The sequence below is a fragment of the Streptomyces sp. NPDC054765 genome (assembly GCF_053612065.1).
On the sequence record NZ_JBSHBP010000059.1, the window covers coordinates 1 to 48,268 of the forward strand.

Below are 48,268 nucleotides of genomic sequence, written 5' to 3' on the forward strand. Positions count from 1 at the left end.
CAGCGCCGATGGTACTGCAGGGGGGACCCTGTGGGAGAGTAGGACGCCGCCGAACAATTTTTCAGCTCCGGTCTCTGAACCTTTATGGTTCAGGGGCCGGAGCTTTTTTGCGTTTGTTCTCTTTTCCGGGTGGGCGTCGCCGGCTGTGCGTCGGGTTTCCCGGGATGGTGACCGGGGGCTGTGATGCTGGGGGCATGGGATATGCGGTCAGGACGGTGCGGGCGCGGGAGTGGGAGCGGCTGAGGGAGCTGCGGCTGACGGCCCTGGCTGATCCGGTCGCCCGGGTGGCGTTCACCGAGACCTTGGAGAGCGCGGTCGGCCGGCCGGACGAATTCTGGCAGCGGAGGGCGGCCGGCGGTTCGGCGCTGACGTTCGTCGGGGTGGCAGCGGACGGCAGTTGGGGCGGCATGGTGGTCGTGGTGGTCGAGGGGGCGGGGGACGTGGCACAGACGCAGCTGGTGGGGGTGTATGTGCGGCCGGAGCACCGTGGGACGGGGCTCGCGCGGGAGTTGTTCGCGGCAGCCATCAGATGGTCGTGGGATCTCGTCGAGCCGGTGGTGGAGCGCGTTCGGCTGTGGGTGCACGAGGAGAACCAGCGGGCCGAGGCGTTCTATCGGGGGCTGGGCTTTGTCGCGACGGGGCAGCTCATGGCCGATCCGAAGAACCCTGCCGCGGTGGAGCGGGAGATGGCGCTGGCCAGGGGGTAACGGTGTACCCGCCCCGCCTCGCCCCGCCCCGCCCCGCCTCGCCCTGCCCTGGCCGGTTCGGCCCGGTTCGATGCGATGGTCGCTTCTGCCTCGTAGGGCACGGACCCTCTCCGGCGGCGGGTCCTGCCCGGAACTGGCGGGAGACCCCGGGCAGGAGTCAGGGCGACAGGGAGTGGTGCGGCCAGCGGGCGCGGGCCTGTTCCTGGGAGCGCATGGTGGCCAGGGTCAAGAGGCCGCGGCTGCGGCCCGTTTCGAGGAGGCCGGGGAGCGCGGGCAGGGGGGCGAGCGCCGCGATGTCGTCCAGGACGAGGGTGAGTGGTGGGTCGAGCCGACCGTCAGATGACCGTTCGGCCATGCGGCGGCCGTGCTCGACCACGCTCGAGAGGAGTGCGGTGAGCAAGGGCATCGCACCCGGGTCGGTACGCGGATCCTCGATGGGATCGCCTACCACGTAAAGCGTTCCCCCCTCATCGATAAATGATTCAAGGATGACCGAATCTGCTCGATGTGGAGTGCAGGCATCCCGGATATGGATCGAGGAGAGGGCGGTCAGCGTCCGGCCGACCAACTGCTGTGCCGCTTCCCGGCGTTCGGGGTGGGCGGTGAGGACGGACTCCAGCTCGCCGGCCTGGCCGGCGGAGGCCTTGGCGCTGGTGCGCAGGATGCGGACGGGTTCCTGGGCGGCGCCGGTGGTGTGTGCCCAGCGGTGCAGCTGGCGGAACGGGCGGCCGTCCACCGCGGCGGCGTGCAGCCAGCAGCGCAGCAGGGTCTGGGCGGCGTCCGCGACGGCCGAGTCCAGCGCCCCGGCCGGGCGTACGGGGGCCAGCAGGGCGGTGGCGCGGGCGGTGGCCGTGGCGAGGTCCGTACAGCCGGAAGTCGGCGACCAGCGCAGCCGGGCCGGGGTGTCGAGGCGGTGGGTGGGGTCGTAGGTCAGCAGCGGGCCGAGCTTGGCGCGGGCGTCCTTGGTCTCGGACCAGACCGTGGGGTCCGTCGTGGCGACGATCAGGGGGCCCGCGGCGGCGGTCGCCGCGGTGAGGGACGCCGCGAGGGTGACGGCTCGGTCGGTGGCGAACTGGAGGCGTGGGAGGGCGGGTTCGGCGAGGGGGTCGGTCGTGCCGGTGCCGGGGGGCGCCGGGGTGGTGGGGGGCGCGGTGCGTTGCTCGGGAACGGGGCCGGTGGCGGTGGTGGTGGCGGGTTCGAGGGGCGGGGCCGGTGTGGCGGGCGTGGCCGGCCGGGCCGGTGCGTCCTCGGTGTGTGCCGGGGGCTGCGGGGGCTGCGGGGGCGCGGTGGGCTCCGGGGCGGTGCGGGCCGTCTCCCGGACCGCTTTCCGGGCCGCCCGTGCCTTTCCGGCCCGCCGTGCGTCCCGTTCCGCCGTCAGGGCCTCGTATGCCGCCTCGCGGGCCTCCCCGGCCTTCGCCCGGCGGGCCGCCCGTAGGGCGCGGTAGCGGGTGACCGTCCCCAGCGTGAAGATCGTCAGGACCAGCAGCACCATCAGCTCGCCGATGAGGATGCCCCAGAACAGGCCGTATCCGGAGAGCTGGCCCCTGGGGGTGTCGGGCCAGGCGGCTGCCATGTCGTGCGGTGCGGCGACCAGATGACGCAGTGCCATCGGCGTACCGGGGTAGGTGACGCCGTCGGGCCAGGCGCCGTGGGTGAACAGCCCGGCCAGCCCGGTCGCGGTCCACACCAGCAGGGTCAGGCCCAGCAGGAAGGCGAGCAGTCCGACCAGCAGGGAGTCGGGGATGCCGCGCCCCCGCCCGCCGGGTGCGTCGCGGGGGCCACGGCCGCCTCGTTCGTCGTCGTATCCGCGGGTCACGCCACCGTCTCGCTCGACTCGTCTCTCCACTGCCGCTCCATCGCCATCGCCTCGGCGCGGGCCTCGGCCTCGGCGTCCGCCGCCGCCTGGAGGGCGCGCGCCTCGTCCGTGGGCATCGCGGAAGCCTCGGACATCGCGGAGGCCTCGGTCATCGCGCGGTCGGTGTAGACCAGCGGGCGTTCGGCCTCGGTGATGAGGTGCTTGACGACCTGGACATTGCCGTTGACGTCCCAGACCGCGATGCCGGGAGTGAGGGTGGGGATGATCTCGACGGCCCAGCGGGGCAGGCCGAGCACCCGCCCCGTGGCGCGTGCCTCGTCGGCTTTCTGGGCGTAGATGGTGCGGGTCGAGGCCATCTTGAGGATCGCGGCGGCCTCCCGTGCGGCGGCGCCGTCGACCACGTCGCTGAGGTGGTGGACGACGGCCACGAAGGACAGGCCGAGCCGCCGGCCGAACTTCAGCAGCCGCTGGAAGAGCTGGGCGACGAAGGGCGAGTTGATGATGTGCCAGGCCTCTTCGACCAGGAAGATGCGCTTCTTGCGGTCGGGGCGGATCCAGGTGTGTTCCAGCCAGACGCCGACGATCGCCATCAGGATCGGCATCGCGATGGAGTTGCGGTCGATGTGCGAGAGGTCGAAGACGATCAGCGGGGCATCGAGGTCGATGCCCGCCGACGTGGGCCCGTCGAACATGCCGCGCAGGTCACCGTCGACTAGGCGGTCGAGGACCAGCGCCACGTCCAGACCCCAGGCCCGGACGTCGTCTATGTCGACGTTCATCGCCTCCGCCGACTCCGCCTCCGGGTGCCGCAGCTGCTCGACGATGTCGGTCAGGACGGGCTGGCGGTCGGTGATCGTGTCGTTCACATACGCATGGGCGACCTTGAGGGCGAAGCCGGAGCGCTCGTCCAGGCCGTGGCCCATCGCGACCTCGATGATCGTACGCAGCAGGGCCAGCTGGCCCGTGGTGGTGATCGACGGGTCGAGGGGGTTGAGGCGGATGCCGCCGTTGAGGGCGGCGGTCGGGTCCAGGCGGATGGGGGTTATCCCCAGTTGCTGGGCGATGAGGTTCCACTCGCCGACGCCGTCCTCGCCCTGGGCGTCCAGGACGACGACCTGCCGGTCGCGGAACCGCAGCTGCCGCAGGACGTAGGTCTTCTCCAGCGCGGACTTGCCGTTGCCGGACTCGCCGAGGACCAGCCAGTGCGGGGCGGGCAGCTGCTGGCCGTAGAGCTGGAAGGGGTCGTAGATATAGCCCTTGCCGCTGTAGACCTCACGGCCGATGATCACGCCGGAGTCGCCGAGGCCGGGGGCCGCGGTGGGCAGATAGACCGCCTGCGCCTGGCCGGTGGAGGTGCGTACGGGCAGCCGGGTCGTCTCCACCTTCCCGAACAGGAAGCTGGTGAACGCGTCGGTGAGTGCTCCGAGCGGATCGAGCATGGCCATGACGTACGCGCCTCCCAGCGGCTTTAGCGGCGGATCCCGGTCGCGAACGGCAGGGTGTTGACGAACGCCCGGTGGTGCTCGCGGTCGCACCACTCCAGCTTGAGGTAGGACTTGCCGGCCGAGGCGCGGATGGTGCGCTTGTCGCGCGCGAGCGCCTCGGGGGAGCGGGAGGAGACCGTGAGGTAGCCGACGAGGTTGACGCCGGCGGCGCCGGAGGCCAGGTCCTCGCCGCGCTGGTCCACCCGGCCGTGGTGCGCGACGTCCCGTGGGTCGACGACCCGGTTCATCTTCGCCGCGCGGCTGGCCTCCGCGTCGTCGTTCGTCTTCTCCGTCAGCATCCGCTCGATGGCGACCTCGGTGGGCTCCAGGTCCATGCAGACCGCGACCGTGCGGATCACGTCCGGGGTGTGCACCAGGAGGGGCGCGAGGAAGTTGACGCCCACCGGGGTCAGCGGCCATTCCTTGACCCAGGCGGTGGCGTGGCACCACGGCGCGCGAGTCGTCGACTCCCGTGTCTTGGCCTGCAGATACGTCGGCTCCATCGCGTCCAGCTCGGCCGGCCAGGTGTTGCGCTTGCTCATCGCCTGGATGTGGTCGATGGGGTGGTCCGGGTCGTACATGGAGTGCACGAGGGAGGCGAGCCGGGCCTGGCCCAGCGGCTGGCGGACGCGGATGTCGGCCTCGGCGAGCCGGGCGCAGATATCGGTCAGCTCACGGGCCATCACCACCGCGAGACCGGCGTCCCGGTCCAGCTTCTTGCGCAGCAGCCCGCCCTGGTGCATCCGGGCGGCGCGCGCCATGGTGTGCGCCTCGGCGGCCAGCTCGCGGGTGTAGTGCATACAGGCGACGAGGTAGGCCCGGTGCTGCTCGGAGGAGGTGGAGACCATCGACTGGAGCTGGTCGTAGGACTCCTGGAGCCAGGCCGGGGAGGAGCGGTCGCCGCGCTGGGAGACGTCCTTGGCGTGCGCGTCCGGGTCGGCGGGCAGCGTACGGGCCAGCATCTGCAGCCGGGTGACGAAGCCGTCGCCGTTGGCCACATGCTTGAGCAGCGTCCCGAAGCGGTCGACCAGCGCCTCCTGGTCCTCACTGTCCCGCAGGCCGACGCCCGGCCCCTCGATCTCGATGGCGGCCGTCACGGTCTTGCGGTCGGCGTGCAGCAGCACCGCGATCTCGTCCGGGCCGAACGGGGCGGAGAGCCAGTTGATCCGCCCGATACCGGGCGGCGGGCCGATCTCGACCTCCCGGCCGTCCATCCGGATGCCCGCCTCGGCGACGCCGGAACGGTAGGTGGCACCGCGGCGGAGCGTACGGCGGAAGCTGCGCCGGATCTCGAACCACTTGTAGAACGTACGGCCCTTGTACGGCACGTAGACGACGGCGAGCGCCAGCATCGGAAAGCCCGTCAGGGACACGATCCGCAGCGGCAGCATGGGGACCAGCAGCCCGCACATCATGCCGAGGAACGCGCCCGCGATGATCAGTGCGATCTCACCGGTCTCGCGGTTCTTGCCGACGATCGCGTTGGGCCGGGCGCGGCCGATCAGATAGGTGCGACGTGGCGCGATCGGGTGGGACTGCGTGCTCAACGCCCCTCACCTCCTGCTGTTTTGCCGGTGCGGGAGCTGCTGCCCGGACCGGGGTTCGTACGGGGGGCGGGGGTGGCGGGTGCCGGGCCGCGGCCGCCGCCGGTGCGGGAGCTGTGCGCGGCGACACCGCCGGCCACCGCGTCGGCCGGCCGGGACTGGCCGCCCTGCGCGCCCTGTGGCTGCCCGCCGCCGTCCCCGCCGGACCTGCGGGAGCTGTGGGTCTTGATGCCCTGGGACACCAGCGCGGCGGGCGAGGAGATCATTGCGGCGGCCTGGCTGCCGTCGGTGGCCCGGCCCTTGTTCGTACGGGCCGAGACCATCTCGTCGCCGAAGCCGGGGACGAAGCGGTAGATCACCGCGCTGGCGAAGATGGCGAGGACGATGATCGCGAGGCCGGAGACGACCGCGGAGAAGGCGTTGGGGCCCTTGTTGTGGGACAGCGCACCGGCGATGCCGAGCACGATCACAATGACCGGCTTCACCATGATCACAGCGATCATGATGCCCGCCCAGCGCCGCACATGCCCCCACATGTTCTTGTCGACGAGCCCGGCGTAGACGACCGTGCCGAGCAGCGCCCCGACGTACAGCAGCGCGGCCCGGATCACCAGCTCCAGCCACAGCACACCGGCGGCGAGGACCGACACCAGCGACACCACGATCAGCATGATCGGGCCGCCGCCGATGTCCGTGCCCTTGGTGAGCGCCTGGGAGAAGGCGCCGAAGAAGGTGTCGGTCTGCGCCCCGGTCCCCTTGGCGATGATCTCGGTGACCCCGTCGGTCGCCGAGACGATCGTGTAGAGGATCAGCGGGGTGAAGGCGGAGGCGAGGACGGTCAGCCACAGGAACCCGACCGCCTCGCTGATCGCTTCCGTGAGCCGCACGCCGCGCACCGCGCGCTTGGCGACGGCCAGCAGCCACAGGACGAGGGTGAGGATGGTGGAGGCGGCGAAGACGACGGCGTACTGCCGCAGGAAGGCGGTGTTGGTGAAGTCCACCTGGGAGGTGGCCTGCACCGCGTCGGAGAGCTTGGTGACGATCCAGGAGGCGGCCTTGGCACAGCCCCTGGCCAGGGAATCGAGGGGGTCCAGGGGGTTGTTGTCGGTGAGGCCGCCGGGGGGTTTGGGGGCGCCGGAGCCGGCTTTGTCGCCGGATTGGCAGTAGTCCTTGGCGGGGCCGTGGATGAGGTCGCAAGGATCACTGCTGGGCGTTGGGTGGGGCGCGGCAAAGGCACGTGTCGCGACGAGGACGGACGTAACCTGAACGGCTGTAATGGCGACCGAGAGCGAGAAAGCTCGGTTCCGTGGGCTACCGCGCATAGGTGAAACCTCCGTACCCCTGGACTGCACCCGCGATCTCCTTCGCTCCGGAAGCAGGCACGTCCCCGCTGACCGGTGCCGGGCCGTCTTTCTGCGAGTGCGTGAGCGACTTCCAGTCGTTGTTGGTCCACGCGAGCTTCATGGTGATGGTGAACCAGCTGGTGGTGACCGGCTTGGTTGAGCCCTCGCCGGCCATGCCGAGGAGACCGGTGCACCACACTTCGACGGTTGCCTGGTCAGCGGAGAATGCTGTGACCTTGGTGCCGATCGGGACGGTGCGTGAGACGAAGGTCAATCCAGGAGGTGTGGTTCCGTCCGCCTTGAGTCCCACGTTCTTGAAGAAGCCCGACGAGTAGGCTCTATCGAGCTTGTTCTGGAACGCGGCGGCGGCCGACTGTGCCATGACAGTGGCGATGATCTTGTGCCGCTTGTCCGCGTTGAACATGTCGGTGGACCCCAGCGCCACCGCATAATTCGCCGCCGCCGACTGCGCCCCCTGCTCCGTCTTCGCGAACCCCGACGCGATCCCCCCGTTCTTGCCGGTGACCGGCTTGGTGCCGGTGGGGGCCGTGGGCTGGGCCTGGCCGGCGTCCTTGGGGGAGTCGCCGGCGGGGGTCTCGCTGTTGCCGCTTCCGCCGCGGTTGGCGAAGGCGATGGCCGCGAGCAGCAGGACGACCACGCCGACGATGGTGATGAGGTTGCGGCTGGACATGCCTGACCGAGGCCGCCGTCCCGAGCCGTAGAGGTCACCGTCGTTGCCGGGAAGTCTGGTCCGGGTCTGACCCGTCTCGGGACCGTGGTGGCCGTCGCCGCCATAGCCGCCGTCGTCACTGAGACTCATCGCGCCTGTGCCCCCTCTGCCGCCGTCGCCGTGCGTGCCGTAGTTGTGCCGCCCTCATATGACCGTAGCCGCGCGGGCGGCGACTCGGGTGCAGCGGTACGAGTACATCTCACCGTGACGGGTCCTCAGATGGGGTACGGCAGAGGCGAATGGGGGACTGTGGGTCATTTGTGTTCATCGCCCGCTCCGCGGTTGCCGTCGCCTTCTTGCGCCTTCATGTCTCCGGGTCCACCTGTCCCCGCACGGCGGCCCGCCCAACCCGTCCGCTGGTGGCGGGGGTGCCGAGGGCACGGGGTCGGGTCCGTCGGGCCGGGCGTGAGGGGGCGTCAGCATGTGGCCTCGGCAGGGGAGGTGGGGCCGGTGGGGGCGAGTGGGGGCACGGGGCGGCGGAGAGATGGCGGGCGGGGGCGCATGGGGCGGCCCGGAACGGGTGCGTGCCAGGGGCGGTGCACCCTGCGGGCGGCCGGGCGGGGCGGTGGTACGTCCCGAAAAGTGGCCGCGCTAGACGGCCATTCCGTAGACGATGGTGAACAGCGTCCCCAGGGAGCCGATGATGAAGACGCCGGTCAGGCCGGCCACGATCAGGCCCTTGCCCTGTTCGGCGCTGAAGGTGTCGCGCAGCGCGGTGGCGCCGATGCGCTGTTTCGCGGCGCCCCAGATCGCGATGCCGAGGCACAGCAGGATCGCTACCGCCATGACCACTTCGATCATCACGCGGGCTTCGTTGCCCAGGCTCCCGAACGGCCCCCAGTCCGGGGCGATTCCGCCGATGATGGTGGTGATGTCGCCTTTTTCGGCCGCAATGAACATGTGTGAACTCACCGCCCCTTGATGGGTAGTTGTCTTCCCGTGCCGATGTGGCACAGATCAGTCTCTATCTTCGCTGACAAACAGGCCATCAGCTGTCGACTTGGCGGCTTTCTTTGACGGATCCCGTGGGAGTGGCGTGTGCGTGTGGGCGCAGGCCGTCCATTGAACCGACTGGTCTCACTGTGTGTATCACGGGGGTCAACCCTGAGCAATGATCATCGGAATGAGCGGTGGCCGGTCCGGCGCGCCGTGCCGGCCGGGGGCCGTTCGGGTGCCGGCGGTGGGCCGTACGGGGTCACTTCGGGGCGTGTGACATGGCGAATATCATGACGAGCGCCACGAGGTGGAGGGCGAACGGGAAATGCCCGACGCGCCACCACGGGTGCCGGCTCATCTGCTTCTGATTGTCCGGGTCCGCGGTTCTCGTCCTGTCCCGGGGCTCTTGTGCGGTGTCGCTCATCCGGCGGTGTGCCGGGTGCCGTCGTGAGAGGCATCGCACCCCGCTGCGGAGCGTCCCCTGCGCCGTGCCGTGCGCCGTCGTGACGCGCCGGGGGTGGTGCAACGCGCGGGGAGCGACCGGAAAAAGGCAGTGAACCGCGGCTGAATGGGGGAGGGTTGGGGGGTGCGGAAATTCTGGGTGGCCGGTGGGCTCGGGGTGGGGCTGGTGCTCTGCCTGCTCGGGCTGCTTGTGATCGGTACGTACACGGTGGCGGCCGGGCTGGCCGGGGCCGGCGGGCGGGCGCTCGGGCTGGCGAAGGGCGCGGTGCCGGCCGAGTACCAGCAGCAGGTGCAGAAGTGGGGGGCGCTCTGCCCGGCGATAAGCCCCGCGCTGCTGGCGGCGCAGCTCTACCAGGAGAGCGGGTGGAACCCCAGGGCGCAGAGCCCGGCGTCCGCGCAGGGCATGGCGCAGTTCATCCCGGGGACCTGGCAGACCCACGGTGTCGACGGGAACGGCGACGGCAAGAAGGACGTGTGGGACCCGCAGGACGCGATCGCGTCGGCGGCCTCGTACGACTGTGAGCTGGCCAGTTATGTGAAGGGTGCGCCGGGCGACGCCACGCACAACATGCTCGCCGCGTACAACGCGGGGGCGTACCGCGTGATCCAGTACAACGGTGTGCCGCCGTACCGCGAGACGCAGAACTATGTGAAGACCATCACGACCCTGGCGAAGAGCTTCGAGGCGCCGGCCGGCCCGGTGGCGCCGTCGAAGCAGGCCGCCGGGGCCATCTACTTCGCGCAGGAGAAGCTCGGCACGCGCTATCTGTGGGGTGGTACCGGAACGGCGGAGCAGGGCGGGCGGTTCGACTGTTCGGGGCTCACCCAGGCCGCGTACCACTCCGTGGGCATCGATCTGCCCCGGGTGGCGAACGACCAGTGGAACGCCGGGCCGCATCCGAAGCGGGACGAGCTGCTCCCGGGTGACCTGGTGTTCTTCGCCTACGACCTGAAGGACCCGCGGTCGATCCACCATGTGGGGATCTATGTGGGCGGCGGGTACATGATCAACGCGCCGTACACCGGGGCCGTGATCCGGTTCGACAAAATCGATACGCCGGACTACATCGGTGCCACCCGCGTCACGTCCGATGGCGCAAAAGCGCTGCCCGGCACGAACGCTGCGTGAACATAGGGCCCTGAACTGCGGTGATGAATCAAGCTTCGATAACGTCCTGGTGATCATCCGGTGGAGAGTGGAACGCCGGGGGTGGGCATGGCGTTTTCTGGGAGTGCGGACGTAGCAGAGCTCGGCGCAGCACAGGCTCGACGACCACGGGGGCAGGCAGCACACGACGGCGCTCGCGCGCGCGAAAGATAAGGGGCCGCGGCAGATGGCTGGACTCGCACTCGAGGGGCCGAACCCCGACGTCGACGTGCTCGACGGCATCAACGGCCTCGCGAAGGACGCCCCCCACTGGGTCAACAAGGCCATGGAGTACATCGGCGAGTACGGCATCATCGCCGGCCTCGCGGTGCTCTGTCTGATCGCCTGGTGGTCCGCGCGCCGCCGGCCGGGCGCGCCGTCCGTCGTCGCGGGCCTGGTCTGGGCGCCGCTGGCCGCGGGCATCGCGCTGCTGGCCAATATCCCGATCCGGGATTTCGTCGAGCGGCCGCGGCCGTTCAAGGACCATGCCGGGCTGGAAGTGCTGATCCCCGGCAAGAGTGACTTCTCCTTTGTGAGCGATCACGCGACGCTCACCATGGCGGTCGGTGTCGGACTGTTCCTCGCCCACCGGAAGTACGGCCTGATCGGGATCGCGCTGGCGCTCGCGGAGGGCTTCTGCCGTGTCTACATGGGCGTGCACTATCCGACCGACGTGGTCGGCGGGTTCGCCCTGGGCACCGCCGTCGCCCTGCTGCTCGCGCCGCTTGCGCAGGCGCTGCTGGTGCCGCTGACGACGGCCGTCGGCCGGTCGAAGGCGGCCTGGCTGGTGCGGGCGCGGGGCGTCGAGGCGGCGGGCACGGGCGGCTTCACCCAGGATGCCGAGGGTGGCCGGGTGGTGGCCACGGGATCGGCGATGCCCCGGGGAAGCAAGGACCGGGACAAGGATCTGGCGGCCTGAGGGCCGCGGCGGCCGGCCGGACGGACCGGCCCGACGGCTTCGGCACGTGACGACCTGGCGGATGCGGACGGCCCGGACCCCATGCGGGGGCCGGGCCGTCCGTGTGTCCGCCGGTGTCAGAGCGCCTGCGGGAAGGTGCTGAACAGCCGCTGCGGGTCGTAGGTCCGCTTGACCTGGGCGAGACGGGTCGCGGCGGCGCCGTAGTAGGCGGACTTCCAGTCGGACAGGCCGGGGTCGGTGTAGTTCTGGTAGGCGGCGCCGGAGGAGTGGCGGCGCATCGCGTCATGGAAGGAATTCAGCCACGCTGTGCGCGTGGCGGACGAGCCGTTCGCCGGCCACGACGTCAGGTACTGGGCGAGGAACTGCGAGCCGCGGTGGACGAAGGCGGTGTCGGTGCGCCCGACGCGGTTGACCGCGCCGCCCAGCGCCGTCAGCGCCACGTTCCCGTTGACGCCCTGTCGGCCGCCGCGCTCGATCTGGTCCATCAGGGTGCGGATACCGGTCGCGGACAGCGCGTGGTCGAAGAAGTGCGAGCGGGCTGCGTAGGTCTCGCGGCCCAGCTGTCCGGAGCCGGTGTGGCCGGGCAGCGAACCCGGCATATGGCACTGCGCGGTGGACTTGGAGGAGCAGCCCGCGTAGGACTCCATCGCGTCCAGGTAGCCGATGGGCGTCAGATGGACGGAGGTGGCCGGGCCGGGGCCGCCGGGCTGGTCGGCGAGCTTGTCGACGGCGTTCTGCAGCTCGTGGTAGCTGCCCAGGGAGAAGGCGGCGACGGAGACGGACGGGGTGTTGCCGGGGCGGGCGTCGAGATGGCAGGTGGACCAGATCTCGTCGGCCTGTACCGGTCCCCACTTCTGCCAGGACGCCACGACCTTCGCCGCCTTGGCCCACGGCCAGGTCATGTACCCCATGACCGCGCGGGGCGCCGGGTGCGTACGGAAGCGGAGTTCGGTGACGACGCCGAAGTTGCCGTTGCCGGCGCCGCGCAACGCCCAGAACAGGTCCGAGTGCTGGTTCTTGTCGCAGTCGACGGTCTTGCCGTCGGCCGTGACGAGGGTGGCGCCGACGAGGCTGTCGCAGGTCAGCCCGTAGGCGCGGGAGACGACGCCATGGCCGCCGCCGAGGGTGAGACCGGATATGCCGACGGTGGGGCAGGAGCCCCCGGGTATCGTCACGCCGTGCGCGCCCAGGCCCTCGTAGATGTCGATGAGCTTGGCGCCGGCGCCGATGCGGGTGGTGCCGCCGGACGGTGCGCCGACCTTGGAGAGGGCGGAGACGTCGATGATGAGCTTGCCGTTGCCGCTGGACCAGCCCGCGTAGGAGTGGCCGCCGCTGCGGATGGCGACGGGGGTGTCGTGACGCCGGGCGAAGGTGAGGCATTCGGCGATGTCGGCGGGGTGCTCGACGTACGCGATGGCCGACGGCTTCAGCGTGTCGTAGCGGGTGTTGTAGAGGCGGCGGGCGGTCGCGTAGGCGGCGTCCGAGGCCCGTATCAGCTTGCCGTCCAGGCTTTTGCCCAGCGCGGTCCAGGAGGACTCGGAGGCCTGTCCCCGGACGGCGCCCGCGGCCGCGGCGGCCGCGTTGGTCTGTGCCGTGCCGGCGCCGGACGTGGCCCCCGTGGCGGACGCCGAGCCCGCCTTGCCGGTCTTGTTGTCGCAGCCGGTGGTCAAGGCGACCGAGGCCGCCGCCAGTCCGCCGCCCGCCTGCAGGAGTGTGCGCCGCTTCACTGGGATGAATCCCCCTCGATGTTTTTGTACGGTCCTGCCCCGTCTGCCGATGGCCGGCCGCCGGCCACGGGGCATGTGCCGGGAGTGCCGCACCGGGCGGCCGTGGCGGCGCGCTGCCCTCGCGTTCCGCTGTGCCCGGTATTGCCGCGCGCTGTCCGGTGTCGTCCTCGAAGTCCGTTACCGGCGCGGCGCGTTTGCTTCCCCCACTAGGCAGATGCCGTACGGGCGTGGGGGGTTCCCGGAACGGACTCGCTCATTCCAGGGGGCGCCCGGGTTCGGGTTCCGGGTCCGTTCCGGTCTCGGCCAGATGGCGCTCCGCGTCCGTACGCGCCTGTGAGCGGGCGCGGCGGGCCGGTCCCCGCCAGCCGCAGGTGCAGCGGGCCGTGCAGAAGGAACCGCGCTCGGTGGTGGAGGTCGCATGGGGGGCTCGGTCGGGCACCCCGTCACGCTACGCGTCCCAGGTGCCCTTGCGTGACGAGCCCCCTGGACGGTCGTTGAACCGGTCGGTCGACGGAACGTCAGATGCGGCGGTGGCGGAACGTTTGACCCTCCCGAGCGGACCGGCCGGCCCAGGCCGGTCCCGAAGACAGCGGCCGAGGGGGCTCGTACGCGATGGTGGTGCAGGACAGGCGAAGCGGCGGCGCGGTCGTCGTGGCTGTGGCGTGCGGGACGGGTCTGGCGGTCGGGCTGCTGACGACGGGCTGTTCCCCGGACGGTGCCGCGGCCGACGACCAGGATCCGTCCGGCCGGGCCGCCACCACTGCCGCCGCGGAGGTCCGCAGCAGCGCCGCCGCCCTGCTGCGGGCCGGCTCCGCCAGGGTCCGTACGTCCATGGAGACGGTGAGCGGCGGCACCCGGGTCGCCATCCGCGGTACCGGCGGCTATGACTTCGCCACGAGCACCGGACGGCTGCGGGTCGTCCTGCCCGACCCGGCGGGCCGGCGGGGCGGCGGCCGTCAGCCGGTCACGGAAATCCTCGCGCCCGGTGCGCTGTTCATGAAGAACCGCGGGGCGGGGGTGCCCGCCGACAAGTGGGTGCGGGTGTACACCGCCGCGCTGGCCGACGGGAATCTGGTCACCGGCGGTGCGACCGATCCGCTGGCCGCCGCCGAACTGCTGTGCGGTGCACGGGAGGTGAGCTATCTGGGCGAGGAACGGCTCGACGGCGTCCCGGTGCGGCACTACCGCGGGATCACGGACATCGCGACGGCGGCGCGTGCGGCGTCGCCGCGTTCGAGGCCCGCGCTGGTCGCCGCGGAGCAGGGCTTCACCACCGACGCGGTGCCGTTCGAGGTGTATCTGGACGAGGAGGGCCGGCTGCGCAAGGTGCGTCAGTGGTTCCACTTCGCCAACGGTGCGCCGAAGGGGGCATCGGTGACATCCACCATGGAACTGTCGGGTTTCGGGACGAAGGTTGCGGTGCAGCTGCCGGACGAACGGGACATCTACGCGGGGAAGATCGCTTCGCCCGCGTCGTAGGGCCGGGCGCCGCGGGGCGGCCGGGCAGGTGACGGGGGCGCTTGCCGGATGGCGGAAATGGTCCATCCGTGCCATGCGCGGAGCGAGCGCCCGTCCTTACGCTGGCGGTAACCACCGGAGGCGTGGGAAGGCGCTCGAAGGAGGAGGTGTTGTACGTGGCCGGACACCGCCCTACGACGGTTCAGGACCACGTCGCCCTCGTCGAGATCGACCTGACCGGTGAGTTGATGATCGCGGCCGCGGCCGCAAGCGAGGATCGGCTCAGCCCGGACCGCATCGACGAGGTGCTGGAGGTCGACGGGGAGGGTGGCGACGGCGTGGACCGGGTGCCGCGGGGGGCCGGGCCCGCGAGGCGCTGCCCCGGCTAGCGCGGGGTGCGGGGGCCGGACGGTTCAGGTGCGCAGCATCCGCTCGATGGCCTTGGTGGCCTCCTGGACCTTGGCGTCGATGGCTTCGGGGCCCTTGACGGCAGCGTCGGCGACGCAGTGCCGCAGATGCTCCTCCAGGAGCTGGAGGCCGAAGGACTGCAGGCCCTTCGTGCTCGCCGAGACCTGGGTGAGTATGTCGATGCAGTAGACGTCCTCTTCGAGCATCCGCTGCAGTCCGCGGATCTGGCCCTCGATCCGGCGCAGTCGCTTGAGGTGTGCGTCCTTCTGCTGTGCGTAGCCGTGCGGGCCCGGTGCCGGCGAGGCCGCTGCGTGATCGGTCACGGTTTGAGCGTCGTCCCGGGCGTCGGATTCCGGCCGCCGGGGGTGGCGGGACGCGGCGGCTGCGGCGCTGCCGTTGGTGTCGGCGTCCGTGGTCGTCATGGCCGTCTCCCGTGGTATCTAGGCGATCTATATACCCCTGGTGGGTATATGGTACCGAACTTTGCGGGCACCCGCGGTACCCCGTGCAGAGCATGCTGCCCGATGGGCGACACTGAAGGAATGCCGGTTAGCTGTGGCTGGATGATGCGCCTAGCATCAACTCGACCGAATCCGATGCACCCCGAGGATTTCACGTGCGCTTTCGTCTGACCCCCAGGGAGACGAGCTTCTACGACATGTTCGCCGCCTCCGCGGACAACATCGTCACGGGCTCCAAGCTCCTGATGGAACTGCTCGGGGCGGACACCTCCGCTCGCGCAGAGATCGCCGAGCGGATGCGGGCGGCGGAGCACGCGGGTGATGACGCGACCCACGCGATCTTCCACCAGCTGAACTCCTCCTTCATCACGCCGTTCGACCGCGAGGACATCTACAACCTCGCCTCGTCGCTCGACGACATCATGGACTTCATGGAAGAGGCGGTCGACCTGGTCGTCCTCTACAAGGTCGAGGAGCTGCCCAAGGGCATCGACCAGCAGATCGAGGTACTGGCACGGGCGGCCGAGCTGACCGCCGAGGCCATGCCGAATCTGCGGACCATGTCGAACCTCACCGAGTACTGGATCGAGGTCAACCGCCTGGAGAACCAGGCCGACCAGATCCACCGCAAGCTGCTGGCACAGCTCTTCAACGGCAAGTACGACGCCATCGAGGTTCTCAAGCTCAAGCAGATCGTGGACATCCTGGAAGAGGCGGCGGACGCGTTCGAGCATGTCGCCAACACGGTCGAGACCATCGCGGTCAAGGAGTCCTGAGCGCCGCCCATGGAGACCTTCGCGCTCGTCGTGACCATTGCGGTCGCGCTCGGATTCACCTATACCAACGGCTTTCACGACTCCGCGAACGCCATCGCGACCTCGGTCTCGACGCGGGCACTGACCCCCCGGGCGGCGCTGGCGATGGCCGCCGTGATGAACCTCGCCGGTGCGTTTCTCGGCAGCGGGGTCGCCAAGACGGTCAGCGAAGGGCTGATCGCCACTCCCCAGGGCAACCAGGGGATGGGCATTCTCTTCGCCGCGCTGCTCGGCGCGGTGGTCTGGAACCTCGTCACCTGGTACTTCGGCCTGCCCTCCTCGTCCTCGCACGCGCTGTTCGGCGGCATGGTCGGGGCGGCGCTCGCCGGTGGCACCAAGGTCATCTGGGGCGGGGTGATCGAGAAGGTCGTCCTGCCGATGTTCATCTCGCCGGTCATCGGCCTGGTGCTCGGCTACCTGGTGATGGTCGTCATCCTCTGGATGTTCCGTAAGTCCAACCCGCACAAGGCCAAGCGCGGCTTCCGCATAGCGCAGACCGTCTCGGCCGCCGGTATGGCGCTCGGCCACGGTCTGCAGGACGCCCAGAAGACCATGGGTGTCGTGGTGATGGCCCTGGTCATCGCCGATGTCGAGGACGCGAACGACGCCATCCCGATCTGGGTCAAGCTGGCCTGTGCGCTCACCCTCTCGCTCGGTACGTACGCGGGCGGCTGGCGCATCATGCGCACGCTGGGCCGCCGCATCATCGAGTTGGACCCGCCGCAGGGTTTCGCCGCGGAGACCACGGCCGCCTCGGTCATGTACACCGCATCGTTCATGTTCCAGGCGCCGATCTCCACGACGCATGTCATCACCGCCGCGATCATGGGCGTGGGCTCGACCAAGGGCCCGCGCGCGGTGCGCTGGGGCGTCGCCAAGAACATCGTGATGGGCTGGTTCATCACGATGCCGGCGGCGGCGCTGGTCGCGGCGCTCGCGTACTGGCTCATCCAGCTGGTGTTCGGCTGACGGACCCCGGCCCGCGCGGCCGAGGACTCCGCAGGCCGGGCCGCAGGCCCCGGAGCGGCGGACACCGGCCACCGGACAGAAAATGGGCCCGCCCCCGGGAAGAGGGGCGGGCCCTTCGTCGTGCGGTGGCACCGCCATGCAGCACCGCAGGACGTGGAGGGGGCGGCCCCGGCCGGGTTTGGGCCGGGGCGCGCTCGCGGCTCAGCCGAAGCGTCCGGAGATGTAGTCCTCCGTGGCCTGGACCGACGGATTGGAGAAGATCCGCTCGGTCTCGTCGATCTCGACCAGCTTGCCGGGCCGGCCGACGGCGGCGAGGTTGAAGAAGGCCGTACGGTCCGAAACGCGCGCGGCCTGCTGCATGTTGTGCGTCACGATGACGATCGTGAAGCGCTCCTTCAGCTCCCCGATCAGGTCCTCGATGGCGAGGGTGGAGATCGGGTCGAGCGCCGAGCACGGCTCGTCCATCAGCAGCACCTGCGGCTCGACCGCGATCGCGCGGGCGATGCACAGCCGCTGCTGCTGGCCGCCGGAGAGACCGGAACCGGGCTTGTTCAGGCGGTCCTTGACCTCGTTCCAGAGGTTGGCGCCCTTGAGGGACTTCTCGACGATGCCCTTGAGCTCGCTCTTCTTGTACGAGCCGTTCAGCCGCAGACCGGCCGCGACATTGTCGAAGATCGACATGGTGGGGAACGGGTTGGGGCGCTGGAAGACCATGCCGACGGTGCGGCGGACGGCGACCGGGTCGACCCCGGAGCCGTAGAGGTTCTCGTCGTCCAGCATCACCTTGCCCTCGACGCGGCCGCCGGGGGTGACCTCGTGCATCCGGTTCAGGGTGCGCAGAAAGGTCGACTTGCCGCAGCCGGACGGGCCGATGAAGGCCGTCACGGAGCGCGGCTCGACGGTCATCGAGATGTCGTCGATGGCCTTGTGACTGCCGTAGTAGGCGGAGAGGCCGCTGACGTCGATTCGCTTGGCCATGGAAATCACTGCTTCTTTCTGTTGGCGGCTTGGTCAGCGGCCGGTCTGCGTGGTATGTCGGACTTCGTGGTGCTTCCGTGCCGGCCGGGTGTCGCGCGCTCGTTCCCCAAAGGCGGCACCCGGCCTCCGCCGCAGCTCAACGCCGTCCTCCGCGAGGGGCCTTCCAACGGGCGATGCCGCGGGCCACCAGGTTGAGGATCATGACGAAGGCGATGAGGACCAGCGCCGCGGCCCATGCGCGGTCGTAGGAGGCCTCGGAACCCTGCTGCCACTGCTGGAAAACGTAGAGCGGAAGCGACTGCTGGGCATCCTGGAACGGGTTGTTGTTGATCGTCTTCGCGCCCCAGACCAGGAGCAGCACGGGCGCCGTCTCACCGGTGATACGGGCGATGGAGAGCATCACGCCGGTGGTGATGCCGCCGATCGACGTCGGCAGGACGACCTTGAGGATGGTGCGCCACTTGGGCACCCCGAGGGCCAGGGACGCCTCGCGCAGCTCGTTCGGGACGAGCTTGAGCATCTCCTCGGTGGAGCGGACGACGACCGGCATCATCAGGATCGCCAGGGCCATCGAGCCGGCGAAGCCGGACGGGCCGAAGCCGAGGATCAGGATCCATATGGAGAGGATGAACAGGCCGGCCACGATCGACGGGATGCCGGTCATGACGTCGACGAAGAAGGTGACGGCGCGCGAGAGCCGCCCGCGTCCGTATTCGACGAGGTAGATCGCGGTGAACAGACCGATCGGCGCGGCGATCAGGGTGGCCAGGCCGACCTGCTCCAGGGTGCCGATGATCGCGTGGTAGATACCGCCGCCGGGCAGCGCGTCCGGCGTGGTGCCCATCGAGTGGGACAGGAAGTAGCCGTTGAGGACCTTGGTGCCGCGGGAGACGGTCTCCCACAGGAGGGAGGCCAGCGGTATGACGGCGGTCAGGAAGGCGATCCAGACCAGGCTGGTGGCCAGCCGGTCCTTGGCCTGCCGGGTGCCCTCGACGCCGACGGCCAGCGCGAACGTACCGAGGACGAAGAGCAGGCCGGCGATCAGGCCCCACTGGACGGGGCTGTCCAGGCCGGCGCCCAGCCCGATGCCGCAGCCCGCGCCGGCCGCGGCCAGTGCGAGGACCGGCGGGGTCCAGCGGGGCAGCCGCGCCTGCTTGAGGGAGAGGGGGAGCGGGCTGCCGCCGTTGGAGACCGCGGGGCGGTCGGTGGTGATAGTCATGCGGCGGCTCCCGAGTACTCCTTGCGGCGGGCGATGATCAGGCGGGCCGCGCCGTTGACGAGCAGCGTGATCACGAAGAGGACGAGGCCGGAGGCGATCAGGGCGTCCTGGCCGAATTCATCGGCCTCGCTGAACTTGCTGGCGATGTTCTGGGCGAACGTGCCGCCGCCCGGGTCCAGCAGGCTGGCGTTGATCAGGAAGCTGGGCGAGAGGACCGTGGCGACGGCCATCGTCTCGCCGAGCGCACGGCCCAGGCCCAGCATGGAGGCGCTGATGATTCCGGAGCGGCCGAAGGGGAGCACCGACATCCGGATGACTTCCCAGCGGGTGGCGCCGAGCGCCAGCGCGGCTTCCTCGTGCGTCTTCGGGACCTGGAGGAACACCTCGCGGCTGACGCTGGTCACGATCGGCAGGATCATGATCGCGAGCAGGATGCCGACGGTGAAGAGTGACCGGGCCGCGCCGCCGCCGTACGAGAAGATGCCGGTCCAGCCGAGGTAGTCGTTCAGCCAGCCGTAGAAGCCGCTCAGGTGCGGGACGAGGAAGAGCGCTCCCCACAGGCCGTAGATGATGCTGGGCACCGCGGCGAGCAGGTCGATGACGTAGCCGAGCGGCGAGGACAGCCTGCGCGGGGCGTAGTGCGAGATGAACAGCGCGATGCCGACCGCGACCGGGACCGCGATGACCATCGCGACCACCGAGCTGACGAGGGTGCCGAAGGCGAGTACCGCGATGCCGAACTTGGGCGCGGACCCACTGGCATTCCAGTCCAGCGTGGTGAAGAAGTTGGCCTGGTCGCCGGAGATGGCGAGCACGGAGCGGTAGGTGAGGAAGGCCGCGATGGCGGCCATGATCACCAGGAGGGCGATACCGGAGCCCCGGGAGAGCCCGAGGAAGATCCGGTCGCCGGGGTGGACCGCCTTGCCGGCGACGGCGGAGCGGCCGTCGTCGCCCGGGGCAGGCGGTGGAGCGGTTGTCGAAGTTGTCTTCATGGATTCTCCGGTCTGCGGAGCCGGTGAGGACTCCTGGCGCGGCGGTGCACCGGACGGGCGGCGGCCCGAAAGGGGCCCTTGTGAGGGGCCCCTTCGGCCGTACAACGGCGGTCTTGCGGGCCGCCGCCCGGTGGGTCAGGAGAGCGTCGTGACGGTCTTGCGGACCTTGTCGGCGATCTCGGCGGGCAGCGGGGCGTAGCCGAGCTGCTTCAGCGCGCTCTGGCCGTCCTTGCTGGCGATGTAGGTCAGGAAGGACTTGGTGGCGGCCAGGGTCTCGGCCTTGTTGCCCTTGTCGCAGGCGATCTCGTTGGTCACCAGGGTGATCGGGTAGGCGCCTTCGGCCTTGGTGGTGTAGTTGAGCTTCAGGGCCAGGTCGTTGCCCTTGCCGACCTGCTTGGCCTCGGCGATCGCCGAGGAGGCGTTGTCGACCGTGGCGTCGACCGGGGCCTTGGCGCCGGTGTTCAGCTTGACCGTCGGGATCTTGCTCGCCGTCGCGTACGACAGCTCGAAGTAGGAGATCGCGCCGCTGGTCTGCTTGACCTGCGAGGAGACGCCGGCCGAGCCCGAGGCCGCCTGGCCGCCGGTGCCCTCCCACTTCTTCGCCGGCTCGTGCTTCCAGTCACCGGGGGCCGCGCCCTTGAGGTACTTGGTGAAGTTGTCGGTGGTGCCCGAGTCGTCGGAGCGGTGGAACGCCTGGATCTTGAGGTCCGGGAGCTTCGCGCCCGGGTTCAGCTTCTTGATCGCGGGGTCGTTCCACTTGGCGATCTTCGAGTCGAAGATCTTCGCCAGGGTCGGGGCGTCCAGCACGAGGTTGTCCACGCCGGGGACGTTGTAGCCGACCGCGATCGGGCCGCCGACCATCGGCAGGTCGATGGCCTGGCCGCCCTTGCAGACCTGCTTCGACTTCGTGACCTCGTCGGGCTTGAGGGGGGAGTCGGAGCCCGCGAAGGCGGTCTGGCCCTGCAGGAAGGTGGTGACGCCGGCGCCGGAGCCGGTCGGCTGGTAGTTGATCTCGGTGCCCTTGCAGGCGCCGGCGTAGTTCTGCACCCAGACGTCCATGGCGTTCTTCTGCGCGGACGAGCCGGACGCGAGCAGCTTGCCCTTGCCCTCGCACTTGATGTTCGACGGCTTGGCGGCGGCACCGCCGCCGGCGCCGGAGGTGTTATCCGAGCCGCACGCCGTCAGGGCCAGGGCACCCGAGACGGCGAGAGCGCCAACGGCGAGGGCGCGAACCCGGTTCTTGCGCTGAAGCTTCACTGTCGAAAGTTCCTTCCTGGGGCGCGCCGCTTCGTCGGCGTGCGAGGTGATGAGGGGGCGCTGGCCACCGCGGTCTGCGAGGCCGGCTAGCCGTGTCGCGCTTGCGTTTCGGGCATGACGCGCACTCGGTACGGCTGAAATTAGGCAGATCAGGTGAAGCGGCCGATGGAGGAGAGTGAACGCACGGTGAACCTCGGCCATCGGCTGGGTGCGGCGGGAGAAGTGCTCGCCGGCTTGTGCGAAACGGTCCGTCGCCCTGTTGAATTACCAGCCGGTATGGCAGCATCCGCGCCTATGGAACACGCGAAATCGGTGCGGAACGACCGGAGGTGACTGGTGGGGAGCCAGGGGGCACAGCAGGGCGTTCAGGGTGTACGGGGCGTACGGGGCGTACGGGGCGTACGGGGCGGGCGGGGAGCATGGGGTTTACGGGGTGGTCGGCTGGTGGCGTGCACCGCCGTCGTCCTGTGCGTGACGGGACTGCTCGGCGGTACGGCGACTGCCGCCTACGCCGATGACCCCAAGAACCCGTCCGCGGACCCGGGGCGGGCCGGTGGCGCGGGAGCGGCCCCGGACGCCGACGCCCGGCGCCTGGACGACGTACGCAAGAAGATCGATGCCCTGTACCGCCAGGCCGAGCAGGCCACCGATGCCTACAACGCCGCCAAGGAACAGGTGGATCTCCAGCAGAAGGAGATCGTCAAGCTGGCGCGCAGCATCGACACCACTCAGCACCGGCTGGCCGCCCTCAAACGGCAGGCGGGCGCGCTGGCCAGCGCCCAGTATCGCGGCGGCGGGCTGCCCGCCGAGGCGAAGCTGGTGCTCAGCGTCGACCCGGAGGGCTTCCTCGACAACGCCACCCTGGCGCGCAAGGGGCAGCTGGCCGCCAAGCGGGTGATCAGCCAACTTTCGCGCCTCAAGGGCGACTTGGTGACCTATGCGGACTCCGCCACGGACCGCTGGGAGAAGCTGGAGGCGAACCGCAAGAAGAAGGAAAGCGCCCAGCGGGACATCAAGAAAAAGATCGACGCGGCAAAGGAGCTGGAATCCCGGCTGGCCGCCAAGGAAAAGGACCGGCTGAAGAAGCTGGAGGACGAGCTGGCCTTCAAACAGCAGCAGAAGTGGCTGGACTCGGGCGTCCTGAAAGACATCAGCAACAAAGCGTCGGCCCTCGGCAAGAAGGCGATTGCGTACGCCACCGCGCAGATCGGCAAGGATTACGTGTGGGGTGCGGAAGGGCCGGACACCTTCGACTGCTCCGGGCTGACCCTGCGGGCGTGGCAGGCCGGCGGCCGGACCATTCCGCGGACGTCGCAGGAGCAGTGGCGACTGCTGCCCCGGGTCGCTCTCAAGGACATGCGGCCGGGCGATCTGATCATTTATTTCTCCGATGCCAGCCATGTCGGGATGTATCTCGGTCAGGGCGCGATTGTGCACGCGCCACGGCCCGGCCGGCAGGTGACGGTCACCGGCGCCGGCACGATGCCGATCCTCGGAGTCGTCCGCCCCGACGGTGAGAGCTGACACGATGGCGCACCTCACACACTCGATAAATGACCGGATTGTTTGTTGTCTGAGGGTCGCCGGCGCGTAGCTGAATGCACTCGAGCGGGGTGATGTTCGTCATTCCGTATTCCACCCTCCCCAGGTCAAATGGCCTATCGGGTGCGGCATATGACGATGGCCGATTGCCGTCGGGCATTCCATCCCCCTCCGTACTGGCGCTATGGTCGCCTGGCAGTGCCCGGTGTGCGCCCCCGCTCCATTGACCGACGAGCGGCGGGGAGCCGGGCACGGTGGTGCGCCGTCGGCGTCCCGCCGCACCCCTCGGGGGGAGGGAAGGAAGCAGACCAATGCCCGTACCCGTACCGCACCAGCGGACGGTCGTGCTGCCGCACCAGGCAGGACCGGTGGACGACGCCTGCGCGGATACCGCGCGGGTCGCCGGCGCGCCGGGCGCGGGGGACACGACGGACCGGGGCATGCGCGTCCCGGAGACCGCCGCCGTCCGGCCGATGGCCCACCTGGCCTCGCAGAGCTTCCCGGCGTCCGCGCAGCCGCAGCCGTCCGAGCAGCGACTTTCAGCCGACCAGGGACCGGTCCACCAGGGCCTGACCCTGCTCCTCATCGGCGAGGACCCCAATAGTCACGTCCCCGACATGTGGGACTGGGCGGGCCGCAAGGTGCGCCTGCGGACCGCCCGCAACCTCACCGAGGCCGGGCGGCTGCTCACCGACGATGTGCACTGCATCCTGCTGGACCTGCCCCCGAGGGAGCACAGCGACCGCACGGACCGCGACCCGGACCGCGACGCCGCCCCCGACGACGAGCTGGGCATGCTGCGCGACGTCCTGCGGATGGCCACCTCGCACGCCGTCCTCGTCCTCACCTACGAGACGGACGCCGAGCGCGCCGCCGATGCCGTACGGGTCGGCGCCCAGGACTACCTCTTCCGCGACGAACTGGACGGCGCGGTGCTCACCCGCGCGGTCCGCTACGCCGTCGAGCGCAAACGCGCCGACCTCGCGCAGCGCCAGCTCACCGAGTCGCGGATGCTCGCCCAGGAGAACGCCCGGCTGGAGCGCGGCCTGCTGCCCACGCCCCTGCTCGACGGCTCCGATCTGCGGTTCGCCGCCTGCTACCGCCCCGGCCGCAGCCGGGCGCTGCTCGGCGGCGACTTCTACGACACCGTCCGCACCCCGGACGGCACCGTCCACGCGATGATCGGCGATGTCTGCGGCCACGGCCCCGACGAGGCCGCCCTCGGCGTCGAGCTGCGCATCGCCTGGCGCGCGCTGACCTTCGCCGGCCTGTCCGGGGACGAACTGCTCGCCACGCTCCAGAAGGTCCTGGAGCACGAGCGCGCGGACGACGAGATCTTCGCGACCCTGTGCACCGTCGACATCTCTGCGGACGGCCGCCGCGCCGGTCTGTGCCTGGCCGGCCACCCCGCACCGCTGCTGGCCCAGGCCGGCGGGAGCCCGCAGCTGCTGCCGTACGAATTCGGCGGCCCGGCGCTCGGCCTGCTGCCGCACGCCCGCTGGCCGCGCCGGCAGGTGGAGCTGGGCGGCTCCTGGAGCCTGATGATGTACACCGATGGCCTGATCGAGGGCCGGATCGGCAAGGGGAACCAGCGCCTCGGCCAGGAGGGCATGACCGAGCTGGTGAGCCGGCAGATGGCCGCCGGCCTCACGGGCGAGGAGCTGCTCGACGCCTCGGTCAGGGAAGTACGCGACCTGAACGGCGGCGAGCTGACGGACGACGTGGCCGTACTGCTGCTGGACCGGCGCTGAACTGCCGCTGACGCGCGTTGGACCGCTGCTGTACCGGAGCCGGGCTGCTCCTGCGCTGCCGCTGGACTGCTGCTGGCCGCCGCTGACGGAGCCGTGGGTCCGTGGGTGGCCGCGGTCCGCGGGTGTCCGCGGGCCGTGGGGCTGTGGGTCCGCTACCGGCGGGGCCCGGTGCTCCCGGTCCCGCTCAGCGTCCGCCGTTGTAGGGCCCGTACGGCCCGTCCGAGCTGGAGCCCCCGCGGCGCGGACCGCGGCCACCGCCGGAGACCTCCCGGAGCGCCGGGCGTACGTCGACGGTGTAGACGATCACCGCGATCACACCGATGACCGGCAGGAACGACATGATCGGGAGAATGAACAGCAGCGCCGTGGCCAGGGCGAGGAAGATCAGCCACATGCCCTTGGTCTGCTTGCTGGCGGCGCGATAGGCGTCGTCACGGCGCACGGCCGCATCGATCAGCATCACGGCCGCATAGACGCCCAGGGCGAGCTGCACCCAGCTCAGAATGCTCTGGAACCCGTAAATCAGCACGCCCTACACCGCCCGTTCGCCAGTCGTGTCGTTCTCGGTCTGCTGACGGTGTCCGCCGCCGTGCGGCCCCACCGTACCCGGACAACGGGCCGGGCACCCGAAGCGTGCCCGGCCCGGCCGGTGAAACGGGTCCTTCGGCGAAAGGTGAGCGAGCTCACGTCCTCGCCCCGTGTGCCCCGCGCCCTTACTTGGAGGACGGCGGGGTGCTCTTCTTCGCCGGTGCGGGCGCCGGCTTGCGCTGCGCGACGGGCTTCTTCGCCGTGGCCGGCTTGGGCTGCGTCGAGGGGGTGGCCTTGGCCTCGGCCTTGGCGCCGTTCGCCGCCTGGGGCTTCGTACCAGTCTTGCCCGCCGGCTTCTGCGCCGGCTTGTGTGCCTGCTTCTGTGCCGGCTCCGGCTCGATCGCCACCGCGAGGTCCTCGACCTGGTCGGCGGCCTCGCCGCGCCAGGTCGCCACCGCGCCGCGACCGCGCACGGCCAGCTCCTCGTAGCCCTCACGGGTCCGGACGACGGCCTCGGCCGCGCGGCCCACGCCCTGCAGCGCCAGCTCCTGCGCCTGGTCCCGGACCTTCTTGATGTCGCCGTCCAGCGAGCCCAGCAGCTCGGTCAGCTTCTCCTTGGCGTCCTTGGCCTGCTTGGTGACCAGTGCCTGGACGTCCTTGGGGTCGGTGCTGCGGACGGAGTCGAAGCGCTTGGGCGCCTCGACCCGGATCCGCTCGACGAACTGCGGCACCTCGCCGAGCTTCTCGGCAGCCAGGTCGACGGTGCCGGCCAGGGCGTACAGCGGGGTCGCGTCGGTCAGAGCCTTGCGGAGGTCATCGGTTTTGATGGCCATGACGTTATTCCTCCTGGAAACGAAGTCGGTTGCTCAGGTGGCGTGCGGGCCGCCGTCGGCCTCTGTCTCAAGGGAGTCCGTGCCGCGCCCGTCCTCAGGTCTGCTCGTAGCGGCGTCCTTGCCGTTGCTCCCGAGCCCGTTCTCCTTGCGGAAGGACTCGTAGATCTGCAGCAGGACCTGCTTCTGTCTCTCGTTCAGCGCCGGGTCGGTGAGTATCGCGGTCTGCACCTCGACCCCGTCCAGACCGTGCCGTTCGTCCAGAATCCCGGCCTGGACGTACAGCGTCTCGGCGGATATCCGCAGCGCCTTGGCGAGCTGCTGCAGGATCTCCGCGCTCGGCTTGCGCAAGCCGCGCTCGATCTGGCTGAGGTACGGGTTGGACACCCCGGCGGCATCCGCGAGCTGTCGCAGGCTCAGCTGCGCGGTGCGCCGCTGCTCCCGCAGGAACTCGCCGAGATTGCCGACGTTGAGTGATGCCATATCCCGATGGTGCCCGGAAGTGCTAACTATTGCAAGCAAGGTGCTAGCAGGAGTGGTCCGGTCGGGTGGGTGTGGAATGGTGACTTCCAGGGTTAGTCGTCACATTTCAGCGCTTGTTGTCACTGCCGCGACTTACGCGCTTCACTTGGTGGCTTTGTCCGCGAGAGCCGACAGCACCTGGACACGAGACCGTCCATGGCTTCGGGCAGCGCGGGCCCCTGCCGAGTTGGCAGGGGCCCGCGGCACAAGCAGCAGAGGAATGCCGGGACCTGCCCTCGACGAGCAGCATCCTGGCCAACATGGCTTACCGTCTGCTGATGGCCTGGCGGCCCGGCCTCACTTCAGGTGCCGGGTGAAGAACTGGGCCGCGGCGTCCCCCGCGAACTGCGGGACGCCGGTGTGCCCGCCCATATTGGCGTGCAGGGACTTCTCCCGGGAGCCGAAGGCGTCGAACAGGTCCAGGGCCGCCTGCCGGTCGTTCCCTTCGTCGTCCCACTGCAGCAGGACATGCAGCGGAATGGTGACCTGGCGGGCCTCCTCGAACATGGCGCGAGGCACAAAACTCCCGGCGAAGAAACCGGCGGCCACGATGCGCGGCTCGACCACCGCAAGGCGAACGCCGATGGAGATCACTCCCCCCGAGTACCCGACCGGGCCGCCGATCTCGGGCAGCGGCAGGAGGGCGTCAAGGGCGGCCTGCCATTCCGGGACCGCCTTTTCGACGAGCGGGAGGATGAGGGCGGCGATGATCTCGTCGCTGACCGGATCGCCGGCTTCCACAGCCCGGCGCAGGTCGGCGCGGGCCTGCTCGGCGGCGGCCCAACGGGGCCGGTCACCGCTCCCGGGAAGCTCGATGGTGGCCGCGGCGAAGCCATCCGCCGCGGCGCGCCGGGCCCGCGCCACCAGTCGGGGGTACATCTTGTGCAGTCCGAGCGGGGGGTGGCCGAGCAGGATCAGCGGCACCGGTGCGGATGCGGATGCCGGCGTCCACAGGATGCCGGGGATCTCGCCGAGGGTGAATTCGCGTTCGAGGACGCCGTCGTCGAGACGCTGTTCGGAAGTGAAGTGAAGGGCCATGGTCGTGCCTTTCGGGAGTGCGCTTGAACGGCGCTCCCGGACGACCTATCGCCCGACCGTGACCCCGGAGGAGAGCACCCACGTCGATACGTTCACGGGTACCACCTCCTCGTTCTCTCGCACGGTCTCCGGAAAAGTAGCAGTGGTCGCCGTGGTCCGCCAACGGGTTTTTGCGGAGGCTCCGTGGCCGGATGCCACGGAGCCACTCGCCCAAAGGCCAAGGCCGTGTAGTCACCCTGGTCACCAATTGGGTCCACGCCTACGCCCTGCTGCGCATGCGCTCGGACAACTGCGGCGTGTTCGCGAGCAGACGGACGTGATGCCTGTTGAACCCGGAACGGGCGAGGAACTTGTCAGCACGGGCAGCAAGGGCGTTCGCTCCTCTCGGCAGGCCCACGGGTCCCGATGACGACCGTGGCGTAGAGCTCTTCGCAGCCGGCCACCCGGGGGAGCAGCCCGTTGCGGGTGAAGGCCTCGACGGCCCGCGGTGCCTGCCGTTCACTTGTCTCGACCAGCAGATGCCCGCCGGGCGCCAGCCACTGCGGTGCGGCCGCGGTCACCCGCCGCAGGATGTCGAGCCCGTCCGCGCCGCCGTCGAGCGCCACCCGCGGCTCGTGGTCGCGGGCCTCGGGCGGCAGCAGCCCGACCTCTTCGGTCGGTACGTAGGGCACGTTGGCCACCAGGATGTCGATACGGCCCCGGAGGCGGGCGGGCAGCGCCTCGAAGAGATCGCCCTCGTACACCTCGCCCCCGGCGGCGGCCAGATTGCGGCGGGCGCAGCGCACCGCGGCGGGCTCGATGTCGGCGGCGTACAGCTCGACCCGGTCCAGGACGGCGGCCAGTACGGCACCCACCGCGCCGGAGCCGCAGCACAGGTCGACGACGACCGTGGGCCGCCCGGTGCCCTCGACGGTCCGCGGACCGAGCCCGACGGCCTGGCTCACGAGGAACTCGGTGCGGCGGCGCGGCACGAAGACCCCGGGATCGACGGTGATCCGCCGCCCGTGGAACTCCGCCCAGCCGACGACGTGTTCCAGGGGAAGGCCGAGGGCGCGACGCCTCACCATGGCGGCGAGTTCGTCCGCCGTACGCGCGGTGGAGAAGAGCAGCTCCGCCTCGTCCTCGGCGAAGACGCAGCCGGCGGCGCGCAGCGTGGTGACGACGGCCGAGCGGGACAGTGGCGGGGAAACGGGTGCCGGGAGGGGTGGGGTGAGGGATGAGGAGAGAGGTGACGGCTGGGGCGAGGCGAGAGGTGAAGGGGGAGGGAGAGGGAGAGGGAGAGGGGGAGGGTGAGGGTGAGGGTGAGGGGAGGAAAAGGGTGACGGCTGGGACGACATCGGAGACGACGGCATGTGAGCCTTTCGGGGCGCCGAGGGCGCTTCCCGGGTCACTGGTGTCGGGCGGTCACCTGCGTCGGGTGGACCGTACGGGCGTGAGCCGGGAGCGCCTGCCTGATCTGGCGGGGAATCGGTCTCACCTCCTCGGTCGGTCCCTACTGGGGGCGCAACACTACCGGACCGGTCCGAGGTGCACAGATGGTTCGCTGCGGCCGGGTGGCACCTCCTGCCCCTCCTCGCTCCATCCCTCCGGCCCTCTCCTGGCTCGCCCTGACGTCCGTCGGCCGCGCCGCCTTCGCCGCGCACTGCCAGGCCCTGCGGGCGATAGCGGGCGACGTCGGCTGAGGGAAAGGCGACGGCGCGCCCGTCCTCAACGCACCCTCCGAAAAGACTGGTTGACTTCGAGCGCGCTTCAACCCCTACCGTCCGAAACGGGATTCCGGAGCAGGTCTGCCAAGAGGGCGCCGGAGAGCCAGGTATCAGGAGGGGGCGGGTTCCGTCCGGATCCGGAGGGGCGGGTTCCGTTTGGCTCCGGCTCCGGCTCCGGCTCCGGAGCCGTCCGCCGTACGTCCAGGAGGTAGCAGCAGCATGACCACGACGAACATCCCGACGCGTCACCTCGGCGAGCTGGTGGTTTCCGCGCAGGGGCTCGGCTGCATGGGGATGAGCCACGGCTACGGGGAGTCGGACGACGCGCAGTCGATCGCGACCGTCAACAGGGCGCTCGACCTCGGTGTCAGCCTGCTGGACACCTCCGATTTCTACGGGGCGGGGCACAACGAGGAGCTGATCGGCCGGGCCATCGCCGGCCGGCGGGACGAGGTGGTGCTGGCGACGAAGTTCGGGTTCGCCAACCGGCTCGGCGAGCCGACCGCGATCCGGGGTGACGCCGCCTACGTGCGGGAGGCCTGCGACGCGTCGCTGCGCCGGCTCGGCGTCGACCACATCGATCTCTACTACCAGCACCGGGTCGACCCCGACGTACCGATCGAGGAGACCGTCGGCGCGATGGCCGAACTCGTCGCGGCGGGCAAAGTGAGGCACCTCGGCCTGTCCGAGGCGAGCGCCGCCACCCTGCGGCGGGCGCATGCGGTGCACCCCATCGCCGCGCTGCAGAGCGAGTGGTCGCTGTGGACCCGCGATCTGGAGCAGGAGATCGCGCCGGTCTGCCGGGAACTCGGCATCGGCCTGGTGCCGTTCTCTCCGCTCGGACGCGGCTTCCTGACCGGGCGCTACACCTCGGTCGACGGGCTGCCGCAGTCCGATCTGCGCCGCAGCCAGCCGCGCTTCGCCGACGGCAACCTGGAACAGAACCTGGCCATCGTGGAGCAGCTCGACGAACTCGCCGCGGAGAAGGGCGTCAGCGCCGGACAGCTCGCGCTGGCCTGGGTGCAGCACCGCGGGGACGACGTCGTACCGATACCCGGTACCCGCCGGGAGAAGTACCTGGAGGAGAACCTCGGGGCGCTCGCCATCGAGCTGACCGCCGAAGAACTCGCCGCGATCGACGCCGTGGCACCGGCCGGCCGGATCGCCGGCACGCGGTACGACGACGCCAGCATGACCTTCGTCAACAGGTGACGCCAACCGGTGGCGGTGGCGGTGACGGCGGCGGCGCCTCGTCGCCCGCCCCGACGTCATTGCCCGACCTGGCCTTCTCGCGCGCCCCGGCCTCGTCGCCCGACATGACCTCGTAGAGGTGGTGGGAATCGTCGCGGAAGTACAGGCCGCGGGCGCACAGCGGATGGTCGGTGCGGCCGTTGTCGGGCTCGGCGGGGTCATTGCCGTAGGGGATGCCGGCGGCCCGGAGGCGCGTGAGGATTCCGTCGAAGGTCTCGGGGTCGACGTCGAAGGCGAGGTGATGGCCTTCGGCGTTCGGCACGGTCATGAAGTCGAGGGTGGGCGTCTCGTTCACCCGGACCGGGGCGAAGTGCCCCGAACGGCCGGCCGGCGGGAGTTCCGGCAAGCCCATGACCGAGGCGAAGAAGTGGGCGGCCGCGCGGTGGTCGGCGGCCGGGACGATGGTGTGGTTGAGGGTCACGCTCATCCGGCGCTCCCGGGGTGGAGGGTGCCGTGCAGCAGTACGTCGATGAGTTCGTCGGGCGTGAGCGGGGCATCGGCCTCCGACACCGGAGTCTGCAGCCGGGTGAACAGCAGGCCCAGAAACGCGGACGCGACCTTCTCGGGGCACAGACGGAACGCGGACCGGTCGGGTTCGATCAGCTCGACGACGGCATTGCGCAGCGCGGTGGCGGATTCCGCCCGGCTGTCCCGCGGCGGACCGTCGCCGTCCCGGGCCCCGGCTCCGGGCTCGCGGCCGCGGCGGTGTCCGGAGGCGTGGAGGGCTCCGAGGACGGTGCCCAGGCGTTCCATGTGGGCGCGCAGCGCCTCGGCGGCTTCGGTCAGCCGTACGGCGAGCGGCTCGTCCAGCGAGATCGAGGCGAGCTCGCGCAGGACGTGATCCGTGCCGACCGCCTCGGCGACACAGGCGTCCAGCATCTCGTCCTTGTCCTTGAAGGCCCGGAAGATCGTGGCCTCGCCGATGCCGGCGGCGCGGGCGATCCGGCTGGTGGTGACGGCCGCGCCGTACTCCGCCACGAGCGGCAGTGCGGCGGCCACGATCATGGCCCGGCGTTGCTCGACGCTCATGCCGGGGGCCCGTCGACGGGAAGGTGATGTCATGGCCCCACGCTACGGAGTGAGTACTCACTCCGTCAATGGATGCGCGCATCCGCTCCCCGCTCCTTAGACTTCTTGCAGCGCGACAAGGCCGGTGCCGACGGCCGCTGTTCGGGGCCGTCTCCCCTACGGAAGGGCGGCGCGCCATGGACTGGAAGCTCGAACTGGTGCCGATTCCGGTTGCCGACGTGGAACGGGCGAAGCGCTTCTACAGCGAGCAGCTGGGCTTTGCCGTGGATCACGACATGTGCGTCGGCGACGAGGCGCGCATTGTGCAGCTGACGCCGCCGGGCTCGGGCTGTTCGATCGTCATCGGCGCGGGCGGCGGTGTGACGGACATACGGCCCGGTTCGGTGCAGGGACTCCAGCTGGTGGTCTCCGATATCGCCGCGGCCCGCGCGCAACTGGTCGAACGAGGCGTGCCCGCCGGCCCCGTACAGCATGTCGAGAACGGGGCAATGGCCGACGGTCCCGGTGGGGCGTGGAACTCGTTCGTCTACTTCAGCGACCCGGACGGCAACGGCTGGGCGTTGCAGGAGCGACCCCCGGTGAGTTGAGCGACCCCCGGTGAGTTGAGTGACCCCGGTGAGTTGAGGGATGTGCGGCAGAGCTGACGGATGCGCGGCAGAATTGAGGGATGCGCGGCAAAGCCGAGGGGTGCGCGGCAAAGCTGACGGATGCGCGGCTGCGGGCTCCTAGGATCGGTGGATGGCGACGATCCAGGAAGACTTTCTGCGGACCTTTCACGCCAGGCGCCCCGCGGTGACCGTGCGGGCGATGGCTCATGGCCGGGCCGAGGACGGCCGCTCCAGTTACGAGATCCTCCGGGACCGGGTGGCGGCGTGCGGCCGGGTGCTGGATCTCGGCTGTGGCGACGGGCTGTTGCTGGAACTCCTCGCCGCGGGTGAGGCGGGTGCCCGGCGTGCGCTGGCCGGGCTCGACCTGTCCGCGGAGGAGTTGGCGCGTGCGCGCCGGCGTACGGGTGTCGGTCGGGCGGACCTCCGGTTGGGGCGTGCGCAGCAACTGCCTTTCCAGAAAGGCCAGTTCGACGGCTGCGTATCGCACATGGCATTGATGCTGATGGATGATGCGGAAGAAGTGGCGGCGGAGCTGGCGCGGGTGCTGGAGCCCGGCGGGACGCTGGCCGTCGCCGTGGGTGGCGGGCCGGCCGGCGGCGAGGCCTACGAAGGGTTTCTGCGGCTGGCGAAGCCGCTGTTCAAGGCGGCGCCGCCGGAGCAGCGGACGCCGCCGCTCGGGGATCCGCGGCTGCGCAGGTGCGAGGGCTTCGATGCGGTGTTCCGTGCGGCCGGATTCGGCCCCGTGGAGTGGCAGACCGTACGGATCGACCTGTCCGGCCCGCCCGAACAGATCTGGCGGACCGTCGGTTCCTTCTATGACCTGGGGCCGCTCGATGCCGCGGTCACCGCGGACCTACGGGCCCGTTTTGAGGAGGAGTCGGCAGCGGTGGCGCTGCCGGACGGCCGCATTCCGTGTGCGATGAATGTTCATGTCGCGACGGTGGTGCGGCAGGAACCCTGAGGGGATGGCGCCGGAAGCAAGGCGGGGAGTTCCGGGGGTGGGCGGCGGTTGCCCCCCACGGCTCATCCCGTAGGGGCTCGGTGATGGCGGGTGAGGGGTAACGGCCTGTGGGGTGCGGGGCTCAGCCGCCGTACGGGCGGGTGGCGCGGGCCTCGCGCAGGGCCACCGCCCACCAGGTCAGCTGGTGGAGCAGGGTGTCGGCGGCCTGGGTGGCGGGGACCGGGTCGTGCAGGTGGCCCGCGTCGTCGAAGAGGTTGCCGGCGAGCGCGAAGCTCACCGTTTCGCGCACCGTGGTGGCATGCAACTCGGCGAAGACCAGCCGCAGTTGTTCGACGGCGCGCAGGCCACCGGAGATCCCGCCGTACGAGATGAAGCCGACCGGCTTGGCCTGCCACTGGCGGTGCAGCAGGTCGATGGCGTGCTTGAGCGGGGCCGGGAACGAGTGGTTGTACTCCGGGGTGATCACGACGAAGGCGTCCGCCTCGGCGGCGCGCTTGGCGAAGGACTCGTACTCCTCGCTGCCGTAACGGAGTTCGTACGGGCGGACGGTGTCGAGGTCGATGATGTCCAGGGCGATGTGCGGGTGGGTTTCGGCGTGCCGGGTGAACCAGTTCGCGATGACGGGTGCGAACCGGCCCTCCCGGGTGCTGCCGATGATCACTGCGAGGCGGTAGGGGTGCTCGGACATGCGGGGCCCTTCGTGGCGTGACACGTGAGTCGGTGAGCGGCGGGGGCGCCGTCGGGCTCGACGCTAGGACCTCAAGCGAACTTGAGGTCAAGCGTGGGGGTGTCCTGCCTGGGTCTTGCCCGGCTTGCAGACCGGCGGCCCGGTGGGGCACTCGCTCCACCGGGCCGCCGGTCGGGGTCTTCGCTATCGGGCCGCGGGCCGGGCCGCGGCCCGCGGCATCTGCCGGGGCGTCGGCCGGGGCGTCGGTCAGGGCGCCTGCCGGACTGCCCGCCGGGTCCCCTTCCGGGTCCCCTGCCGGGTCACTCCGCCCCGAACAGCTTCAGCAGCTCCGTCTTCTCGAACATCCGGGCCGTCTCGACCGCCGAGGGGGTGCCCGCCGACGGGTCCGCGCCGTGTGCGACCAGGACCTTGACGACCTCGTCCTCGGCCTTGAAGACGGCGCCGGCGAGCGGGGTCTGGCCGCGGTCGTTGGCACGGTCGGCGTCGGCGCCGCGCTGCAACAGGGCCTCCACGGTGGCGGGGTGGCCGTGGTACGCCGCCAGCATCACGAGCGAGTCGCCCTTGTCGTTCGTCAGGTTGGCGGGGACGCCCGCGTCCACGTATGCGGCGACGGTGTCCGTGTCGCCATTCCGTGCCAGGTCGAACACCTTCGCCGCGAGCTGCAGCACCTCGGGGTCGTGCGCGTGCTCGATCGCCTCGGGCCCCTGCGGCTCGGAATTCGCGTCGCTCATGGTCGCCGGCCTCCTGCTGTGGTGGGTGGTGCGTGCGTGCACTGTCATCGCCACCTTATGCAGGCCGACGCCGTGGTGGCAGCGGGCGCGAGTGCGGGTGTGGGCGGCGGGGGTGTGGGGAGTGAGGAGTGGGGTTGTTGTGGCTGCCGGGTTGGCCGCATCGCGCACAAGGGCGAGGAGGCACCTATCCAGGCAAGTCAGAGGTGGCACGTCGAACGGACCCACGCCTGGCAGAACGCCTTCCACCGCCTCGCCCGGTGCTACGAGCGCCGGGCCACCGTCATCAACGCCTTCTTCGACCTCGCCGACTCCATCATCATCGTGCGTAGCCTGATCCGGAGGGCATGGACGACCCGCCGCTGGGACGAACGGCCGAGCCGTCACCCATGAGCACGTGCCCTACCCGCACCCCTACCCAGGCCGACCGTTCGACTGGGAGTCGGTACCACCGGAGGCACCTGGCGACGCCTCCGCCAGGGCGTCGTTGAACGCTCCCAGTGCGGCGATCACCGCCTCGGCCTGCGCGTCGGACAGCTCGGGGAGCAGCTGCCGCAGCGTCGGTTCGGCGTCCCGGCTTCTGGCTTCCCGGGCCTGGCTGCGGGCATGGTCGGCGATCTTGGCGATGGTCCGGCGCCGGTCGGCCGGGTCGACTCCCAGCTCGACCAGGCCCCGCTTATGCAGCGCCGCCACCACTGTGGACGCCCGGCTCGGGGCGAAGCCCGTGCGCTCGGCGATGGACCCCACCGGCTGCGGGCCGGTGGTGTACAGGCACTCCAGCACCAGCAGCTCGGTCGACCCCAGGTCGGAGCCGTCCTTCATCGCCGAGGTCGCGGCAGCGGTGAGCCGCCTGCCGAGATGGTGCAGCTCGGCGAGATTCAGGGAACTGGTCGGCGATGCCATGTGCGTCCTCCTCCGGAACGTCTCCAATAATACATCTTTTCTGATGCGTCACAAGTGACGTATCTTGAGAGACGTATTCCGGAGGCGCACCCCTGCCACCCGCCGAGACATCCCGAGGAGAAGACATGGCCCGGCCCATAGCCCGCGTACTGCTGTTCCCGCTCGCCATGGCCGCACTGCTGGTCGGCATCTACACCGCCGCCATGCACGCACCAACCCCGCACCACCTGAAGATCGCGGTCGCCGGACCACCCGCCCGGACCGATCCGCTCACCGCCACCCTGCGCCAGAGTCTGGGCGACGCCTACGACGTGCGCACCGTCACCACCACCGAACAGGCCCGGCAGCTGGTAGCGCACCGGGCCGTGGCCGCCGCCTACGTCCCCACACCGACGCCCCAGGACCGCAGCGCCGGTACGGCTGGCACGGCCTTCGCCCAACCGCCGCAGCCGGACGGCCCCGTGCTCTACATCGCGTCAGCCGCCGGTGCCGCCCAGGTCAGCCTGGCCGCCCTGCCGTTCGAGAACGCCGCAGTCCAGCAGCACCAGTTCCTGCAGGTCCGTGACCTGGTCCCGCTCAGCGCCCACGACACCAGCGACACCAGCACCATGTACGCCGCGATCGGCCTGACCCTCGCCGGCTACCTGTCGGCGGTCATGCTCTCGACCGTCTTCGGCACCGTCCTCACCCGCAGGCACACGGTGGCCGCGCTCGCCGCCTTCGGTGCCGTCGCCGCCACCGCCGTCTGGCTCATCACCGGACCGATCCTGGGAGCCGTGCACGGCTCAGCCGTTGCCATCCTCCTCACCGGCTGGCTCACCGTGCTGGCCGTCGCCATGGCCACCCTGTTCCTGTCCCGCTTCTGCGGGCGCATGACGGCGCTGCCCGCCGTTGGGATCTTCATGTTCCTGGGCATGCCCGCCTCCGGAGCGGCCCTGCCCATCGCGAGCATGCCCGCGCCCATCCGCGCCCTGCACGACCTGCTGCCGATGACCTCAACCGCCGGCAGCCTGCGCCAGATCATGTACTTCGCCGGCGACGGCATCGGCCGCTACTGGCTCGCCCTCGCTCTGTGGACCATCACCGGCCTCGCCCTGACCCTCGCCTACGACGCCATCAAGGCCCGCCACACCACCCACCGCAACGACAACACACCCGCCCTGCCCCGCCAGACCACAGAGCTCACCGCCACCCGCTGACCGCACCCCGGCGCACGCCCCAACACCCTGAACGAGGCTGAACCCGTGACCGACGCACCACCGCCCTTCAACAGCCACGACACCGACCCGGCCCGCCCCACTGCTGACCCGCTGACACTGCTCGCCACCGAAACGGAACTCACCGGTCTCGACTTCACCGGCCTGGACCTGCGCCCGGCCCTGAGGCTCCATCAACGTCCCCGGACATTCACCCGCTGCACCTTCACCGAAGCCAACCTGCGCGGTGCCCACCTCGCCGAGACCGTCTTCACCGACTGCACCGCCACAGCAGCCGACTTCACCGGCGCCCTGCTCGACCAGGCCCGCTGGCAGGGCGGCAGCGCCTCTAAAGCCAACTTCACCGACACCGACTGCGGCGACCTCACCTGCGACGGCGCCGACCTGGCCAACACCAAATGGGGCGGCGCCCTGCTCACCGACGCCACCTTCACCGGCTGCCGCATGATCGGCGCCCGCCTCACCGGCCACCGCGGACTGGGCCTGAACCTCACCCGCTGCAACCTCGCTGTCGCCGACCTCAACGGCCTGAGCCTGCGCGGCACCCACCTCGTCGGCATCCGCTTCACCGAAGCCGACCTCGGCGGCGTCGACTTCCGCGACACCACCCTCGAAGACTGCCGACTCGCCGACGCCAACCTACGAGCCACCGACTTCACCGGCGCCGACCTACGCGGCGCCGACCTCGGCGAACTCACCCTCACCGCCGCCGCACACTTCCGCGGCGCCGTCATCTCCCCCAGCCAAGCCGCCCAGATCTGCACCGCCCTCGGCCTCAACGTCATCGGCTGATCCCCAGCAGACGAGGCAGGCACAGGTCTCCCCAGCGATCACACTTGCGCATGGTGATTCTCCCGACGGTGGTGGCATGTGCCCTGAGGGAACGCTGGATGGATGGATGTTCCACGTGCGATGGAGAAGGGTGTGCGGCCGGTTCGGCGGCGGCAGTACTTCAGTTCTGCGTCGTGTCCACTTGGCCGCCGCCGTCTTCTTCCGGGTTTTCGATCTTTTCGTTCCTGCTCGCGCGGGGGTCGACCTTCCCGGTGTTCGCATCGACGTAGACGGGATCGAGCACCATGCTCTTGTCGTCGGTCTCAAAGCCGGTCAGCCATTGAGCCCGCCACCTTCCCGCGCGCTGGACGGCCAGCAGTTCACTGTCGGTGGTGCGCACTTTGTGCCCCTTGGGCTGTTGCAGGGCCTTGAGAGCCGTGCGCTGGGCCGTCTTCTTGTCGACGGTCAGCGCCGGCAGGTCATGCGGGTCTTGCTCGGTGCGTACCAGGAGCTGGGAGACTCGGCCGGCGGTGTTGACCTGAACATCCAGACGCATGGGCATCAAGACGCCGTCACTGTTGCGCCGCCGCCAGCTGACGATCCACCCGAGCTCGGCCCGGTCCCCTACGGGGTATACCTGCGGCTCGGAGCCGCGCAGCTCGCGTGGGTAGTGCTCTTGGGCGTAGCGGCGTGCGATGGGGAGTGCGTCCTTCTCGCTGCCGGGCTTTCGGGTGACGCCTGGGACGGGGTAGCTGGACGAGGTGGTCTTGCTGGACCTTTCGAGGCTGACGTTGAGTTGTGAGGCATCTGGCCAGGTGAGCTCGGCGAAACCGTCGTTGAGGGCGATGAGCAGGGTGTCGGGGCTGTCGTCGACGCCTGCTTGCAGCTGTACGTTGCTGATCTTGTAGCGCTCGCCGAAGGCTTGGCGGATGGCTCGGTGAGCTGCTGCCTTTTCCTTGTCTCCGGTGAATTGGAGGCTGGTGGCATCGACTGCGATGGGGGTGATCCAGGTGGCTGCGGCAATGCCTGCTGCGGCGAGGATGGTTGCGGAGGTGATGGCGGTGACCCGGGCGTGGCGGCGGGGCGGGATGGCGGGTCGTTTGGCCAGCCGCAGGGCACCCCAGGCGATTGCCGTGCCGGCGAGAGCACCCAGGGCGTTCATCTGCACGTCGCTGCTGTCGCACCCCCGGTTGACGCCGGGGACCAGGGTTTGCAGGAGCTCGGTGCAAAGGGAGAGCAGAATGCTGCCCGCGACGACCGGCCAGAGCGTGCGCAGGGCCATCAGCCCGAAGAAGCCGATGGGCGCGAAGAGCAAGAGGTTGAGCAGTCCTTGCTGGGTGGCGAACGGCTCAGCGTAGTTGCGGTTGATCACGCAGACTCGGCTGGCTTCGGTGACTGCTGCCCCGCTTGGCAGGAACAGGGTGAGAGCGACTTCCGCCGTGACGGCCGCGCCGAGCGCGGCGTGGGACCACGGGCGTCTGCCGGCCCGGTGCGCGAGCCAGAAGCACAGGGCGGCGACAAGAAGGACAGCTAACGCCGCTGTGACGATGAAGCCGGTCTGGTTTTTGAATATCGCGGAGAACACGAACGCAGTGTCCTAATCCTGGAGAGCTGGCAGAAGGTGGTCCGTGCCCGCTTGCCCCGCGGCGGGCGGGCACGGACGGACGGTCAGCTGCAGTCGGCCAGGGGTGTCTGGAACGTCTGCTGGCCTTGCACCTGGAGAAGGCCCACGGTGCTCGAGCAGTAGGAAACGTTGTTCCAGCTACCTGTCTTGGTCGTCCCGCTGGACTGACTGAACCAGCCGCTCCAGGAGGTCGATCCCGCCCGGTTGAAACCGACGCGAGCCGTGATACCGGAGCCGCCAGTCTTCTTGTACCAGGTGGACGAACCGCCCCGAGACACTCAAGGCCATCGGCAAGCCTGGAAGATCTTGGTAGATAAAGAACAAGCTGAACTGAGGTGAGCTGAGCTGGGCCGGACTGGTCGCCGGTGTGTCGGCCGTGCGCCTTGTGTGCGGCGTCCGGCTGGTGGGGGCGGCGGCACCTCGGCTGTGAATTCGCGTGCGGCGGGCGCCGGTTGGGGCTGGAGGTGGTGCGTTGTCGCTTCGCGCGGTGGGGGCTGATGCGTGTGGGGTGCGGCCGGGGGCGGTGCGCTTATGCGTTGTGGGTGGGGGCGGAGGGTTCCGGTGCGTCCCCTCCGCCCCATCGCGTCACACACCCGCCGCCGTCAGAACGTGGCCCGGATTTCTCCCACCCGTGCGCCGCCGCCGAAGAGCGGGGCGTCCTCCAGGCGGGACAGGACGGGGGAGTCGATGTCCATGAGGCGCAGGGTGCGGGCGAGGACCGGGCCGAGGGTGCGGGTGGCGCCGTCGTCGATCTTGAAGGCGAGGGCGCGGCCGTCGGGGAGGGCCAGGGCCTGGACGGCCTCGGCGCCCATCTTGGCGAGGGTGCCCGGGAGGGCCTGCATCAGCCAGGTGTCGGGGCGGCGGGTGCCGGCGACGTACTCCGGGTGGGCGCGCATCGCGTCCGCGACCCGTCGTTCAGGGGTGCCGGGACCGGCCGCGACGAAGTACCGGAAGGCGCGGGCCAGGCCCGTCAGGGAGAGGGAGAGCAGGGGCGCGCCGCAGCCGTCCGTGCCGATGTGCGCGACGTCCTCGCCGCTCGCGGTGCGGACGCCGTCGGCCACCAGCTGCTGCAGCGGGTGCGCCTGGTCGAGGTACGACGCGAGCGGCCAGCCGTTGAGCGCGGAGGCGGCCAGCATCGCCGTGTGCTTGCCGGAGCAGTTCATCGTGAGGCGGTCGCGGACCTGGCCCGAGGCGAGGTACGCCTCCGCCTCCTCGGGGTCCAGCGGCAGGTCCGGCGGCGTCTGGAGATGGCCGGCGGTCAGACCGTGCTCGGCCAGCATGGTCCGTACGAGGGCGAGGTGGAAGGGCTCGCCGGAGTGGCTCGCGGCGGCCAGCGCCAGCCGCTCGCCGGAGAGGTCCAGGCCCGCCCGCAGTACCGCCGCGGCCTGCATCGGCTTGTTCGTGGAGCGGGGGAAGACCGGGGCGGCCGCATCGCCCAGTGACCAATCGACGCTGCCGTCGGCCGCGAGCACCACCAGCGAGCCGCGGTGCCGGCCCTCGACGAAGCCGGAACGGACGACCTCGGCGAGGACGGGGGGAACCGAAGGAGGCGCAACCACCGCGGAACCCGGGGACGCGGTGGCTTCCGGGGTCGGTTCGGATATCGGCGTGGGCGAGGTCATCGGCAGCCTTCCGGGGGAGTGGCCTGGCGCCCCCCCGGAGGCTTGTGGCCCGGTCAGGACAGCAGGTCGTCTACTTGTGCTTCGCCTTCACGGTACCTGCGGGCGATTTCCGCACTGCACTCGTCGGTGGTGCGCTGCAAGGACTGGCGGCGACGCGATACCTGCTGTTCGTAGCGGATCAGCCGGCCCATGGCGTCGTGCAGCTCCTGGTCCGTACGCGCGGTGAGGTCGGACAGCTCCACCTCGCCGAGCATTTCCTCGGCGAGCCTGCGGTACTCCTCGCTGTGCGGCGTGCCGACCGTGACGTGCCGTGCCGAGGAGCGGTGCCGTGACGGCAGGTCGGTCAGGATCTCCGGCAGCCGGTCGAGCAAGGGGGAGTGCTGCGCGGTCCGGCGGGCGATCTCGGCCCGCAGGATGTCGATCCGGCCCTGCAACAGCCGCCGCAGATAGCTGAGATCGGCTTCTTCCTGCTGTGAGTCGCGCCGTACCACCCGCAGCTCGGGAAGTCCCAGACCGGACAGCTCGGGCGTCGTGGCCGGCCGGCAGTGGTCACGCTGCTGCGGGGGGCGGGGATGCTGGGCCTGGCCTGCCTGGAGCATGGGGCCGTCCTCGGTGCCGGGGGGCTCGACGCGAGCCGTTGCCGTGGTGGTGGTCGTCAGGGCGGTGGGGGGCGGTGGGGCGCCGGGTGCCGGACGGGTGGTGTCTGTCGTGGGGGCGGTGGAGGCCGTCCGGCCGGTCGGTGTCGTACGGGCGGTTGGTACGGGACCGGGTGTCTGTCCGGCGCCGGGAGTGCTCATGGGTCGTTCCGTCCCCTCGTCCGGTGCCGCTTCTTGGGCATGTTGTCCATGAAACGCACCACGTGCACGCATCGTGCCACTCTGGGCGGTCCTTCTGCAGGGCCATGGCACCCGAACGGCCCCCGTAGGGGCACGGCTGTCCGAAGGCGGGGGACCGCCCGGCATGATGGCGGGTATGCGAGCAGTGGTGCAGAGGGTTGACGGCGCACGCGTCGAGGTGGCGGGCGAGACGGTCGGAGAGATCGTCGGTGCGGGGCTGTGCGTGCTGGTGGGCGTCACGCACGAGGACACCCCGGAGAAGGCGGCGCAGCTGGCCCGCAAGCTGTGGTCGGTGCGGATTCTGCAGGGCGAGAAGTCCTGCTCGGACACCGGGGCGCCGCTGTTGGTGATCAGCCAGTTCACTCTCTACGGTGACGCCCGCAAGGGTCGCCGCCCCACCTGGAACGCCGCGGCCCCGGGGCCGGTCGCCGAGCCGCTGGTCGACGAGGTCGTCGCGCAGCTGCGGGCGCTGGGCGCCCAGGTGGAGACCGGCCGCTTCGGCGCGGACATGAAGGTGTCGCTGACGAACGACGGGCCGTTCACGGTGCTGGTGGAGGTGTAGCCGGGACGGACCGGGCGGAGGCGGGGGCGCGGGCGCAGGCGGTCCGGGTGTCCAGGTGTCCGGTTGTCGCCGGTACGCCGGGCGCCGCGCCCCCGGCAGGCCCTACGGCTCGACGACGGCCTCCTGCGCCGCCGCCGTGCCGCCCGCCATCAGCTGTGCGTCCACCGGCACGTTCCGCTTGACCAGGGCGAGCGCGATCGGGCCGAGCTCGTGGTGGCGGGCCGAGGTGGTGATGAAGCCGAGCTGGCGGCCCTCCTCGCCGTCCGAGGCGAGGCGGACGGGGGTGCCGTGCGGCGGCAGATGGACCTCGCTGCCGTCGAGGTGCAGAAAGACCAGCCGGCGCGGCGGTTTGCCCAGGTTGTGGACGCGGGCGACGGTCTCCTGGCCGCGGTAGCAGCCCTTCTGCAGGTGTACGGCGGTGCCGATCCAGCCCAGCTCGTGCGGGATGGTGCGGTGGTCGGTCTCCAGGCCCAGGCGGGGGCGGTGGGCCTCGACGCGCAGCGCCTCCAGGGCCAGGACGCCGATCGCCGGGCCGTGCTCCGCGGCGAAGGGCTCCAGCCCGGCGCGGGGCAGGAACAGATCACGGCCGTGCGCGGTCTCGCGTACGACGGCGGTGCCGGGCGCCTCGGTGATGGAGCCGGCCGGCAGATGGACGACGGCGATCTCGTCGGTGCGGTCGGAGACCTCGACCCGGTAGAAGAACTTCATGCTCTCCAGGTAGGCGACCAGCGCCTCCTGGTTGCCGGGTTCGGTGTGCATCCAGGTCGTCTCGCCGTCGTCGACGAGGTAGACGGCGTGCTCGATGTGACCGTGCGCGGACAGGATCAGCGCCTCGGTGGCGTGGCCGGGCGCGAGTTCGCTGACGTGCTGGGTGAGCAGCAGATGCAGCCAGCTCAGCCGCTCGGGGCCGGTGACGGTGACCACGCCGCGGTGGGAGAGGTCCACGAAGCCGGAGCCGTCGGCGAGGGCGCGCTGCTCACGGAAGAGGTCGCCGTAGTGCGCAGCGACGCCTTCGTCGGGGGCCTCGGCGGGGACTGCGCCGGGCAGCGACAGCAGGGGGCTGGCGGGTGAATGTCGCAGCATGGGGCCAGCCTACGACCCGACGGCGACAGCCTCAGCCGTCGCCCTCGGCGGCCTTGTCGCGGCAGGCCGCACAGCGCCCGAAGATCGCGAAATGCTTCATGTCCGTCTCGAAGCCGAATCGTTCGCGCAGCATCGCCGTGAACGGCTCGGCCACCGACAGATCCGCCTCGATGAGGTCCGTGCAGTCCCGGCACACCAGGTGGATGTGGTGGTGGCGGTCGGCGAGGTGGTAGGTGGGTGCGCCGTGTCCCAGGTGGGCGTGGCTGACCAGGCTCAGCTCTTCGAGCAGCTCCAGGGTCCGGTAGACGGTGGAGATGTTCACCCCGCCCGCCGTCTTGCGCACCTCGGTGAGGATGTCGTCGGGGGTGGCGTGCTCCAGCCTGTCCACAGCCTCCAGTACGAGCTGACGCTGCGGGGTCAGGCGGTATCCGCGCCTGCGGAGGTCGCTCTGCCAGTCGGTGGTCACCACAGGCCCAGTGTAGGAGGCCGGGCGGCGGGTGTGCGTGGGTTGCCGCGTCAGCCTGCGGTCCGTATGCCGGCCGGCAGTTCCACGGGCGCCGACGGCACCCGGCAGGGCAGACCCCCCATACCGGCAGCACCGCCGTCGGGCAGCACCGCCACCGGGCAGCGGCGCTACGGCCGGTGCCCGGCGGCGGTCCGGTCGCCCGTCGCCGGGGCGTGCTGCTTACGGGGTGTAGGGCGTGCCGTCCGGCCGGAAGAAGGAGACGCCGTCCGGCATCTCGTCCGGGAGGTTCTCCGCCCACTCCTTGAGGTCGGCGACCTTCTTCAGGTGCGCCGACATGTACGGCCGCAGCGGCACGTCCGGGGTGGACTTCTCGCCGACCCACATCAGGTCGCTGTTGACGTAGCCGTAGAGCCGCTTGCCGCCGCTGTACGGGCCGGAGGCGGCGGTGCGGGCGATGGCGTCGGTGGCCAGGTCGATCTGCGGCTTCCGGTCGGCCAGCTCGCCGTACCAGACCTCCACCACGCCCTGGTCGCGGCACATCACGATCTCGACCTTGCGGTCCGCGTCGATGCGCCAGAAGCCGGTCTCCGTCTCCAGCGGGCGGACCTTCTTGCCCTCGGCGTCGAGCACCCAGCTGTGCGAGGTGTATTCGAGGAAGTCACGGCCGTCGTGGGTGAAGCTGACCTCCTGCCCGAAGTTGCACTTCTCGGTGCCCGGGAAGTCGGCGACGCCGGCGCCCTCCCAGTTGCCGAGGAGGAAGGCGAGCGGCACCAGGGCCGGGTTCAGGTCGGACGGGATCTCGATCATGAGAGCTCAGACGATCTATGCGGAGGGGAATCGGCAGGGGCGCGCGAGGCGCTCCCATGAGGCTGCTGGGTGGGCCGCCACCCGGTTTGAGCTGGGGGAGCGACGGCTCAGCGCTGGCCCTGGTACAGCTTCTTCCAGGTCAGACCGGCGAACGAGATCACGCCGACGGCGACCAGAACCAGCAGGGTGGTGAAGAATGCCTCAAGCACGAGCGCGCTCCTTGAACGGAGTGAGGGTGTAACGGACCGCCTGAGAGTCTAGTCGGCGGCGGTGACAACGGCGCTGTGAGGTCCACCGCGCCTACTCTTGCCCCATGGCGAAGAAGCTCGTGATCAAGGTGACGGCGGGTGCGGATGCGCCCGAGCGGTGCTCGCAGGCGTTCACAGTGGCGGCGGTGGCGGTGGCCAGCGGCGTCGAGGTGTCGTTGTGGCTGACCGGGGAGTCGGTGTGGTTCGCGCTGCCGGGGCGGGCGGCGGAGTTCGAGCTGCCGCATGCCGCTCCCCTGCCGGAACTGATCGACGGGATCCGCGCGGGCGGCGGCGCGATCACGGTCTGCACCCAGTGCGCGGCCCGGCGTGACGTCGAGCAGAAGGATCTGATCGAGGGGGCCGGGATCGCCGGAGCCCAGGTGTTCGTCAGCGAGATCATGCCGGACGACGTACAGGCGCTGGTGTACTGAGCCCGCAGTCCGGCGTACTGGTCCGCGGGCGCCCGGCGTACTGAGCCCGGCGTACTGGTCCGCGGGCGCCCGGCGTACGGAACCCGCCGGGCGCCCGGCGCGGCTACCGGGGGTGCTTGTCGTCGCCCCGGTCGTCCAGTTCGCGCCACCAGCGGTCGGATTCGGGGTCGCCGGACTCGTCCCACCAGCGCTCACCGGGCTCGCGGCGGTTGCCGACGATCGCCGCGACGGGCGGAATGACCATGGCGACGACGCACATGCCCACCGCGGCCGGCACCGACCACAGCCGCACCACACCCCACGCGAGGACGAACAGCACCAGGCACACGCCCATCAGGACGAAGTACCTGCGATGACGGCGCTGTACGGGCGACCGGCGGTGCGCGTCCATGAATCCACGGTAAGTCCGCGCGCGGCAGGACAGAAGCCGGCGCAGGAAACGCTGCCCGTGCCGTGCACGGCACGAAGGGCCGCACCCCGGCCAAGGCGTCCAAACCTCCGGGGTACGGCCCTTCGGCCGTACGGATCGTGGCGACGGGCCCCGGGCGGAGCGCAGGCCACTTCCGCCGTCAGACAGCGATGGCAACCTCCGCCAGGCCGCCCTTCTGGGCGACGACGGTGCGGTCCGCGGTGCCGCCCGGGACGAGCGCGCGCAGCGTCCAGGTGCCCTCGGCCGCGTAGAAGCGGAACTGTCCGGTCGCGGAGGTGGGGACCTCGGCGGTGAATTCGCCGGTGCTGTCCAGGAGGCGGACGTAACCGGTGACGGGCTCGCCGTCGCGGGTCACGTTGCCCTGGATCGTGGTCTCACCGGGCTTGATGGTCGAGGCGTCCGGGCCGCCTGCCTGTGCTCCACACATAGGGGTACTTCCTTGAGGGTTCGAAGAAGAAGCTTGCGGGGTTACTTGGCTGCGCCGAGCTCGATCGGGACGCCGACCAGCGAGCCGTACTCGGTCCAGGAACCGTCGTAGTTCTTGACGTTGGTCTGGCCGAGCAGCTCGTGCAGGACGAACCAGGTCAGCGCGGAGCGCTCACCGATGCGGCAGTAGGCGATGGTGTCCTTGGCGAGGTCGACGGACTCCGCCTCGTAGAGCGCCTTGAGCTCGTCGTCGGACTTGAAGGTGCCGTCGTCGTTGGCGTTCTTCGACCACGGGATGTTGCGGGCGCTGGGCACGTGGCCGGGGCGCTGCGACTGCTCCTGCGGGAGGTGCGCCGGGGCGAGCAGCTTGCCGCTGAACTCGTCGGGGGAGCGCACGTCGACCAGGTTGAGGTTGCCGATCGCGGCGACGACGTCGTCACGGAAGGCGCGGATGGCGGTGTTCTGGGCCTTGGCCTGGTAGGCGGTGGCCGGGCGCCGGGGGACCTCGGAGCCGTCGACCAGGTCGCGCGAGTCCAGTTCCCACTTCTTGCGGCCGCCGTCGAGCAGCTTGACGCTGCCGTGGCCGTAGAGCTTGAAGTACCAGTAGGCGTAGGAGGCGAACCAGTTGTTGTTGCCGCCGTAGAGGACCACGGTGTCGTCGTTGCCGATGCCCTTGGCCGAGAGCAGCTTCTCGAAGCCCTCCTGGTCGACGAAGTCGCGGCGCACCGGGTCCTGGAGGTCCTGCTTCCAGTCGATCCGGACGGCGTTCTTGATGTGGTTCTTGTCGTAGGCCGAGGTGTCCTCGTCGACCTCGACGAGGACGACCTTCGGGTCCTCGATGTGGGCCTCGACCCAGTCGGCGTCTACGAGGACGTCGCTACGGCTCATGGTGTTCTCCTCCGGGGCAGTTGCGGGGGCGGTGGCAGAGTGGCACGCGGATATGCCGGGTGTGCGCCGGTGACTTCCGGACGGGGGTACCGGGGCGGCGCTGCGCCGGGACGCGTGGGGGCGCGGCTTGCAGGGCCGGCCGGGGGCTGGGGCCGGGGCACCTCCCGGCGGTGGCCGGGGGAGGGTGCGAAAGGCCCGTCAGACAGGGCGACAGAGCATGGCGGCGACGCGGCACAGGTCTACTGCCCGCCGCTTCGTCAGTACCGCACGTCCCCGCGGACGGAGACCGCTCAATGAGCTCTGCATGCCACCGATCGTAGGGACGCGGGGCGGGGCGTGTCACCGGCGTGTCGAATGGCGAGACGCGTTTGTCCGTGATGTGAGACCGGGGGCTCGCGAGGCAGCTGCCGCACGGGCCCCCGGTGCCCGTACGCCGGTGGGGGGTCTGGCGTACGGACTTAGGCGTCTCAGGAAATGGACGGCGTGCGGATCGGCCGGCGCGCGGACCGGCCGGCGCGCGGACCGGCCGGCGGGCCGGCGGGCTGGTGGGGCGGCCCGCCGGCGGCCTCCGGTCAGCCGGGAAGCCTGACGTCCTTGCCGACGGCGGAGATCGAGATGCCGTCGGGCATCGTCGCGACCTTCTCCAGCTTCAGGTTGCCGGGCAGCTGGTCCAGCTTCCAGTCGTGGTCGGTCTGGGCGCGCACCTTGGCCTCGCAGCCCGGGAGGGCCTTGCACATCCCGGGGAGCCCGTCGGCGCGCAGCCGCACGGTGTTGCCGCCCACGATCGTCAGGGAGCCGGTCACGTCCAGCGAGCTGAGGACCGGGAGGTCGGGCGAGATCCTGACCTGGCTGCGGCCGTTCTTCTGTCCGCCGTAGGTGATCTTGACGCCGCCGCCCGCCGCCTTGGTCAGGTCGGCGTAGTTGATCCGGGCGTTGCCGGTGGCCGTGGCAGCGCTCTGGATGGAGGTGTAATCGCTGCTCAGGCCCACATCGTGGAACTGCGCCGACAACTGGTCGATGCGCAGCGAGTGGCCCTCGGCGCGGGCCTCGATGCCCCCGAGGTCGGCGTCCACCTCCTGGAGGCTGCGGCCGGCGACCTGGGTCAGGAACGGGAAGCCCTTGATCGAGACCTCCGGCGTCCTGTCGAGACCCTGGCTGCTGCGGATCTTGTCCGCGGCCATGTTCTCGGCGAGGTTCACCGCCACCCGGTCGGCGGCCACGAACAGCCCGCCGAATATGACGATGAAGATCAACAGCACCCGCAGTGCACGCATCGAACCACTTCCCCACACCTGGGCCGGATCCGGCCGCGTCCGTGCAGGCCCCCTGCCTGCGCTCCGGGGGAGCCTAGACGACACGGTCGGGGAAGCGGGAGCGGCGGCCGCCGGACGGCACCAGGG

Annotated in this window: 51 protein-coding genes and 1 pseudogene; 18 read left to right on the forward strand and 34 right to left on the reverse strand. The window is 70.4% G+C overall.

Annotated features, from left to right (window positions below; genetic code table 11):
* The first annotated feature begins 194 nt into the window (after positions 1-194).
* Positions 195-707 (forward strand): GNAT family N-acetyltransferase, encoded by a 513-nt coding sequence (locus ACWGJY_RS29020; RefSeq protein ID WP_453263827.1) that lies wholly within the window; start codon positions 195-197, stop codon positions 705-707.
* A 157-nt stretch (positions 708-864) separates the two neighbouring features.
* Here the strand turns inward: ACWGJY_RS29020 and ACWGJY_RS29025 are convergent, their stop codons facing one another.
* The 6 genes from ACWGJY_RS29025 to ACWGJY_RS29050 form a co-directional block, all read right to left on the reverse strand.
* On the reverse strand, positions 865-2,523 hold the full coding sequence (locus ACWGJY_RS29025) for a TraM recognition domain-containing protein (protein ID WP_453263870.1): 1,659 nt from the start codon (positions 2,521-2,523) through the stop codon (positions 865-867).
* A complete protein-coding gene (locus ACWGJY_RS29030) occupies positions 2,520-3,962 on the reverse strand; it encodes an ATP-binding protein (protein ID WP_453263871.1) in 1,443 nt (480 codons plus the stop codon). Before ACWGJY_RS29030 ends, ACWGJY_RS29025 begins: the two co-directional genes overlap by 4 nt.
* Before the next feature lie 29 nt (positions 3,963-3,991).
* Complete coding sequence (locus ACWGJY_RS29035; RefSeq protein ID WP_453263828.1) at positions 3,992-5,554, reverse strand: SCO6880 family protein; 1,563 nt, start codon at positions 5,552-5,554, stop codon at positions 3,992-3,994.
* Positions 5,551-6,873 carry a hypothetical protein gene (locus tag ACWGJY_RS29040; protein WP_453263829.1) on the reverse strand — a complete coding sequence of 441 codons (1,323 nt, stop codon included), beginning with the start codon at positions 6,871-6,873 and terminating at the stop codon, positions 5,551-5,553. The genes ACWGJY_RS29035 and ACWGJY_RS29040 overlap by 4 nt, the downstream gene beginning before the upstream one ends.
* Entirely contained in the window at positions 6,863-7,714 is an 852-nt protein-coding gene (locus tag ACWGJY_RS29045; RefSeq protein WP_453263830.1) for a hypothetical protein, read from the reverse strand. The genes ACWGJY_RS29040 and ACWGJY_RS29045 overlap by 11 nt, the downstream gene beginning before the upstream one ends.
* Positions 7,715-8,215: 501 nt before the next feature.
* Positions 8,216-8,524, reverse strand: a complete 309-nt coding sequence (locus tag ACWGJY_RS29050) for a hypothetical protein (RefSeq protein ID WP_006603970.1) — start codon at positions 8,522-8,524, stop codon at positions 8,216-8,218.
* 622 nt (positions 8,525-9,146) lie between these two features.
* Here ACWGJY_RS29050 and ACWGJY_RS29055 point away from each other — a divergent pair.
* Both ACWGJY_RS29055 and ACWGJY_RS29060 read left to right on the forward strand, forming a co-directional pair.
* Positions 9,147-10,151: a C40 family peptidase gene (locus ACWGJY_RS29055; RefSeq protein WP_453263831.1), complete on the forward strand. Its 1,005-nt coding sequence runs from the start codon at positions 9,147-9,149 to the stop codon at positions 10,149-10,151.
* A 205-nt stretch (positions 10,152-10,356) separates the two neighbouring features.
* Entirely contained in the window at positions 10,357-11,088 is a 732-nt protein-coding gene (locus ACWGJY_RS29060) for a phosphatase PAP2 family protein (RefSeq protein WP_453263832.1), read from the forward strand.
* A 116-nt stretch (positions 11,089-11,204) separates the two neighbouring features.
* On the opposite strand, the gene ACWGJY_RS29065 is transcribed toward ACWGJY_RS29060, so the two are convergent.
* On the reverse strand, positions 11,205-12,815 hold the full coding sequence (locus tag ACWGJY_RS29065; RefSeq protein WP_453263833.1) for an FAD-binding oxidoreductase: 1,611 nt from the start codon (positions 12,813-12,815) through the stop codon (positions 11,205-11,207).
* A gap of 253 nt (positions 12,816-13,068) precedes the next feature.
* The gene (locus ACWGJY_RS29070; protein WP_453263834.1) at positions 13,069-13,254 is read right to left on the reverse strand and encodes a hypothetical protein; all 186 of its coding nucleotides are present in this window, start codon (positions 13,252-13,254) and stop codon (positions 13,069-13,071) included.
* Between the two features lie 173 nt (positions 13,255-13,427).
* Between ACWGJY_RS29070 and ACWGJY_RS29075 the strand changes: the two genes are divergently transcribed.
* A complete protein-coding gene (locus tag ACWGJY_RS29075) occupies positions 13,428-14,294 on the forward strand; it encodes a hypothetical protein (RefSeq protein WP_453263835.1) in 867 nt (288 codons plus the stop codon).
* Positions 14,295-14,416: 122 nt separating this feature from the next.
* The gene (locus tag ACWGJY_RS29080) at positions 14,417-14,662 is read left to right on the forward strand and encodes a hypothetical protein (RefSeq protein WP_453263836.1); all 246 of its coding nucleotides are present in this window, start codon (positions 14,417-14,419) and stop codon (positions 14,660-14,662) included.
* A 24-nt stretch (positions 14,663-14,686) separates the two neighbouring features.
* Here the strand turns inward: ACWGJY_RS29080 and ACWGJY_RS29085 are convergent, their stop codons facing one another.
* Positions 14,687-15,103 (reverse strand): metal-sensitive transcriptional regulator, encoded by a 417-nt coding sequence (locus tag ACWGJY_RS29085; protein ID WP_453263837.1) that lies wholly within the window; start codon positions 15,101-15,103, stop codon positions 14,687-14,689.
* A 194-nt stretch (positions 15,104-15,297) separates the two neighbouring features.
* Here ACWGJY_RS29085 and ACWGJY_RS29090 point away from each other — a divergent pair, with 194 nt between their 5' ends.
* On the forward strand, positions 15,298-15,918 hold the full coding sequence (locus ACWGJY_RS29090; RefSeq protein ID WP_453263838.1) for a DUF47 domain-containing protein: 621 nt from the start codon (positions 15,298-15,300) through the stop codon (positions 15,916-15,918).
* A 9-nt stretch (positions 15,919-15,927) separates the two neighbouring features.
* Positions 15,928-16,926: an anion permease gene (locus ACWGJY_RS29095; RefSeq protein WP_453263839.1), complete on the forward strand. Its 999-nt coding sequence runs from the start codon at positions 15,928-15,930 to the stop codon at positions 16,924-16,926.
* Positions 16,927-17,127: 201 nt separating this feature from the next.
* On the opposite strand, the gene pstB is transcribed toward ACWGJY_RS29095, so the two are convergent.
* From pstB to pstS, 4 genes are all read right to left on the reverse strand, one after another.
* Entirely contained in the window at positions 17,128-17,904 is a 777-nt protein-coding gene (pstB, locus tag ACWGJY_RS29100) for a phosphate ABC transporter ATP-binding protein PstB (RefSeq protein WP_453263840.1), read from the reverse strand.
* A 136-nt stretch (positions 17,905-18,040) separates the two neighbouring features.
* The gene (pstA, locus tag ACWGJY_RS29105; protein ID WP_453263841.1) at positions 18,041-19,123 is read right to left on the reverse strand and encodes a phosphate ABC transporter permease PstA; all 1,083 of its coding nucleotides are present in this window, start codon (positions 19,121-19,123) and stop codon (positions 18,041-18,043) included.
* Positions 19,120-20,115 carry a phosphate ABC transporter permease subunit PstC gene (pstC, locus tag ACWGJY_RS29110; protein ID WP_453263842.1) on the reverse strand — a complete coding sequence of 332 codons (996 nt, stop codon included), beginning with the start codon at positions 20,113-20,115 and terminating at the stop codon, positions 19,120-19,122. The genes pstA and pstC overlap by 4 nt, the downstream gene beginning before the upstream one ends.
* Positions 20,116-20,250: 135 nt before the next feature.
* A complete protein-coding gene (gene pstS, locus ACWGJY_RS29115; RefSeq protein WP_453263843.1) occupies positions 20,251-21,372 on the reverse strand; it encodes a phosphate ABC transporter substrate-binding protein PstS in 1,122 nt (373 codons plus the stop codon).
* A 444-nt stretch (positions 21,373-21,816) separates the two neighbouring features.
* Here pstS and ACWGJY_RS29120 point away from each other — a divergent pair, with 444 nt between their 5' ends.
* On the forward strand, positions 21,817-22,896 hold the full coding sequence (locus ACWGJY_RS29120) for an NlpC/P60 family protein (protein WP_453263844.1): 1,080 nt from the start codon (positions 21,817-21,819) through the stop codon (positions 22,894-22,896).
* A gap of 329 nt (positions 22,897-23,225) precedes the next feature.
* Positions 23,226-24,665, forward strand: coding sequence for a PP2C family protein-serine/threonine phosphatase (locus ACWGJY_RS29125; RefSeq protein ID WP_453263845.1), 1,440 nt, complete (start codon positions 23,226-23,228; stop codon positions 24,663-24,665).
* A gap of 184 nt (positions 24,666-24,849) precedes the next feature.
* Here the strand turns inward: ACWGJY_RS29125 and ACWGJY_RS29130 are convergent, their stop codons facing one another.
* The 5 genes from ACWGJY_RS29130 to ACWGJY_RS29150 form a co-directional block, all read right to left on the reverse strand.
* A complete protein-coding gene (locus tag ACWGJY_RS29130; RefSeq protein ID WP_392377193.1) occupies positions 24,850-25,194 on the reverse strand; it encodes a DUF2516 family protein in 345 nt (114 codons plus the stop codon).
* Positions 25,195-25,378: 184 nt separating this feature from the next.
* The gene (locus ACWGJY_RS29135; RefSeq protein WP_453263846.1) at positions 25,379-26,026 is read right to left on the reverse strand and encodes a hypothetical protein; all 648 of its coding nucleotides are present in this window, start codon (positions 26,024-26,026) and stop codon (positions 25,379-25,381) included.
* A 33-nt stretch (positions 26,027-26,059) separates the two neighbouring features.
* Complete coding sequence (locus tag ACWGJY_RS29140; RefSeq protein ID WP_453263847.1) at positions 26,060-26,506, reverse strand: helix-turn-helix domain-containing protein; 447 nt, start codon at positions 26,504-26,506, stop codon at positions 26,060-26,062.
* 336 nt (positions 26,507-26,842) lie between these two features.
* Positions 26,843-27,583 (reverse strand): alpha/beta hydrolase, encoded by a 741-nt coding sequence (locus ACWGJY_RS29145; RefSeq protein ID WP_453263848.1) that lies wholly within the window; start codon positions 27,581-27,583, stop codon positions 26,843-26,845.
* 353 nt (positions 27,584-27,936) lie between these two features.
* On the reverse strand, positions 27,937-28,920 hold the full coding sequence (locus ACWGJY_RS29150; RefSeq protein ID WP_453263849.1) for a putative protein N(5)-glutamine methyltransferase: 984 nt from the start codon (positions 28,918-28,920) through the stop codon (positions 27,937-27,939).
* Between the two features lie 198 nt (positions 28,921-29,118).
* On the opposite strand from ACWGJY_RS29150, the gene ACWGJY_RS29155 reads away from it, so the two are divergent.
* Both ACWGJY_RS29155 and ACWGJY_RS29160 read left to right on the forward strand, forming a co-directional pair.
* Entirely contained in the window at positions 29,119-29,265 is a 147-nt protein-coding gene (locus ACWGJY_RS29155) for a hypothetical protein (protein WP_453263850.1), read from the forward strand.
* 243 nt (positions 29,266-29,508) lie between these two features.
* Positions 29,509-30,501, forward strand: a complete 993-nt coding sequence (locus tag ACWGJY_RS29160) for an aldo/keto reductase (protein WP_453263851.1) — start codon at positions 29,509-29,511, stop codon at positions 30,499-30,501.
* On the opposite strand, the gene ACWGJY_RS29165 is transcribed toward ACWGJY_RS29160, so the two are convergent.
* Together ACWGJY_RS29165 and ACWGJY_RS29170 are read right to left on the reverse strand one after the other, a co-directional pair.
* Complete coding sequence (locus tag ACWGJY_RS29165; protein ID WP_453263852.1) at positions 30,491-30,967, reverse strand: VOC family protein; 477 nt, start codon at positions 30,965-30,967, stop codon at positions 30,491-30,493. The two genes, ACWGJY_RS29160 and ACWGJY_RS29165, sit on opposite strands and share 11 nt — an antisense overlap.
* The gene (locus ACWGJY_RS29170) at positions 30,964-31,545 is read right to left on the reverse strand and encodes a TetR/AcrR family transcriptional regulator (protein WP_453263872.1); all 582 of its coding nucleotides are present in this window, start codon (positions 31,543-31,545) and stop codon (positions 30,964-30,966) included. The genes ACWGJY_RS29165 and ACWGJY_RS29170 overlap by 4 nt, the downstream gene beginning before the upstream one ends.
* A 200-nt stretch (positions 31,546-31,745) precedes the next feature.
* Here ACWGJY_RS29170 and ACWGJY_RS29175 point away from each other — a divergent pair, with 200 nt between their 5' ends.
* Positions 31,746-32,156 (forward strand): VOC family protein, encoded by a 411-nt coding sequence (locus ACWGJY_RS29175; protein WP_453263853.1) that lies wholly within the window; start codon positions 31,746-31,748, stop codon positions 32,154-32,156.
* Between the two features lie 151 nt (positions 32,157-32,307).
* A complete protein-coding gene (locus tag ACWGJY_RS29180) occupies positions 32,308-33,138 on the forward strand; it encodes a class I SAM-dependent methyltransferase (RefSeq protein WP_453263854.1) in 831 nt (276 codons plus the stop codon).
* A gap of 121 nt (positions 33,139-33,259) precedes the next feature.
* Here the strand turns inward: ACWGJY_RS29180 and ACWGJY_RS29185 are convergent, their stop codons facing one another.
* Together ACWGJY_RS29185 and ACWGJY_RS29190 are read right to left on the reverse strand one after the other, a co-directional pair.
* Complete coding sequence (locus ACWGJY_RS29185; protein WP_453263855.1) at positions 33,260-33,826, reverse strand: NADPH-dependent FMN reductase; 567 nt, start codon at positions 33,824-33,826, stop codon at positions 33,260-33,262.
* A gap of 299 nt (positions 33,827-34,125) precedes the next feature.
* Positions 34,126-34,557: an ankyrin repeat domain-containing protein gene (locus tag ACWGJY_RS29190; RefSeq protein WP_453263856.1), complete on the reverse strand. Its 432-nt coding sequence runs from the start codon at positions 34,555-34,557 to the stop codon at positions 34,126-34,128.
* 153 nt (positions 34,558-34,710) lie between these two features.
* On the opposite strand from ACWGJY_RS29190, the pseudogene ACWGJY_RS29195 reads away from it, so the two are divergent.
* A pseudogene (locus ACWGJY_RS29195) lies at positions 34,711-34,947 on the forward strand (IS5/IS1182 family transposase); the annotation flags it as partial.
* Positions 34,948-34,968: 21 nt separating this feature from the next.
* On the opposite strand, the gene ACWGJY_RS29200 reads toward ACWGJY_RS29195, so the two are convergent.
* Entirely contained in the window at positions 34,969-35,457 is a 489-nt protein-coding gene (locus ACWGJY_RS29200) for a MarR family winged helix-turn-helix transcriptional regulator (RefSeq protein ID WP_453263857.1), read from the reverse strand.
* Between the two features lie 125 nt (positions 35,458-35,582).
* On the opposite strand from ACWGJY_RS29200, the gene ACWGJY_RS29205 reads away from it, so the two are divergent.
* Positions 35,583-36,656: an ABC transporter permease gene (locus ACWGJY_RS29205; RefSeq protein WP_453263858.1), complete on the forward strand. Its 1,074-nt coding sequence runs from the start codon at positions 35,583-35,585 to the stop codon at positions 36,654-36,656.
* 45 nt (positions 36,657-36,701) lie between these two features.
* Positions 36,702-37,466: a pentapeptide repeat-containing protein gene (locus ACWGJY_RS29210; protein ID WP_453263859.1), complete on the forward strand. Its 765-nt coding sequence runs from the start codon at positions 36,702-36,704 to the stop codon at positions 37,464-37,466.
* A 160-nt stretch (positions 37,467-37,626) separates the two neighbouring features.
* Here the strand turns inward: ACWGJY_RS29210 and ACWGJY_RS29215 are convergent, their stop codons facing one another.
* The 3 genes from ACWGJY_RS29215 to ACWGJY_RS29225 all read right to left on the reverse strand — a co-directional run bounded on the left by ACWGJY_RS29215 (position 37,627) and on the right by ACWGJY_RS29225 (position 41,488).
* A complete protein-coding gene (locus ACWGJY_RS29215) occupies positions 37,627-39,030 on the reverse strand; it encodes a VanZ family protein (protein ID WP_453263860.1) in 1,404 nt (467 codons plus the stop codon).
* A 641-nt stretch (positions 39,031-39,671) separates the two neighbouring features.
* Positions 39,672-40,691 carry an asparaginase gene (locus ACWGJY_RS29220; protein WP_453263861.1) on the reverse strand — a complete coding sequence of 340 codons (1,020 nt, stop codon included), beginning with the start codon at positions 40,689-40,691 and terminating at the stop codon, positions 39,672-39,674.
* Between the two features lie 53 nt (positions 40,692-40,744).
* Positions 40,745-41,488, reverse strand: a complete 744-nt coding sequence (locus tag ACWGJY_RS29225; RefSeq protein WP_453263862.1) for an RsiG family protein — start codon at positions 41,486-41,488, stop codon at positions 40,745-40,747.
* Between the two features lie 175 nt (positions 41,489-41,663).
* On the opposite strand from ACWGJY_RS29225, the gene dtd reads away from it, so the two are divergent.
* Positions 41,664-42,089 (forward strand): D-aminoacyl-tRNA deacylase, encoded by a 426-nt coding sequence (dtd, locus tag ACWGJY_RS29230; RefSeq protein ID WP_453263863.1) that lies wholly within the window; start codon positions 41,664-41,666, stop codon positions 42,087-42,089.
* A 102-nt stretch (positions 42,090-42,191) separates the two neighbouring features.
* Here the strand turns inward: dtd and ygfZ are convergent, their stop codons facing one another.
* The 3 genes from ygfZ to ACWGJY_RS29245 form a co-directional block, all read right to left on the reverse strand.
* Positions 42,192-43,172: a CAF17-like 4Fe-4S cluster assembly/insertion protein YgfZ gene (gene ygfZ, locus ACWGJY_RS29235; protein ID WP_453263864.1), complete on the reverse strand. Its 981-nt coding sequence runs from the start codon at positions 43,170-43,172 to the stop codon at positions 42,192-42,194.
* 31 nt (positions 43,173-43,203) lie between these two features.
* A complete protein-coding gene (locus ACWGJY_RS29240) occupies positions 43,204-43,641 on the reverse strand; it encodes a Fur family transcriptional regulator (RefSeq protein ID WP_453263865.1) in 438 nt (145 codons plus the stop codon).
* Positions 43,642-43,857: 216 nt separating this feature from the next.
* The gene (locus ACWGJY_RS29245) at positions 43,858-44,445 is read right to left on the reverse strand and encodes an FABP family protein (RefSeq protein ID WP_453263866.1); all 588 of its coding nucleotides are present in this window, start codon (positions 44,443-44,445) and stop codon (positions 43,858-43,860) included.
* Positions 44,446-44,758: 313 nt separating this feature from the next.
* On the opposite strand from ACWGJY_RS29245, the gene ACWGJY_RS29250 reads away from it, so the two are divergent.
* Complete coding sequence (locus ACWGJY_RS29250) at positions 44,759-45,124, forward strand: DsrE family protein (protein WP_329147907.1); 366 nt, start codon at positions 44,759-44,761, stop codon at positions 45,122-45,124.
* Between the two features lie 103 nt (positions 45,125-45,227).
* Here the strand turns inward: ACWGJY_RS29250 and ACWGJY_RS29255 are convergent, their stop codons facing one another.
* The 5 genes from ACWGJY_RS29255 to ACWGJY_RS29275 form a co-directional block, all read right to left on the reverse strand.
* Positions 45,228-45,458, reverse strand: coding sequence for a hypothetical protein (locus ACWGJY_RS29255; protein ID WP_453263873.1), 231 nt, complete (start codon positions 45,456-45,458; stop codon positions 45,228-45,230).
* A 235-nt stretch (positions 45,459-45,693) separates the two neighbouring features.
* Positions 45,694-45,981, reverse strand: a complete 288-nt coding sequence (locus ACWGJY_RS29260; protein ID WP_453263867.1) for a DUF1416 domain-containing protein — start codon at positions 45,979-45,981, stop codon at positions 45,694-45,696.
* 41 nt (positions 45,982-46,022) lie between these two features.
* Positions 46,023-46,868: a sulfurtransferase gene (locus tag ACWGJY_RS29265; RefSeq protein WP_453263868.1), complete on the reverse strand. Its 846-nt coding sequence runs from the start codon at positions 46,866-46,868 to the stop codon at positions 46,023-46,025.
* A 198-nt stretch (positions 46,869-47,066) separates the two neighbouring features.
* The gene (locus ACWGJY_RS29270; protein ID WP_350252853.1) at positions 47,067-47,174 is read right to left on the reverse strand and encodes a putative leader peptide; all 108 of its coding nucleotides are present in this window, start codon (positions 47,172-47,174) and stop codon (positions 47,067-47,069) included.
* Between the two features lie 266 nt (positions 47,175-47,440).
* Entirely contained in the window at positions 47,441-48,142 is a 702-nt protein-coding gene (locus ACWGJY_RS29275; RefSeq protein ID WP_453263869.1) for an LmeA family phospholipid-binding protein, read from the reverse strand.
* Positions 48,143-48,268: the final 126 nt, after the last annotated feature.

Coding starts and splice junctions, on each gene's coding strand:
- ACWGJY_RS29085 (WP_453263837.1), bottom strand. CDS start 15,103: ATGACGACCACGGACGCCGACACCAACGGCAGCGCCGCAGCCGCCGCG.
- ACWGJY_RS29255 (WP_453263873.1), bottom strand. CDS start 45,458: ATGGGCGTGTGCCTGGTGCTGTTCGTCCTCGCGTGGGGTGTGGTGCGG.
- ACWGJY_RS29155 (WP_453263850.1), top strand. CDS start 29,119: ATGGTTCGCTGCGGCCGGGTGGCACCTCCTGCCCCTCCTCGCTCCATC.
- ACWGJY_RS29250 (WP_329147907.1), top strand. CDS start 44,759: ATGGCGAAGAAGCTCGTGATCAAGGTGACGGCGGGTGCGGATGCGCCC.
- ACWGJY_RS29125 (WP_453263845.1), top strand. CDS start 23,226: ATGCCCGTACCCGTACCGCACCAGCGGACGGTCGTGCTGCCGCACCAG.
- ACWGJY_RS29275 (WP_453263869.1), bottom strand. CDS start 48,142: ATGCGTGCACTGCGGGTGCTGTTGATCTTCATCGTCATATTCGGCGGG.
- pstB (WP_453263840.1), bottom strand. CDS start 17,904: ATGGCCAAGCGAATCGACGTCAGCGGCCTCTCCGCCTACTACGGCAGT.
- ACWGJY_RS29140 (WP_453263847.1), bottom strand. CDS start 26,506: ATGGCATCACTCAACGTCGGCAATCTCGGCGAGTTCCTGCGGGAGCAG.
- ACWGJY_RS29045 (WP_453263830.1), bottom strand. CDS start 7,714: ATGAGTCTCAGTGACGACGGCGGCTATGGCGGCGACGGCCACCACGGT.
- ACWGJY_RS29180 (WP_453263854.1), top strand. CDS start 32,308: ATGGCGACGATCCAGGAAGACTTTCTGCGGACCTTTCACGCCAGGCGC.
- ACWGJY_RS29225 (WP_453263862.1), bottom strand. CDS start 41,488: ATGAGCACTCCCGGCGCCGGACAGACACCCGGTCCCGTACCAACCGCC.
- dtd (WP_453263863.1), top strand. CDS start 41,664: ATGCGAGCAGTGGTGCAGAGGGTTGACGGCGCACGCGTCGAGGTGGCG.
- ACWGJY_RS29190 (WP_453263856.1), bottom strand. CDS start 34,557: ATGAGCGACGCGAATTCCGAGCCGCAGGGGCCCGAGGCGATCGAGCAC.
- ygfZ (WP_453263864.1), bottom strand. CDS start 43,172: ATGCTGCGACATTCACCCGCCAGCCCCCTGCTGTCGCTGCCCGGCGCA.
- pstA (WP_453263841.1), bottom strand. CDS start 19,123: ATGACTATCACCACCGACCGCCCCGCGGTCTCCAACGGCGGCAGCCCG.
- ACWGJY_RS29270 (WP_350252853.1), bottom strand. CDS start 47,174: ATGCAGAGCTCATTGAGCGGTCTCCGTCCGCGGGGACGTGCGGTACTG.
- ACWGJY_RS29145 (WP_453263848.1), bottom strand. CDS start 27,583: ATGGCCCTTCACTTCACTTCCGAACAGCGTCTCGACGACGGCGTCCTC.
- ACWGJY_RS29030 (WP_453263871.1), bottom strand. CDS start 3,962: ATGCTCGATCCGCTCGGAGCACTCACCGACGCGTTCACCAGCTTCCTG.
- ACWGJY_RS29160 (WP_453263851.1), top strand. CDS start 29,509: ATGACCACGACGAACATCCCGACGCGTCACCTCGGCGAGCTGGTGGTT.
- ACWGJY_RS29095 (WP_453263839.1), top strand. CDS start 15,928: ATGGAGACCTTCGCGCTCGTCGTGACCATTGCGGTCGCGCTCGGATTC.
- pstC (WP_453263842.1), bottom strand. CDS start 20,115: ATGAAGACAACTTCGACAACCGCTCCACCGCCTGCCCCGGGCGACGAC.
- ACWGJY_RS29220 (WP_453263861.1), bottom strand. CDS start 40,691: ATGACCTCGCCCACGCCGATATCCGAACCGACCCCGGAAGCCACCGCG.
- ACWGJY_RS29020 (WP_453263827.1), top strand. CDS start 195: ATGGGATATGCGGTCAGGACGGTGCGGGCGCGGGAGTGGGAGCGGCTG.
- ACWGJY_RS29060 (WP_453263832.1), top strand. CDS start 10,357: ATGGCTGGACTCGCACTCGAGGGGCCGAACCCCGACGTCGACGTGCTC.
- ACWGJY_RS29165 (WP_453263852.1), bottom strand. CDS start 30,967: ATGAGCGTGACCCTCAACCACACCATCGTCCCGGCCGCCGACCACCGC.
- ACWGJY_RS29150 (WP_453263849.1), bottom strand. CDS start 28,920: ATGTCGTCCCAGCCGTCACCCTTTTCCTCCCCTCACCCTCACCCTCAC.
- ACWGJY_RS29170 (WP_453263872.1), bottom strand. CDS start 31,545: ATGATCGTGGCCGCCGCACTGCCGCTCGTGGCGGAGTACGGCGCGGCC.
- ACWGJY_RS29185 (WP_453263855.1), bottom strand. CDS start 33,826: ATGTCCGAGCACCCCTACCGCCTCGCAGTGATCATCGGCAGCACCCGG.
- ACWGJY_RS29175 (WP_453263853.1), top strand. CDS start 31,746: ATGGACTGGAAGCTCGAACTGGTGCCGATTCCGGTTGCCGACGTGGAA.
- ACWGJY_RS29245 (WP_453263866.1), bottom strand. CDS start 44,445: ATGATCGAGATCCCGTCCGACCTGAACCCGGCCCTGGTGCCGCTCGCC.
- ACWGJY_RS29260 (WP_453263867.1), bottom strand. CDS start 45,981: ATGTGTGGAGCACAGGCAGGCGGCCCGGACGCCTCGACCATCAAGCCC.
- ACWGJY_RS29200 (WP_453263857.1), bottom strand. CDS start 35,457: ATGGCATCGCCGACCAGTTCCCTGAATCTCGCCGAGCTGCACCATCTC.
- ACWGJY_RS29205 (WP_453263858.1), top strand. CDS start 35,583: ATGGCCCGGCCCATAGCCCGCGTACTGCTGTTCCCGCTCGCCATGGCC.
- ACWGJY_RS29075 (WP_453263835.1), top strand. CDS start 13,428: ATGGTGGTGCAGGACAGGCGAAGCGGCGGCGCGGTCGTCGTGGCTGTG.
- ACWGJY_RS29135 (WP_453263846.1), bottom strand. CDS start 26,026: ATGGCCATCAAAACCGATGACCTCCGCAAGGCTCTGACCGACGCGACC.
- ACWGJY_RS29050 (WP_006603970.1), bottom strand. CDS start 8,524: ATGTTCATTGCGGCCGAAAAAGGCGACATCACCACCATCATCGGCGGA.
- ACWGJY_RS29040 (WP_453263829.1), bottom strand. CDS start 6,873: ATGCGCGGTAGCCCACGGAACCGAGCTTTCTCGCTCTCGGTCGCCATT.
- ACWGJY_RS29265 (WP_453263868.1), bottom strand. CDS start 46,868: ATGAGCCGTAGCGACGTCCTCGTAGACGCCGACTGGGTCGAGGCCCAC.